Annotated in this window: 57 protein-coding genes and 1 riboswitch (2 of these 58 only partly in view); of the genes, 15 read left to right on the forward strand and 42 right to left on the reverse strand. The window is 71.2% G+C overall.

Annotated features, from left to right (window positions below):
- The 8 genes from ACT01A_RS03570 to ACT01A_RS03605 form a co-directional block, all read right to left on the reverse strand.
- Positions 1 to 69, reverse strand: partial view of a 2-isopropylmalate synthase gene (locus ACT01A_RS03570; RefSeq protein WP_445150871.1) — the beginning only. It extends 1,557 nt beyond the left edge of the window; 69 of the gene's 1,626 nt are visible here — the first part of the coding sequence; the start codon lies at positions 67 to 69; the stop codon falls past the left edge of the window.
- A gap of 184 nt (positions 70 to 253) precedes the next feature.
- The gene (locus tag ACT01A_RS03575; RefSeq protein ID WP_445150872.1) at positions 254 to 1,258 is read right to left on the reverse strand and encodes a zinc-binding dehydrogenase; all 1,005 of its coding nucleotides are present in this window, start codon (positions 1,256 to 1,258) and stop codon (positions 254 to 256) included.
- 13 nt (positions 1,259 to 1,271) lie between these two features.
- Positions 1,272 to 1,685: a universal stress protein gene (locus ACT01A_RS03580; protein WP_445150873.1), complete on the reverse strand. Its 414-nt coding sequence runs from the start codon at positions 1,683 to 1,685 to the stop codon at positions 1,272 to 1,274.
- Complete coding sequence (locus ACT01A_RS03585; RefSeq protein ID WP_445150874.1) at positions 1,682 to 3,205, reverse strand: APC family permease; 1,524 nt, start codon at positions 3,203 to 3,205, stop codon at positions 1,682 to 1,684. The genes ACT01A_RS03580 and ACT01A_RS03585 overlap by 4 nt, the downstream gene beginning before the upstream one ends.
- A 33-nt stretch (positions 3,206 to 3,238) precedes the next feature.
- Positions 3,239 to 4,096, reverse strand: coding sequence for an ABC transporter permease (locus ACT01A_RS03590; protein ID WP_445150875.1), 858 nt, complete (start codon positions 4,094 to 4,096; stop codon positions 3,239 to 3,241).
- Complete coding sequence (locus ACT01A_RS03595; RefSeq protein WP_445150876.1) at positions 4,096 to 4,965, reverse strand: ABC transporter permease; 870 nt, start codon at positions 4,963 to 4,965, stop codon at positions 4,096 to 4,098. Before ACT01A_RS03595 ends, ACT01A_RS03590 begins: the two co-directional genes overlap by 1 nt.
- A gap of 4 nt (positions 4,966 to 4,969) precedes the next feature.
- A complete protein-coding gene (locus ACT01A_RS03600) occupies positions 4,970 to 6,208 on the reverse strand; it encodes a polyamine ABC transporter substrate-binding protein (RefSeq protein ID WP_445150877.1) in 1,239 nt (412 codons plus the stop codon).
- Entirely contained in the window at positions 6,201 to 7,361 is a 1,161-nt protein-coding gene (locus ACT01A_RS03605; RefSeq protein ID WP_445150878.1) for an ABC transporter ATP-binding protein, read from the reverse strand. Before ACT01A_RS03605 ends, ACT01A_RS03600 begins: the two co-directional genes overlap by 8 nt.
- Before the next feature lie 185 nt (positions 7,362 to 7,546).
- On the opposite strand from ACT01A_RS03605, the gene ACT01A_RS03610 reads away from it, so the two are divergent.
- A complete protein-coding gene (locus tag ACT01A_RS03610; RefSeq protein ID WP_445152791.1) occupies positions 7,547 to 8,389 on the forward strand; it encodes a chromosome partitioning protein ParB in 843 nt (280 codons plus the stop codon).
- A 492-nt stretch (positions 8,390 to 8,881) separates the two neighbouring features.
- Here the strand turns inward: ACT01A_RS03610 and ACT01A_RS03615 are convergent, their stop codons facing one another.
- From ACT01A_RS03615 to ACT01A_RS03665, 11 genes are all read right to left on the reverse strand, one after another.
- Positions 8,882 to 10,162 (reverse strand): ABC transporter ATP-binding protein, encoded by a 1,281-nt coding sequence (locus ACT01A_RS03615; protein ID WP_445150879.1) that lies wholly within the window; start codon positions 10,160 to 10,162, stop codon positions 8,882 to 8,884.
- Positions 10,163 to 10,185: 23 nt separating this feature from the next.
- Entirely contained in the window at positions 10,186 to 11,016 is an 831-nt protein-coding gene (locus ACT01A_RS03620) for a carbohydrate ABC transporter permease (RefSeq protein WP_445150880.1), read from the reverse strand.
- A complete protein-coding gene (locus ACT01A_RS03625; RefSeq protein WP_445152792.1) occupies positions 11,017 to 11,901 on the reverse strand; it encodes a carbohydrate ABC transporter permease in 885 nt (294 codons plus the stop codon). It lies immediately after the preceding gene.
- A gap of 74 nt (positions 11,902 to 11,975) precedes the next feature.
- The gene (locus ACT01A_RS03630; RefSeq protein ID WP_445150881.1) at positions 11,976 to 13,235 is read right to left on the reverse strand and encodes an extracellular solute-binding protein; all 1,260 of its coding nucleotides are present in this window, start codon (positions 13,233 to 13,235) and stop codon (positions 11,976 to 11,978) included.
- Between the two features lie 71 nt (positions 13,236 to 13,306).
- The gene (serA, locus tag ACT01A_RS03635) at positions 13,307 to 14,935 is read right to left on the reverse strand and encodes a phosphoglycerate dehydrogenase (RefSeq protein ID WP_445150882.1); all 1,629 of its coding nucleotides are present in this window, start codon (positions 14,933 to 14,935) and stop codon (positions 13,307 to 13,309) included.
- The gene (gene serC / locus ACT01A_RS03640) at positions 14,935 to 16,068 is read right to left on the reverse strand and encodes a phosphoserine transaminase (RefSeq protein WP_445150883.1); all 1,134 of its coding nucleotides are present in this window, start codon (positions 16,066 to 16,068) and stop codon (positions 14,935 to 14,937) included. The genes serA and serC overlap by 1 nt, the downstream gene beginning before the upstream one ends.
- 20 nt (positions 16,069 to 16,088) lie before the next feature.
- Positions 16,089 to 16,173: riboswitch (ZMP/ZTP riboswitch) on the reverse strand.
- A 76-nt stretch (positions 16,174 to 16,249) separates the two neighbouring features.
- On the reverse strand, positions 16,250 to 17,317 hold the full coding sequence (locus ACT01A_RS03645; protein WP_445150884.1) for a hypothetical protein: 1,068 nt from the start codon (positions 17,315 to 17,317) through the stop codon (positions 16,250 to 16,252).
- A 55-nt stretch (positions 17,318 to 17,372) separates the two neighbouring features.
- Positions 17,373 to 18,362 (reverse strand): ketol-acid reductoisomerase, encoded by a 990-nt coding sequence (ilvC, locus tag ACT01A_RS03650; RefSeq protein WP_445150885.1) that lies wholly within the window; start codon positions 18,360 to 18,362, stop codon positions 17,373 to 17,375.
- Positions 18,363 to 18,382: 20 nt separating this feature from the next.
- Complete coding sequence (locus ACT01A_RS03655) at positions 18,383 to 19,240, reverse strand: class I SAM-dependent methyltransferase (RefSeq protein WP_445150886.1); 858 nt, start codon at positions 19,238 to 19,240, stop codon at positions 18,383 to 18,385.
- A complete protein-coding gene (locus ACT01A_RS03660; protein WP_445150887.1) occupies positions 19,237 to 20,736 on the reverse strand; it encodes a PKD domain-containing protein in 1,500 nt (499 codons plus the stop codon). The genes ACT01A_RS03655 and ACT01A_RS03660 overlap by 4 nt, the downstream gene beginning before the upstream one ends.
- A 9-nt stretch (positions 20,737 to 20,745) precedes the next feature.
- Positions 20,746 to 22,008 (reverse strand): AMP-binding protein, encoded by a 1,263-nt coding sequence (locus ACT01A_RS03665; protein ID WP_445150888.1) that lies wholly within the window; start codon positions 22,006 to 22,008, stop codon positions 20,746 to 20,748.
- A 24-nt stretch (positions 22,009 to 22,032) separates the two neighbouring features.
- On the opposite strand from ACT01A_RS03665, the gene menB reads away from it, so the two are divergent.
- The 4 genes from menB to ACT01A_RS03685 are packed head-to-tail and all read left to right on the forward strand — an operon-like array spanning position 22,033 to position 24,821.
- Positions 22,033 to 22,860 (forward strand): 1,4-dihydroxy-2-naphthoyl-CoA synthase, encoded by an 828-nt coding sequence (gene menB, locus ACT01A_RS03670; protein ID WP_445150889.1) that lies wholly within the window; start codon positions 22,033 to 22,035, stop codon positions 22,858 to 22,860.
- Between the two features lie 6 nt (positions 22,861 to 22,866).
- The gene (locus ACT01A_RS03675; RefSeq protein ID WP_445150890.1) at positions 22,867 to 23,778 is read left to right on the forward strand and encodes a 1,4-dihydroxy-2-naphthoate polyprenyltransferase; all 912 of its coding nucleotides are present in this window, start codon (positions 22,867 to 22,869) and stop codon (positions 23,776 to 23,778) included.
- A gap of 33 nt (positions 23,779 to 23,811) precedes the next feature.
- Positions 23,812 to 24,588, forward strand: a complete 777-nt coding sequence (locus ACT01A_RS03680) for an RNA polymerase sigma factor (protein WP_445150891.1) — start codon at positions 23,812 to 23,814, stop codon at positions 24,586 to 24,588.
- On the forward strand, positions 24,483 to 24,821 hold the full coding sequence (locus ACT01A_RS03685) for a bifunctional nuclease domain-containing protein (RefSeq protein WP_445150892.1): 339 nt from the start codon (positions 24,483 to 24,485) through the stop codon (positions 24,819 to 24,821). Before ACT01A_RS03680 ends, ACT01A_RS03685 begins: the two co-directional genes overlap by 106 nt.
- On the opposite strand, the gene ACT01A_RS03690 is transcribed toward ACT01A_RS03685, so the two are convergent.
- Complete coding sequence (locus tag ACT01A_RS03690; protein ID WP_445150893.1) at positions 24,818 to 25,753, reverse strand: LysR family transcriptional regulator; 936 nt, start codon at positions 25,751 to 25,753, stop codon at positions 24,818 to 24,820. The two genes, ACT01A_RS03685 and ACT01A_RS03690, sit on opposite strands and share 4 nt — an antisense overlap.
- Before the next feature lie 114 nt (positions 25,754 to 25,867).
- Between ACT01A_RS03690 and ACT01A_RS03695 the strand changes: the two genes are divergently transcribed.
- Complete coding sequence (locus ACT01A_RS03695) at positions 25,868 to 26,890, forward strand: mandelate racemase/muconate lactonizing enzyme family protein (RefSeq protein WP_445150894.1); 1,023 nt, start codon at positions 25,868 to 25,870, stop codon at positions 26,888 to 26,890.
- Positions 26,891 to 27,263: 373 nt separating this feature from the next.
- On the opposite strand, the gene ACT01A_RS03700 is transcribed toward ACT01A_RS03695, so the two are convergent.
- Both ACT01A_RS03700 and ACT01A_RS03705 read right to left on the reverse strand, forming a co-directional pair.
- Positions 27,264 to 28,385 (reverse strand): glycoside hydrolase family 3 N-terminal domain-containing protein, encoded by a 1,122-nt coding sequence (locus ACT01A_RS03700; RefSeq protein WP_445150895.1) that lies wholly within the window; start codon positions 28,383 to 28,385, stop codon positions 27,264 to 27,266.
- Positions 28,382 to 29,110: an alpha/beta fold hydrolase gene (locus ACT01A_RS03705; protein WP_445150896.1), complete on the reverse strand. Its 729-nt coding sequence runs from the start codon at positions 29,108 to 29,110 to the stop codon at positions 28,382 to 28,384. Before ACT01A_RS03705 ends, ACT01A_RS03700 begins: the two co-directional genes overlap by 4 nt.
- Before the next feature lie 16 nt (positions 29,111 to 29,126).
- On the opposite strand from ACT01A_RS03705, the gene menD reads away from it, so the two are divergent.
- Genes menD through ACT01A_RS03720 form a run of 3 tightly spaced genes read left to right on the forward strand, consistent with a single transcriptional unit; the run spans position 29,127 to position 31,434 of the window.
- Positions 29,127 to 30,842 (forward strand): 2-succinyl-5-enolpyruvyl-6-hydroxy-3-cyclohexene-1-carboxylic-acid synthase, encoded by a 1,716-nt coding sequence (menD, locus tag ACT01A_RS03710; RefSeq protein WP_445150897.1) that lies wholly within the window; start codon positions 29,127 to 29,129, stop codon positions 30,840 to 30,842.
- A 33-nt stretch (positions 30,843 to 30,875) separates the two neighbouring features.
- Positions 30,876 to 31,067 (forward strand): hypothetical protein, encoded by a 192-nt coding sequence (locus ACT01A_RS03715; protein WP_445150898.1) that lies wholly within the window; start codon positions 30,876 to 30,878, stop codon positions 31,065 to 31,067.
- A 46-nt stretch (positions 31,068 to 31,113) separates the two neighbouring features.
- Complete coding sequence (locus ACT01A_RS03720) at positions 31,114 to 31,434, forward strand: hypothetical protein (protein WP_445150899.1); 321 nt, start codon at positions 31,114 to 31,116, stop codon at positions 31,432 to 31,434.
- A gap of 9 nt (positions 31,435 to 31,443) precedes the next feature.
- Here the strand turns inward: ACT01A_RS03720 and ACT01A_RS03725 are convergent, their stop codons facing one another.
- Positions 31,444 to 32,901, reverse strand: a complete 1,458-nt coding sequence (locus ACT01A_RS03725) for an isochorismate synthase (RefSeq protein ID WP_445150900.1) — start codon at positions 32,899 to 32,901, stop codon at positions 31,444 to 31,446.
- Between the two features lie 58 nt (positions 32,902 to 32,959).
- On the opposite strand from ACT01A_RS03725, the gene ACT01A_RS03730 reads away from it, so the two are divergent.
- Positions 32,960 to 33,463: a hypothetical protein gene (locus ACT01A_RS03730; protein WP_445150901.1), complete on the forward strand. Its 504-nt coding sequence runs from the start codon at positions 32,960 to 32,962 to the stop codon at positions 33,461 to 33,463.
- A gap of 1 nt (position 33,464) precedes the next feature.
- Here the strand turns inward: ACT01A_RS03730 and ilvN are convergent, their stop codons facing one another.
- From ilvN to ACT01A_RS03765, 7 genes are all read right to left on the reverse strand, one after another.
- On the reverse strand, positions 33,465 to 34,022 hold the full coding sequence (gene ilvN / locus ACT01A_RS03735; protein WP_445150902.1) for an acetolactate synthase small subunit: 558 nt from the start codon (positions 34,020 to 34,022) through the stop codon (positions 33,465 to 33,467).
- A gap of 5 nt (positions 34,023 to 34,027) precedes the next feature.
- Positions 34,028 to 35,704 (reverse strand): biosynthetic-type acetolactate synthase large subunit, encoded by a 1,677-nt coding sequence (gene ilvB, locus ACT01A_RS03740; RefSeq protein ID WP_445150903.1) that lies wholly within the window; start codon positions 35,702 to 35,704, stop codon positions 34,028 to 34,030.
- 74 nt (positions 35,705 to 35,778) lie between these two features.
- Entirely contained in the window at positions 35,779 to 36,060 is a 282-nt protein-coding gene (locus ACT01A_RS03745) for a hypothetical protein (protein ID WP_445150904.1), read from the reverse strand.
- Positions 36,061 to 36,076: 16 nt separating this feature from the next.
- Positions 36,077 to 36,253, reverse strand: a complete 177-nt coding sequence (locus ACT01A_RS03750) for a hypothetical protein (protein WP_445150905.1) — start codon at positions 36,251 to 36,253, stop codon at positions 36,077 to 36,079.
- A 101-nt stretch (positions 36,254 to 36,354) separates the two neighbouring features.
- A complete protein-coding gene (locus tag ACT01A_RS03755) occupies positions 36,355 to 36,531 on the reverse strand; it encodes a hypothetical protein (protein WP_445150906.1) in 177 nt (58 codons plus the stop codon).
- Positions 36,532 to 36,586: 55 nt separating this feature from the next.
- A complete protein-coding gene (locus ACT01A_RS03760; protein WP_445150907.1) occupies positions 36,587 to 37,204 on the reverse strand; it encodes a hypothetical protein in 618 nt (205 codons plus the stop codon).
- A 46-nt stretch (positions 37,205 to 37,250) separates the two neighbouring features.
- A complete protein-coding gene (locus tag ACT01A_RS03765) occupies positions 37,251 to 37,475 on the reverse strand; it encodes a hypothetical protein (protein WP_445150908.1) in 225 nt (74 codons plus the stop codon).
- Between the two features lie 97 nt (positions 37,476 to 37,572).
- Between ACT01A_RS03765 and ACT01A_RS03770 the strand changes: the two genes are divergently transcribed.
- Positions 37,573 to 40,482 (forward strand): putative bifunctional diguanylate cyclase/phosphodiesterase, encoded by a 2,910-nt coding sequence (locus tag ACT01A_RS03770; RefSeq protein ID WP_445150909.1) that lies wholly within the window; start codon positions 37,573 to 37,575, stop codon positions 40,480 to 40,482.
- Between the two features lie 429 nt (positions 40,483 to 40,911).
- On the opposite strand, the gene gatB is transcribed toward ACT01A_RS03770, so the two are convergent.
- Genes gatB through ACT01A_RS03805 form a run of 7 tightly spaced genes read right to left on the reverse strand, consistent with a single transcriptional unit; the run spans position 40,912 to position 48,071 of the window.
- Positions 40,912 to 42,348 (reverse strand): Asp-tRNA(Asn)/Glu-tRNA(Gln) amidotransferase subunit GatB, encoded by a 1,437-nt coding sequence (gene gatB / locus ACT01A_RS03775; protein ID WP_445150910.1) that lies wholly within the window; start codon positions 42,346 to 42,348, stop codon positions 40,912 to 40,914.
- 4 nt (positions 42,349 to 42,352) lie between these two features.
- On the reverse strand, positions 42,353 to 43,783 hold the full coding sequence (gene gatA, locus ACT01A_RS03780; RefSeq protein WP_445150911.1) for an Asp-tRNA(Asn)/Glu-tRNA(Gln) amidotransferase subunit GatA: 1,431 nt from the start codon (positions 43,781 to 43,783) through the stop codon (positions 42,353 to 42,355).
- On the reverse strand, positions 43,780 to 44,067 hold the full coding sequence (gene gatC, locus ACT01A_RS03785) for an Asp-tRNA(Asn)/Glu-tRNA(Gln) amidotransferase subunit GatC (RefSeq protein WP_445150912.1): 288 nt from the start codon (positions 44,065 to 44,067) through the stop codon (positions 43,780 to 43,782). Before gatC ends, gatA begins: the two co-directional genes overlap by 4 nt.
- Complete coding sequence (locus ACT01A_RS03790; RefSeq protein ID WP_445150913.1) at positions 44,064 to 44,444, reverse strand: hypothetical protein; 381 nt, start codon at positions 44,442 to 44,444, stop codon at positions 44,064 to 44,066. The genes gatC and ACT01A_RS03790 overlap by 4 nt, the downstream gene beginning before the upstream one ends.
- Positions 44,441 to 44,956 (reverse strand): hypothetical protein, encoded by a 516-nt coding sequence (locus ACT01A_RS03795; protein ID WP_445150914.1) that lies wholly within the window; start codon positions 44,954 to 44,956, stop codon positions 44,441 to 44,443. The genes ACT01A_RS03790 and ACT01A_RS03795 overlap by 4 nt, the downstream gene beginning before the upstream one ends.
- On the reverse strand, positions 44,953 to 45,819 hold the full coding sequence (folD, locus tag ACT01A_RS03800) for a bifunctional methylenetetrahydrofolate dehydrogenase/methenyltetrahydrofolate cyclohydrolase FolD (protein ID WP_445150915.1): 867 nt from the start codon (positions 45,817 to 45,819) through the stop codon (positions 44,953 to 44,955). The genes ACT01A_RS03795 and folD overlap by 4 nt, the downstream gene beginning before the upstream one ends.
- Positions 45,820 to 45,830: 11 nt before the next feature.
- Positions 45,831 to 48,071, reverse strand: coding sequence for an ATP-dependent helicase (locus ACT01A_RS03805; protein WP_445150916.1), 2,241 nt, complete (start codon positions 48,069 to 48,071; stop codon positions 45,831 to 45,833).
- Positions 48,072 to 48,287: 216 nt separating this feature from the next.
- On the opposite strand from ACT01A_RS03805, the gene ACT01A_RS03810 reads away from it, so the two are divergent.
- Positions 48,288 to 48,806, forward strand: coding sequence for a CAP domain-containing protein (locus ACT01A_RS03810; RefSeq protein ID WP_445150917.1), 519 nt, complete (start codon positions 48,288 to 48,290; stop codon positions 48,804 to 48,806).
- A gap of 21 nt (positions 48,807 to 48,827) precedes the next feature.
- A complete protein-coding gene (locus ACT01A_RS03815) occupies positions 48,828 to 49,742 on the forward strand; it encodes a queuosine salvage family protein (protein WP_445150918.1) in 915 nt (304 codons plus the stop codon).
- A gap of 10 nt (positions 49,743 to 49,752) precedes the next feature.
- Here the strand turns inward: ACT01A_RS03815 and cysE are convergent, their stop codons facing one another.
- Positions 49,753 to 50,487 (reverse strand): serine O-acetyltransferase, encoded by a 735-nt coding sequence (gene cysE / locus ACT01A_RS03820; protein WP_445152793.1) that lies wholly within the window; start codon positions 50,485 to 50,487, stop codon positions 49,753 to 49,755.
- Positions 50,488 to 50,513: 26 nt separating this feature from the next.
- Between cysE and ACT01A_RS03825 the strand changes: the two genes are divergently transcribed.
- Positions 50,514 to 51,116 (forward strand): RBBP9/YdeN family alpha/beta hydrolase, encoded by a 603-nt coding sequence (locus ACT01A_RS03825; RefSeq protein WP_445150919.1) that lies wholly within the window; start codon positions 50,514 to 50,516, stop codon positions 51,114 to 51,116.
- Between the two features lie 7 nt (positions 51,117 to 51,123).
- On the opposite strand, the gene cysK is transcribed toward ACT01A_RS03825, so the two are convergent.
- From cysK to ACT01A_RS03840, 3 genes are all read right to left on the reverse strand, one after another.
- On the reverse strand, positions 51,124 to 52,050 hold the full coding sequence (cysK, locus tag ACT01A_RS03830; protein ID WP_445150920.1) for a cysteine synthase A: 927 nt from the start codon (positions 52,048 to 52,050) through the stop codon (positions 51,124 to 51,126).
- Between the two features lie 46 nt (positions 52,051 to 52,096).
- On the reverse strand, positions 52,097 to 52,309 hold the full coding sequence (locus ACT01A_RS03835) for a hypothetical protein (RefSeq protein WP_445150921.1): 213 nt from the start codon (positions 52,307 to 52,309) through the stop codon (positions 52,097 to 52,099).
- Positions 52,310 to 52,440: 131 nt separating this feature from the next.
- Positions 52,441 to 53,076: a DUF1707 SHOCT-like domain-containing protein gene (locus tag ACT01A_RS03840; RefSeq protein WP_445150922.1), complete on the reverse strand. Its 636-nt coding sequence runs from the start codon at positions 53,074 to 53,076 to the stop codon at positions 52,441 to 52,443.
- Between the two features lie 73 nt (positions 53,077 to 53,149).
- Between ACT01A_RS03840 and ACT01A_RS03845 the strand changes: the two genes are divergently transcribed.
- A complete protein-coding gene (locus ACT01A_RS03845) occupies positions 53,150 to 54,307 on the forward strand; it encodes an MFS transporter (protein WP_445150923.1) in 1,158 nt (385 codons plus the stop codon).
- Here the strand turns inward: ACT01A_RS03845 and ACT01A_RS03850 are convergent.
- A protein-coding gene (locus ACT01A_RS03850) for a hypothetical protein (protein WP_445150924.1) crosses the window boundary here: on the reverse strand, positions 54,297 to 54,481 show its 3' portion. 484 nt of this gene lie beyond the right edge of the window; 185 of the gene's 669 nt are visible here — the last part of the coding sequence; its start codon lies beyond the right edge, outside the window; it ends in the stop codon at positions 54,297 to 54,299. The genes ACT01A_RS03845 and ACT01A_RS03850 overlap by 11 nt on opposite strands.

Raw genomic sequence — 54,481 nt, forward strand, 5'->3', positions numbered from 1 at the left:
CTGCTCGCCGTCGCGCAGGGTCGTGTCGAACAGCAGGACGCGGTTCGGATCTTCAGGGACCAGGGACATGTCGTTGCTACTCCGTTCTCAGATGGGCTCGTGTGCTGCGGCTTCTTCTTCGTGCTGGTTCGCGGCTTCTGGCGGCCGCCACGCGCTGCTATTCCCCCTAGCGGGGGAGGAGAAGAAGCCGGAGGTCGAGCAAGAGGAACGACATGGACTTGGGTCTGAGCCTAGCAAGGTCGCACGGCGACTTCTACGGAACCAGCACGACCTTGCCCACGTTCTCGCGCGCCCCGATGATCCGGTGGGCCTCGGGCGCGTCGGCGAACGGGATCGCGGCGTGGACGACGGGCTTGACCACGCCGGAGGCCAGCGCCTCGTCCAGCGGCGAGATCCACGGCTCCAGCGTGCCGCGGTCGTCCCAGAGCGACAGCATGTTCAACCCGATGATGGCCTTGGACTCGCCCATCTGCTTGATGAGGTCAAAGCCGCGGAACATCCGCGCGGCGTGCGGCAGCGCGTTGCGCAGGTTGCGCTTCTCGTGCTGGTGGACCGACGAGGCGCCGAAGGCGACCAGCCGCCCACCGGGGCGCAGCAGGTTGTAGGACGTGCGGAACGACTTGCCGCCGATCGCGTCCATGATCAGGTCGTACTTCGGCAGGTCCTTCCACCAGCCGTCGCGGCGGTAGTCGATCGCGCGGTCGACGCCCTGCTCGGCCAGCGCCGCGTGCTTGCCGGGCGACGCGGTGCCGTGGACCTCGGCGCCGGCGTGCTTGGCCAGCTGCGTGGCGGCGATGCCGACGCCGCCGGCCGCGGCCTGGATCAGCACGCGCTCGCCGGGGCGCAGCGAGCCGTAGCCGAGCAGCCCGGCCCAGGCGGTCGCGTAGTTGACGGGGATCGCGGCGCCCTGCTCGAAGCTCAGGCTGTCCGGCAGCGGGATCGCGTCGGACGCCGTCACGACGACCTGCTCGGCGTAGCCGCCGAAGCGCGTGCCCGCCATCATGCGCTGGCCCTGGCGGGCCGGGTCGACGCCCTCGCCGAGCGCGGTGATCGTCCCCGCGACCTCGTAGCCGACGACGGCCGGCAGCGGCGGCGCGTCCTCGTACAGGCCGACGCGCGCCATCGTGTCGGCGAAGTTCACGCCCGCGGCACGGACCTCGATCTTCACCTGCCCCGGTCCCGGCGATGGCGGGTCCGGCCGCTCCTCGACCTTCAGGACCGACGGATCTCCGGTTTTGGTGATGACGACTGCGCGCATGATGCGCGCCAGCCTACGCTTGTGCGCGCACCACCAGCACCGGTCGTGCGCTGAGGTGCAGCAAACGCGTCGGCGTCGAGCCGACGAGCACGGACTTCAGCGGCCGCTCGCCGTTGGAGCCGACGACGATCATCGACGCGCTGACCTCGTCGGCCGCCGCGATCAGGCCCGCGGCCGGATCCTGCATCCGCACGTCGGAGGACACGACGACGCCGGCGGCGGCCGCCGTCGCCAGGGCCTCGCCGACGACCGCCTCGCCGCGCTCACGGATCGCGTCGTCGAGGTCGTGCAGCTCGCCGCCCAGTCGCGGCGACTCGAACGAGAACACGATGTGCACGCCCTCCCCCAGCCGCCCGGCCAGGTCCAGCGCCGTGGCGTAGGCGGCACGTGCGCCGTCGCTGCCGTCGTAGCCGACCACGAGCGTCACGACGACACCGCCTCCTTGCGCGCGACGCGGTCGGTGACCGTCGCCGCGATCTCCGGGTCGACCGGCTCGGGCTTGCGCTTGAAGAACTCCGGCTGGGTGCCGTACTGATAGGCCAGCAGCGCGAGCCCGAGCAGGATCATGATGATGGTGATGACCACCGGCGAGCCGATGCCGAAGACCGCCTTGGCGTAGCCGCCGTCGGAGGCCGAGTACTCGATCGACGCCTTGACGAACACGTAGCCCAGGATCGTCGCGCCGAGCATCGGCAGGAAGCCGAGGAAGAGGAAGTTGCGCGCCGAGGCGAACAGGTGGCGGCGGTAGAACCACGTGCACGCCACGCCGGTGATCCCGTAGTAGAAGGCGATCGTCAGCGACAGCGAGGTGAAGGCGTCGGCGATCAGGTTCTCGCTCAGCGCCATCAGCGCCACGAAGACGATGATCGACACGGCGCCCATCCAGATCGTGGAGACCGACGGCGTCATGTAGCGCGGGTGGATCGTGCCGAAGCGCTTGGCCAGCGCGCCCTTGCGCGCCATCGACAGCGACGTGCGCGTCGCCGGCAGGATCGTCGTCTGCGTCGACGCGCTGGCCGACGTCAGGACCGCGATGATCAACAGCTTGTCCAACGGGCTGCCGAGCACGGCGTTCCCGATCGGCGCGAAGACGTCGTCCTGGTTGTCGATCAGCGACTGGACGCCGCCGAAGGCCTGCGCGGCGATCGCGACGAACACGTAGATCCCGAGCAGGATGAAGGTCGAGACGACGGCGGCCTTGCCCGAGGAGGTCGCGCCGTCCTCGGTCTCCTCGTTGACGCTGACCGCGGAGTCCCAACCCCAGTAGATGAAGATGCCGAGCAGGATGCCGCCCGCCAGCGCGCCCGCGCTGGAGATCTCGAAGGGGTTGATCCACGAGAAGCTCGGGTGGATCGAGCCCTCGGGATCCGAGGTGTACACCTTGACCAGCGCGACGACCGCGAACAGCGCGAGCGTGAGGAACTCCATCCCCAGCAGCAGCTGCTGGGTGCGCGCCGACAGCTCGATGCCGATGTAGCAGATGCCCGTCATCAGCAGGATCCAGATCACGCCGATGACCGCGACCGTCAGCGTCGACGGGTCCTCGACGCCGACCAGCTGGCAGGAGTAGAAGCCGGCGATCGACGCGAGGCTGGGCATCACCAGGACGTCAGCGACCAGGACCGCCCAGCCCGACAGCCAGCCGATCCTCGGCCCGAGCGCGAGCGTGACCCACGAGAACGTCGTGCCGCAGTCGGGGTCGGCGCGGTTCATGTAGTTGTAGGCCGCGGCGATGCAGCCCATCGGGATGAACGCCAGCAGGATGACGGCCGGCGCCTGGAGCCCGATGCCGGTGACCGCGACGATGAAACCGAGCGTCGCCGCGAGGCTGTACCCGGGCGCCGTCGACGCGACGGCGATGACGACGCCCGAGATGTAGCTGATGGCTCCGCTCTTCAGCGCGGGCGGCGCCGGGGCATCGGAGGGAGACGTGGGCACGGCGCTCATGGCGCGAGCGTAGTGCCCGTGTCCAGCCCGGCGCTAACCCCGCGCGCCCGCCTCCGCCAGCTGCTCAGCCGGGATGTCGATCCCGGTCGCCACCCGGTCGCGCTTGGCCAGGTAGCGCTGGAGGAAGACGTTCAAGGCCATCAGGACGAGGACGAACAGCAGCAGCATCGTCGCCAGCACGTTGACCTCTGCCGGGACGCCCTGGCGCGTCGCGCCGAAGATGAACAGCGGGAACGTCTGCGTCGAGCCGGCGTTGAACGACGTCACGACGTAGTCGTCGACCGAGATCGCGGCGGCCAGCAGCGCGGCCGACGCCACGCCCGGCGCGATCATCGGCAGCGTCACCTTGCGGAACGTCGTCCACTCGGCGGCCCCGAGGTCCATCGCCGCTTCCTCAATATGTCGGTCCATGCCCTCTAGTCGGGCTCTCACCGTCACCACCACGTAGGACACCGTGAACATCACGTGGGCGATGATGATCGTGACCATGCCCGTGTCGACGTGCGCGGTCAGGAACAGGCCCAGCAGCGCGGCGCCGAGGACGACCTCGGGCGTGGCCAGCGGCAAGAACACGAACATGTCGGTCACGGCCTTGCCGCGGAAGCCGTAGCGGACCAGCGCCAGCGCCATGAACGTGCCCAGGGCGACGGCGATGACCGTCGTCGCCAGCGCGATGATCAACGAGTTCTGCAGCGCCGTCGTCAGGTCGCTGTTGGAGAACGGGTGCGCCCAGTGCTTCAGCGTGAAGCCCTGCCACGTGAAGTTAAAGCGCCCCTTGTTGTCGTTGAACGAGTAGAGGATGACGATGAAGATCGGGATGAACAGGTACAGGAGCGCGAGCCCCGACCAGACCCCGAGCAACCCGTTGCGCAGGCGGTTGTTGTTGAGCATCACACGGCCTCCCGCAGCGACTTGGTCCCGAGCACCCTGGCGTAGAGCAGGATGCCGATCAGGATCCCCGTCATCAGGATGAACGACAGCGCCGCGGCCGTCGGGTAGTCCAGGATGTTGAGGAACTTGCTCTGGATGACGTTGCCGATCATGTACTGCTTGGGCGTCCCGAGCAGCGCGGCGTTGATGAAGTCACCGCAGGCCGGGATGAACGTCAGCAACGAGCCGGCGAAGATGCCGGGCAGCGCCAGCGGCAGGGTGACCTTGCGAAACGCGGTGGTGCGGCTCGCGTAGAGATCGGTGGCCGCCTCGATGAGCCTGCGGTCGATCTTCTCCAGGCTGACGTACAACGGCAACGCCATGAACGGCAGGAAGTTGTAGGTGATGCCGGCGATCACGGCCTTGGTCGTCGCCAGCAGGCGGCCGTCGTTGCTCAGCAGCCCAACGTCCTGCAGCCGCGCGACGACCCAGCCGTTGTCGTTGAGGATCAGCTGCCAGGAGACCGTCCGCAGCACGTAGGACGTGAAGAACGGCAGGATCACCAGCAGCAGCATGAAGTTCTTCCACCGGCCCGCCTTGTAGGCCATGAAGTAGGCCAGCGGGAAGGCGATGATCACGCACAGGACCGTGGCGATGCCGGCGTAGAGGATCGAGCGGCCAAACTGCGTGGAGTAGTCGCTGATCGCGTCGGAGTAGGTCGCCCAGTGCCACTGCAGGGTGTAGCCCTGCTCAGGGTTGCCGGTCATCAGCGACACGCCGAGCTGGTTGACCAGCGGGATCGCGTAGAAGACGATCAGCCACAGCAGGCCCGGCCCGAGGAACAGGTAGGGCAGCAGCGAGCGGCGGGTGCGGAGGCTCAGTCGCAGCATCGGCTCAGGCCCCTGTCACGTCGGCCATCGCCGACTGCATCTCGCGCTCTTCGGCGGGCGTCAGCGCCGGATAGGCGTGCAGCCGGGCCCGGACGTCGTCGGGCGGGAAGATCAGCGGGTTGTTGGCGATGTCGGGGTCGGTCTTGAGCAGGACCTCCTTGGCCCCGTTCACCGGCGTGATGTAGTTCACGTACGCCGCCACCTTGGCCGCGACCTCGGGCTCGTAGTAATAGTTCATGAGCACCTCGGCCCCATACGGATGGCTCACCGGCTTGGGCATCATCATGTTGTCGGTGAACAACATGGCGCCCTCCTTGGGGTAGATGAACTCCAGGTCGGGGTTGTCGGCTTGGAGCTGCACGAGGTCGCCGGAGTAGGCGACCGAGACCCAGACGTTGCCCTTGGCCAGATCGGTCGTGTAGTCGTTGCCGGTGAAGCGGCGGATCTGCCCGGCGTCCTTGGCGGTCTTGATCTTGTCGATCGCCTTGAGGATCTCGTCGATCGAGGCCTTCGACGCGTCGATCCCCATGCCCAGCAGCACCAGGCAGGCGGTGTCGTAGGGCTCGGAGAGCATCGTCACGCGGCCCTTGAAGGCGGGGTCGAAGAGGTCGTTGACGCTCTCCAGCTTGCGCCCGGTCTTCTTGGGGTTGTAGCCGATCCCGGTGCCGCCGGACTGCCACGGCAGCGTGTAGGTGCGCTGCGGGTCGTAGTTGATCGACTTGAGGTTGGAGACCAGGTTCTTGATGTTCGGGATGTTCTTCTTGTCCAGCGGCGTCGTGTAGCCGTCGCGGACCCAGCGGGCGGCCATGTAGTCGGTCAGCGTCACGATGTCGCGGCCGATGTCGCGCCCGGTCGCCAGCTGCTGGCGGACCTTGCCGAAGAACTCGAAGTTGTCGTTGATCTCCTCGACGTACTTGACCTTGGTGCCGTAGCGCTTGTCGAAGGTCTTCAGCGAGTGCTCGTCGATGTACAGCGGCCAGTTCGCCCACACCATCCCGGCCATCGAGGCCTTCGGGTGGTTGACCGTGACTTTCTTCTTGGCGTCGACGGCGTTCTGGGCCTCGCCCTCGATCGAGCAGCCCGCCAGCGCGGAGCCCAGGGCGGTCAGGCCGAGGGCGGCGGCCCCGCCGCGGCCGAGGAAGCGCCGGCGGTTGACGCCGCCGACGTGGTCCGGGCCGCCTTCGTCGAAGAGCAGGCGCTCCAGCGCCCGCTCGACGTCGGCGTCGCGCGGCTGCTCAGGCATCCCGGGTGACGACGAAGGTGTGCTGCGGGTCCCAGGTCAGCAGGACCTCGTTGCCGACGCCCAGGCCCGCGGGCTGCGCGGCACCGCTGTTGGGCGCGATGACCGTCAGCTCCTCCCCGCCCGGCGCGGTGATCACGTACTGGATCGACACGCCGAGGAACGACGCGACCGTGACCGTGCCGCGCAAGGCGTTGCGGCCAGCGGGGACGCCGTCGGCGGCCGGGACCAGCTCGACCTTCTCGGGCCGCACGCCGATGCGGACCGCATCGCCGGGCGCCTCGTCCATGCGGGCGCACGGGACGGAGACCGTGCCGTCGGGCGTCTCGACGCGCGCGATCTCGGCGCCGCGCTCCAGCACCTTGCCGTCGACGAGGTTCGAGATCCCGAGGAAGTTGGCGACGAACGCGGTGTGCGGGCGCTCGTAGAGGTCCTCGGCGGTGCCGGCCTGCTCGATCCGGCCCTTGTTCATGACCGCGATCGTGTCGGCCATCGACATGGCCTCCTCCTGGTCGTGGGTCACGTGCACGAACGTGATCCCGACCTCCTGCTGGATGCGCTTGAGCTCGATCTGGAGCTGCTTGCGCAGGCGCAGGTCCAGCGCGCCGAGCGGCTCGTCGAGCAGCAGCGCGCGCGGGCGGTTGACCAGCGCGCGGGCCAGCGCGACGCGCTGGGCCTGGCCGCCGGAGAGCTGGCCGGGCTTGCGCTTGGCCAGCGGGCCGAGCTGGACCATCTCCAGCGCCTCGCCGACGCGCGTCTTGGCCTCGGCCTTGGCGACGCCCTTGCGCTCCAGGCCGAAGGCGACGTTGCGCTCGACGCTCAAGTGCGGGAACAACGCGTAGGACTGAAAGACCGTGTTGACGTCGCGCTTGTAGGGCGGCAGGTCTGTGACGGCTTGGCCGCCCAGGTAGACCACGCCCGCGGTCGGGTCCTCGAACCCGCCGATCATGCGCAGCGTCGTCGTCTTGCCGCAGCCCGACGGGCCCAACAGCGCGTAGAACGCGCCGCGTTCGATCGACAACGTCAAGTCGTCGACGGCGACCGCGTCGCCGAAGCGCTTCGTGACGTTCTCGAGACGGATGTCCGCTTCCGCCGACGCGTTTTGCGCGCCGGGGCGCTCGCCCGCATCTGGGGCGGCGGTCGGTGACCCCTCCATTACATGGCCCTCCTCGTGTGGCCCTTCACCGGATCGTCCAAACCTAGTAACGCCTACGCACCCCAGTCAACGCGCTTTCGGCCTCGCGGTCGACGGTTCGGCATCAGCGTTGTCCGATGTGGAGCACGCGGTCGGGGGTGCCATCTGGCGGGTAGACACTGAAGGTGCCCCCGCGCACCACCGGCATGGCAGGTGCCGACGCCCAGGACGACTTCCTGCGCGCGCGCCGCCGCCTGGCCTTGTCCCGCCTGCTGCGGTGGATGCGGCGCGAGCCCGGCGACGTCGACCACATCCTGCCCTTCGACGAGGTCGTCGGCGCGCTGGGACGCCTGCAAGAGCGCGACGCGGGGCTTCGCGTCATCCCGTTGGATGCGATCGTCGGGACGGTCGACAAGTTGCAGGGCTTTGACCGGCACTTCCGGCCGACGTCGCCGGCGGTGCGCGCGCGCTGGGAGCGGATCGCGGCGGCGATGCGGCGCGGCGAGCCGATGCCGCCGATCGATGTCTACCGGGTCGGCGACGCGTACTTCGTCCGCGACGGGCACCATCGGGTGTCGGTCGCACGGGCTTTGGGTCATGGCGACATCGAGGCGCACGTGACCGACGTCGTGACCCGCGTGGGCGCCGGGCGGGACCTGCTGCGCGCCGACTTGCCGCTGAAGTCCCACGAGCGCGTCTTCTTCGAGCGCGTGCCGCTGCCGCGTGAGGCGCGCGAGCGGGTGCGGCCGAGCGATCCGTGGGACTTCGGGAGGCTGGCGGAGAACGTCGAGGCCTGGGGCTGGCGGTGGTGTCAGGAGCATTCGCGCTTGATCGATCGGCGCGAGCTGGCGCGGCGCTGGTACGAGGAGGAGTACGTGCCGGTGGTGACGCTGCTTCGCGACGCGGGGATGCTGGGTCGCTCCGGGACCGAGGCCGACGCCTATCTGCGGGTTGGATCCGACCGCTACCGGCTGCTGCGCACGCACGAGTGGAGCGAGGACGTGCTGGCGCGGCTGCGGGATGCGGAGGGGCGGTCGTCGTCCGCGTGAGCCTCGGCGTTGATGGTGGTGCGCGGGGCGTTGGTGGTTCTTCGCTCATCAAAGGGTGTGAGAGCGGTGTGGCGTGGCGACCGCCGTGTGCGTGGATCGTCGTGGTGGGCGCTGCCGGCGGCGGGGATTTAACAGCGCATCAAGACATTAATCCGGGCCTCAAGGGGCGTCCGTCGACCCTGGGGTTTGAGGGTTCGGGCCCGAAGGACGCTCGATTGGGGGTCCGGGTCGTTTTAGCGTCGTATATCGACGCTAACTCGACCCGGACCCCGATTTCGAGGTGCGGGTCGCTTGAGCCGGACATATTCCGGTTGCAGCGACCCGGATCTCCGAAACCCCTGGTCCCTCGAACCCCGGCGGTCGAGGGACCGCCGTGGAGGCCGAGTCTGATGTCTTGATGCGGCTGTAAATCCCCGCCGCCGGCAACGCCACAAGCGACGATCCACACCGAAGACGGTCGCCACGCCTCAACGGCCTCACGCCCTTGATGATTCAGGCCTGCGGCTGCGCGGGCGGTACGTCAGAAGCCGATGTGTCGGAGGCGTCGGCATCGCGGGCGAAGCGGCCAGCACCCGACGAGGCGGCGGCGTCGCCATCCGAAGCCCGCAGCGCCCGGCCGTCCTCCCCGTGGAACAGGTGGATCCGGCTCGTGTCCATCCACAGCCGCGCCTTCTCCCCCGTCTTGACCGAGGTCTCCGCGTCCAGGCGCGCGACGGCGCGGCCTTCGGTGTCCGGGAGGTCGGCGGCGCCGCTCTCGGCGGCGAGGTCGGCGAGCTCGTCGTGGTCGGGGCCCGAGCCTTCGTAGTTGAAGTAGGCGTAGACCTCGGAGCCCATCGACTCGGTGATGTCGATCGGCGCCTCGAACTCCACGCCGTGCGAGGACTGCTCGCCGACGAGCGAGGCGTCTTCGAAGTGCTCGGGCCGGATGCCGACGACGAGGTCGCCGCGGCCCGCGTCGCCATCGGACAGCGCGCGGCGGTGGGCGTCGGTCAGCGGGATGTCGGCGAACGGGAGCTTCAGGGTGTCCCCGTCGACCTTGCCGCTGAAGAAGTTCATCGACGGCGAGCCGATGAAGCCCGCGACGAAGAGGTTGTCGGGCCGCTCGTAGAGGTTCTTCGGCGAGTCGACCTGCTGCAGGATCCCCGCGCGCATCACGGCGACGCGATCACCCAAGGTCATTGCCTCGGTCTGGTCGTGCGTGACGTAGATCGTCGTCGTCTCCAGGCGCTTCTGGATCCGCGAGACCTCGGCGCGCATCTGCACGCGCAGCTTCGCGTCGAGGTTCGAGAGCGGCTCGTCCATCAAGAACGCCTTTGGCGAGCGCACGATCGCCCGCCCCATCGCCACGCGCTGACGCTGGCCGCCCGACAGGTTGGCCGGCTTGCGGTCCAGGTGCTGGGTCAGATCCAGGATCTTGGCGGTCTTGTCGACGCGCTCCTTGATCTCCGCGTCCGGCAGCTTGGCCAGCCGCAGCGGGAAGGCCATGTTCTCGCCCACCGTCATGTGCGGGTACAGCGCGTAGGACTGGAAGACCATCGCGATGTCGCGGTCTTTGGGCGCCTTGTCGTTGACGACCTGGCCGTCGATCAGCAGCCGCCCGTCGGTGATGTCCTCCAGGCCCGCGACCATTCGCAATGCCGTTGACTTGCCACAGCCCGACGGCCCGACCAGGATCAGGAACTCGCCGTCGCCGATCTCGAGGTCGAGGTGCTTGACCGCCTCGTAGCCGTCGTCGTAGCGCTTGGTGATGTCGTCGAGGGTGATGCCCGCCATGGGACTCGCTCCTTGGAACCCGTCTAGCCCTTGACCGCGCCGGCCGTCAGGCCCGCCACGATCCGCCGTTGGAAGAAGAGGACCATCAGGACGATTGGGATCGTCACGATGATGGCCGCCGCCGCGATCGCGCCTGTCGGCGCCGTGAACTGCGACACGCCGGTAAAGCTCTGGATCGCGGGCGGAACCGTCTGTGCCTTGGTCGTCGACGTCAGCGATAGCGCGAAGACGAAGTCGTTCCAGGCGTAGATGAACACCAGGATCGCCGTCGTGAACACGCCCGGCGCCGCCAGAGGCAGGATGACCTTGCGGAACGCCTGCGCCGGCGTCGCGCCGTCCATCTGGGCCGCCTGTTCGAGCTCCCACGGTATCTCGCGGAAGAACGCGCTGAGCGTGAAGATCGCCAGCGGCAGCGTGAACGTCATGTAGGGGATGATCAGGCCGGCCCACGTGTCGTAGAGGCCGAGCGTGCGCCACATGTCGTACAGCGGGCCGACGATCGACACCGGCGGGAACATCGCGATCGCCAGCGAGGCACTGAGGATCAGGCGCTTGCCCGGGAAGTCCAGGCGCGCGATCGCGTAGGCCGCCATCGACGCCAGGGTCACCGCGATGATCGTCGAGATCGCCGCGATCCCGAGCGAGTTGCGCAAGGCCTTGGTGAAGATGTCCTGGTCGAAGATCGAGCTGTAGCTGTCAAACGAGAACGTCTTGGGAATGAGCCGGCCGTCGTTGACCGTCGCCGGGTCCTTCAGCGACAGCGACAGCAGCCACAGCACCGGGAACAGCGCGGCGACGACGATGACGGCCTCGGCGCCGGCCCACCCGAACCACTTCTTGCGATCGACGGCCATCTAGTTCTCACCCCGCTGCTGGGCCAGGTTGGCCCCCAGGAACTTGACGTACAGGAACGCGATCAACAACACGCACACGAAGACCAACACCGACACCGCCGAGCCGAGCCCCAGGTTGAGGCGGATCAGCAGCGTGTTGTACGACAGCTGCGAGACCGTCTCGATCGCGCGGTTGGAGCCGTTGGACAGCACCTGGACCGTGTCGAAGATCCGGAAGGCGTCCAGCGTGCGGAACAGCAGCGCGACCAGGATCGCCGGCTTCATCAGCGGGATCGTGATCTTCCAGAAGCGCTGCCACGTGGAGGCGCCGTCGACCTTGGCCGCCTCGTGCAGGTCGTCGGGCACCAGCGCCAGGCCGGATAGCAACAGCAAGGCCATGAACGGCGTCGTCTTCCAGACCTCGGCCAGGATCGCCGTCAGGTAGGTCGACCAGGTCGTGATCAGCGGGTCGTCCTGGAGGTTCAGCACGGCCGGGACGAAACCGCCGTCGGCCTTGGAGAACGCCAGCCGCCACGCGAACGCGGCGACGACCGTGACGATGCCGTAGGGCACCAACGCGCTGGTGCGAATCAGGCCGCGGCCCATGATCGCGCGGTGCATCGCCAAGGCCAACAACATGCCGAGGACCAGCTCGATGATCACCGACAGCACGGTCAGGATCATCGTGTGGCCGAGATCCTTCCACCACAGGTTGGACGACAACACCGTGATGTAGTTGTCGAGGCCGACCCAGGCGGTGCGGTCCGGGAAGCGCAGGTCGCTGCGGTGCAGCGACAACCAGATCGCGTAGAGGATCGGGTACGCGGTGACCGCGAGCATCACGACCACGGCGGGCGCGCAGAGCATCCACCCCAGCTTGCGCTCGGCGCGGGTGCGCTCGCTCAGGCGCGGCTTGGCGCCGCTCTCCTTCAGCGCGCCACGCTCGATCTCAGCACCGGCAGCGGTTGGCGTCGTCGAGCTCACAGCAGCCCCTTCGATTCGAGCGCGTCGCCGAGGCGCTTCTTGAGCTTGTCCAGCGTCGTCTGCGGGTCCTTGATGTCAGCGGCGGGCGACAGCGTCGAGGAGACCGCGAGCGAGACGTCGGCGTACAGCGGCGTCACGGGCCGCACGCCGGCAGCATCGAGCTGCTCCTTGACGATCTCGGAGAAGGGATAGGACTTCTTGAACTTGGGGTCGGCGTAGACCGCCGACAGCGTCGGGGGCAGCGAGTCGAGCTGCGCGTAGAGGCGCTCGGGCTGCTCGGAGGCCAAGCACGTGGCGGCGTCGAAGGCCTCCTGGCTGTGCTTGGTGTGGGCGCCGACGCCCCAGTTGAAGCCGCCGATCGGGGCGCGGGCCTCGCCGCCCTCCTTGACGCTCGGGTAGGGCGCCCAGGCGATGTCGTCCTTCAAGCCCTTGACCGTGGTGTTGCTCTGGGCCGAGGCGTACACGAACGGGTAGTTGAGCTCGAACGCCGTGCCGGTCGGGACCTCGAAGGCCTGGCGCGCCTGGTCCTCCTTGGCGGCCGGCAGCGACGGGTTGCCCGGGCCTTGCGCGAAGCGCTGCATGATGCCGATGGCCTTGAGCGACGGCTCCTGCTGGAGGCCGACCTTGTCGGTGCCGTCGAGGATCGACCCGCCCGCGCTCTGGAGGACCGAGTTGAACCACACGGTCGTGCCCTCGTACTGCGCGTTGGTGTAGGCGATGGTCGTCTTCAGCTCTTTGGCCGTGTCGATGAGCTGGTCCCACGTCTTGGGCACTGACTTGCCCTTCAGCTGCGACTTGCGGTACCAGAGCAGCTGGGTGTTGGAGTTGCCCGGCGCGGCGTAGAGCTTGTTGTCGTACTCGGCGGTCTTCAGCGGGCCTTCGAGGCGATCCTTCTTCAGCTCGGCGACCTTGTCGGCCGGGAACGGCAGGATCCACTTGGCCTCCGCGAACTCCGCGGTCCAGACGACGTCCATCGCCATCAGGTCGATCGAGGAGTCGCCCGCGGCCAGCCGCCGCACCAGCGACTGGCGCTGGCTGTCAGCGTCGGTGCCGAGCAGGTTCACCTTGATGGTGTACTCGCCCTTGGACTGCTGAGAGCAGTATTCAGCCGCCTTCTGGAACGAGCCGCCGGGCTGGTTGCCCGCCCACCAGTTCAGCGTGACCGTGCCGCTGTTGCTGCTTTCCCCGCCGCCGCAGGCAGCCACCACGAAGGCAGCTGCGACCAGCGCCAGGACCGAGGTGACCCGACTCGACATGACGTCAGGTTCGGTACCCAGGACCAGGCGCCCCGAACCTTGGGTTCGGGGCGCCTTTCCGGTGTGACGTGCTAGAGCGTGATCGCGCGGCCGCCGCTGAAGCCGTCGGACGCCGCGATGGCGTCGACGACGTCGCGCGGGACGGGCGCGTCGGTGGTGACGACCATGACGGCCTCGCCGGCGACAGTGGCGTCGCCGTCCTCGTCGGTGCGGCCGACGGCGGCCGAGACGATGTTCACGCCGGCCTCGCCGAAGGCGGTGCCGATGCGGCCGATGACGCCGGGGCGGTCGCCGTAGCGGAAGACCGCGAGGTGGTCGTCGAGCTGGACGTCGAGCCGCTGGCCCCACGCCTCCAGGAGGTGCGGGCGGTTCTTGCGGCCGAACGTGGTGCCGACGACGCGCTCGCGACCGTCGCCCGAGTGCACGGTGATGCGCACCAGGTTCTCGAAGTCGCGCGAGCTGTCGTTCTTGACCTCGACGACCTCGATGCCGCGCTCCTTGGCGATCGACGGCGCGTTGACGACGTTCAGCTCCTCCTCGGTCTTGCCCGCGAGGACGCCGAGCAGCGTGGCGGTGGCCAACGGCCGCGTGTCGAAGTCGGCGATCCGGCCGAGCAGCTCGATCTCGATCTTCTCGACGCTGCTGCCCTCGGCGAGGACCATCGCGACGTGGCCGAGCTGCTGGCACAGCGGCGCGTACGGACCGAGGACCTCCAAGTCCTCCGCCTTGATCGCCGGGACGTTGACCGCGGTGGTGACCGAGCCGCCGGTCAGGGCGGCGACGACCTGCTCGGCGGCCTGGAAGCCGGCGCGGTCGGTCGCCTCGGCGGTCGAGGCGCCCAGGTGCGGCGTCACGATCACGTTGGGGCGGCCGAAGTACGGCGACTCGGTGAGCGGCTCGGAGCGGAAGACGTCCAGCGCCGCGCCGCCGACCTTGCCGCTGTCCAGCGCGGCGATCAGGTCCTCGTCGTTGATCAGCGGCCCACGGGCGACGTTGAGGACCTTGACGCCGTCCTTGCACTTGGCAATGGCCTCGGCGTCGAGCCAGCCCTCGGTGTCGGGCGTCTTGGGCAGGTGCAGCGTGAGGAAGTCGGCCTCGGCGTAGACGGCGTCGGAGTTCTCGGCCTTCTCGACGCCGAGGTCCTTGTAGCGCTCGGCGCTGACGAAGGGGTCGAACGCGAGCACCCGCATCCCGAAGGACTTGGCGCGCGCGGCCACGAGCTGGCCGATGCGGCCGAAGCCGAGAATGCCGAGGACCTTGCCGTCCAGCTCGACGCCGGACCACTTCGAGCGCTCCCACTTGCCCTCGCCGCTGAGCGCCGCGTGGGCCTGGGGCACGTTGCGGGCCAGGGCGAGCAGCAGCGCCATCGTGTGCTCGGCGGCGGTGACGACGTTGGACTCCGGCGCGTTGGCGACGATGATCCCGCGCTTGGTCGCGGCGGGGACGTCGACGTTGTCGACGCCGACGCCGGCGCGGCCGATGGCCTTCAGGTTGGTGGCCTTCTCGATGAGGTCGGCCGTCATCTTGGTGGCCGAGCGGATCAGGAGGCCGTCGTAGTTGCCGATCTCCGCCGCGAAGTCGAAGCCCTCGACGTCGAACGCCGTCGTGACGTCGAAGTGCTCCTTGAGCAGGTTGATCCCGCTCGCGCCGATCTTCTCGGCCACCAGGACGCGCGTGGCGCCGTTGCCGTTCCCGCTCATTAGGCCTGGGCCTCCACGACGTAGTCGATGGACTTGGTCAGCTGGCGCACGTCCTCGGGCTCGATGGCCGGGAACATGCCGATGCGCAGCTGGTTGCGGCCCAGCTTGCGGTAGGGCTCGGTGTCGACGATGCCGTTCTCGCGCAGCGCCTTGGCGACGGCGGCGGCGTCGATCTTCTCGTCGAAGTCGATCGTGCCGACGACGTAGGAGCGCTTGGCGGGATCGGTCACGAACGGCGTCGCGTACTCGCTCGCCTCGGCCCAGCCGTACAGCGCCTCCGACGACTCGCGCGTGCGGCCGACCGCGAAGTCCAGGCCGCCGTTCTCGTTCATCCACTCCAACTGCGCGTTGAGCAGGATGAGCGTGCCGAGCGCGGGCGTGTTGTAGGTCTGATCCTTGAGCGAGTTGTCCAGCGCCGTGGTCAGCGACAGGAACTCGGGGATCCAGCGGTCGGTGCGCGCGCCGACCTCGGCGATGCGCTCCTGCGCGGCGGGGCTGAGCAGCGCGAGCCAGAGGCCGCCGTCGGCGGCGAAGCACTTCTGGGGCGCGAAGTAGTACACGTCGGTCTGGCTGACGTCGACGGGCAGGCCGCCGGCGCCGGAGGTGGCGTCGATGGCGACCAGCGCGCCGTCGCTGCCGGCCGGGCGCTCGATTCCGACCATGACGCCGGTCGAGGTCTCGTTGTGGGCCCAGGCGACGACGTCGTGTCCGGCCTGGAACTGCGGCGCGGGCGCGTCGCCCGGCTCGGCCTTGATCACGGTCGGGTCGGCCAGGAACGGCGCGCCCTTGGCGACGTTGGCGAACTTGTTGGAGAACTCGCCGTAGCTGAGGTGCAGCGAGCGCTCGCGGATGATCCCGGCGGCGGCGGCGTCCCAGAAGGCGGTCGTGCCGCCGTTGCCCAGCGCGACGACGTAGCCCTCGGGGAGGCTGAAGAGGTCGCTCAGGCCAGAGCGGACGCGTCCGACGAGGTCCTTGACCGGCTTCTGGCGGTGCGACGTGCCGAGCAGGTGCGCGTCGCGCGTCGCCAGCGTGGCGAGCTGCTCCGGCCGCACCTTCGACGGGCCGCAGCCGAATCGCCCATCGGCCGGCTTGAGGTCTTCGGGGATGGTGAGCGTGCTTGCGCTCGTCGTCATGGGGCTCCTCGGGGTCGGGATGAAGGTGCCCAGGCGTGCGGCGGTTCTTGGGCCGCCGCTCCCCGGTGGTAGCCCACCTCAGAGACGCCAGTCGCGACGGCTTCTGGAGAGTACCGAACGAGTCGCGGTGGGTCCCGTTGCCGGACAGTGAACACCGGCCGATCCGGCTAGTCGGTCCGCGCTAGGTCAGCCAGCGGAACCCGATCGCGTCGGGGCGCGGAGGCAGCGGGCTGGCCGGCAGCGCGTCCGCCGGATCATCGGCGTGGAAGACGCTCGGGGCGACGTCGTTGGGCGCATCGGGGTGAAAGAGCGCGGCCAGCAGCTCGATCTGGCCGCGGCCGACGCCGAGCTCGCCCATGCCGCCGCCGTACATCGGCCGCTGCTGCGCGGCGCAGCGTGCGTAGACCTCCAGCAGCTCACGGACGCCGCCGATGCGCGACGGCTTGACGTTGACCACGCGCGCCGGCAGGGGCGTGGCGCCGATGTCGTCGGCATCGTGGATCGGCGCGTCGTAGGAGACGCGGTCGACGTGGCCGGCGAGCCTGGCCGTGATCTCCGGGAGGTCGTGCGGGTCCTCCAGGTAGGCGTCCGGGAACGCGGCGACGAGCTGGTCGTACAGCGCGCCGAGGCGCTCCGGGTGCTTGACCTCCATGCCGTAGTGGCCCTTGAAGTCGATCGTGTCGACCGCGCCGGTCGCCGCGAGCGCGTCGATCAGCTCCGGCGACCAGGTCGTCTCGGCGTCGAGCTTGAAACGCACGCTCGGCGCGCGGTCGAGCCGCCGGTGGACGTGGTCGGCCGACGGCTCCTCGCCCAGGCCCAGCGAGTTGACGAACCGCACCGGCTGGGGCTCCAGGCCGAGCACGTCGTGCAGGGCGCGACCGGCCTGGCGCAGCGCGAGGTCCAGCGCCGCGGACTCAAACGCCCAGTTGCGCCAGCGCCGGGCCGGCTCCCACTCGGGCGGCACGACCCACGGGTCGAGCGTCGCGAGGTGGTCGGTGAAGGACGCGAGCGTCCACTCGCCGGCGAGCGGCAGCTCCAGCTGCGTCTCGTGCAGCGAGCCGCCGTCCTCGACGTGGATCGAGACGTCCTCCCCCAGCCCGTCGACGCCGGCGCCGATGAGGCGCACGTGCGTCGTGACGCGCTCGAAGTCCTGCGGGAAGGCGGCGTGCAGCCGGTCGTACTCGCACGCCTCAACGGTCAGCGGCAGGTCCGCCAGCCGCGGCCAGAGCGATTCGGTGGGAGGAGCCATGTCCCTCCGACCGGGTCGCCGCGCCGAACTCATCGTCCGGCGCGGCGGATCAGACCTAGAACTCGGTCTGGATCCAGTCCATGTGCGAGCGCAGCTCCTTGCCGACGTGCTCGACCTGCGTGTCGGCCTGCTCAGCGCGGATGCGCTTGAAGTTCTCCTGGCCGGCCCGGTTCTCGGCGATCCACTCGCGCGCGAAGGTGCCGTCCTGGATCTCGCCGAGGATCTTCTTCATCTCGGCGCGCGTGTCGTCGTTGACGACGCGCGGGCCGCGCGTGTAGTCGCCGTACTCGGCCGTGTTGGAGATCGAGTAGCGCATGCCCGAGAGGCCCTTCTCGTACATGAGGTCCACGATCAGCTTGAGCTCGTGGAGGCACTCGAAGTAGGCCATCTGCGGGTCGTAGCCCGCCTCGACCAGCGTGTCGAAGCCGGCCTGGACCAGCGCGGACGCGCCGCCGCAGAGGACGGCCTGCTCGCCGAAGAGGTCGGTCTCGGTCTCTTCCTTGAAGGTCGTGTCGAACACGCCGCCGCGGGTGCAGCCGATGCCCTTGGCGTAGGCCAGCGCGAGCGCCTTGGCGTTGCCCGTGGCGTCCTGGTGGATCGCGACGAGGCCGGGGACGCCGGAGCCCTCGGTGTACTGGCGGCGCACGAGGTGGCCGGGGCCCTTCGGGGCGGCCAGGCCGACGTCGACGCCCGCGGGCGGCTCGACCTCGCCGTAGAGGACCGAGAAGCCGTGGCCGAAGAGCAGCAGGTTGCCCTCGGCGATGCCGTCCTTGACGTCGGACTCCCACACCTGGCGGTGCAGCTCGTCCGGGACGAGCAGCATCACGATGTCGCCCTTGCTGGCGGCGTCGGCGACCGAGAGGACCTCGAGGCCCGCGTCCTTGGCCTGCTGCACCGACGCGGAGTCCTCGCGCAGGCCTACGACGACGTTGACTCCGGAGTCCTTGAGGTTCTGGGCGTGGGCGTGGCCCTGCGAGCCGAAGCCGATGATGGCCACGGTCTTGCCGTCCAGGAGGGTGAGGTCTGCGTCGTCGTCGTAGTACATAGTTGGCGGAAGTCTATGCGTCACGCTTCCGCGATGGCGCCCAGGGCGCGGCCAGGGATCGAGACGCTGCCGTCCTGTGCCACGTACGGCGCCCATTTCGCCTCGGCGGCGTCGCGCAAGTTGTAGTGGTCGGCTGGCGAGAGGGACTCCAGCAGCGGGCGCATCGTGGAGGAGAACTCGCGCAGCGTGTCCCACCAGGCGTCCAGCGACGGCGCGTTGAACATCAGGTCGATGGGCTCGATGCGCGGCTCGTCGAAGCCGGCGTCTTCGAGCAGGTCGGCGAGCTGGGTCGGGTCGCTGAGCGCGAAGGCGCCGGGCGCGCCGGGCGGCGACGGCTCGGCGAGGCCGAGCGACTCGGCGGCCTTCGGCAGCCCCGAGAGCCACAGGTTCTCCTCCGGCGGCGCCCAGGTCGCCAGGACGATCCGGCCGCCGGGCTTCAGAACGCGGCGCGCCTCGCGCAGCGCCGCCTCGGGGTCGACCGCGTGCTGGTAGCCGAAGCGGCAGAGCAGGCCGTCGAGGGTCGCGAGCTTCTCGTCGACCCACTCCAGCTCCATCGGCTTGAACTCCACCAGGCCATCGGGCAGGCCGAGCGTCGCGGCGTGGCGCTTGGCGACCTCGACCATCGCCTCGGCGCCGTCGGTGAGGATCAGCTTGCCACCAGGGACCAGCAGCTCGGCGGCCAGCAAGCCGACATCGCCGCGGCCGGCGGCCAGCTCGAGCACCGTCTGGCCGGGCTGCGGCGCGAGCGCCTCGACCATCCAGTGCGCGACCGGCAGCGCGCCGCGCTGGTAGGCGTCCACGCCGGCCTCCCACTGCGGGGCGATGGCCTCCCATCGCTCGCGGGCGTTGGCGCGCTCTTCCTCGGGATCGATCGTCACGTGACCGTGAAGTGCATCACGGCCTGGCTCGCGTTGCCCGCCCGGTCCGTCGCGCGGACCGTCAGCGTCCACGTCCCGCGGGCGAGCTTGGCCTTCGCGGGCGAGTGCCAGGTGAACGTCGCGCCCTTGCCCAGCGTGGCGCGCCCCGTGTGCGTGACCTTGCCGCGCGCCAGCGTGACGTCGACGCGCGCGACGCCGCCGTCGTCGGTCACGCGGCCCGCCACCTTCAGCACGTTGACCACGCGCTTGCGCCCGCTGCGGCGCAGCTGCTTGTGCTTGGCCTTCTCGCGCGGTGTCGTGATCCCCAGCACGGGCGCGACCGCATCGGTGACCGTGATCGCCACCGGCGCGCTCGTCGTCCCGGCCCCGAGCGAGTCGAGCGCTCGAACCGTCACCAGGTAGCGGCCAGGACGCGCAAAGACGTGGTCGACGGTGGGCCACGTCAGCGGCTGGAAGACCGTGCCGTCGCCGTACTCGAAGATGTAGCGGTCGATGCGACCGCCAACGTCGGGATCGATGGAGCCGGAAGCGTCGAAGCGCACCGTGGCGCCCTGGCGCACGGTCGTCGCCGAGGCGGTCAGGATCGCGTTCGGCGCGCGGTCGGTGAACTGGAAGGCGCCCGGGGTGACGTTGCCGGACGTGGGCAGCGGGACGCCGTCATAGTCGGCCCGCGGCGCGTATTGCGCGAGGTGTGCGGGCAGCTGGAGCCCTCCCGCCTGGACGGCGGTCTCGCGCATGTGGAAGTCCAGCGCCGCGGCGTTGACGAACCCGGCCGTGCGGTCGCCGCCGTCGACGAGCGAGTTGTAGTTGTCGAAGTCCGGGCTGTGGCCTTGGCCGGCGGTCGTCGTGAAGACCGATGTCGGCGCGCCGGAGATCGTGGACTGGATCGCGGCGAGCGATTGGCCGCCGGTCGGCGTGACGTCGCCAACCGCGCCGTCGCTCAGCGCGATGCCGCGGCCCTCGCGACCGCCGACGACGATCGAGGTCGAGACGACGGTGCGCAGGAAGTCGGGCGTGTCGTGCGTGACGGTCAGCGCCGTACCGGCCAGCGCGGTGGCGCGGACCAGCACGCGGTCCAGGCGAGTGTCGAGCGCGTCCTTGATCGCGACGCTGTTCGTGTCGGCCAGGATCGTGCTGTCGAGTAGGCGGGCGCCGTCGCCTTCGATGCGCACGCCGCCGGGACCGCCGGCGATCATGAGGTTGTCGATCGTGGCGCGAGCGCCCATCAGCGCGACGACGTGGGGCCCGGTCTCGGAGACGATCGTCCCGGGCGCGCCGTGAAGCGTGATGTCGTCCTTGTCGACCCAGAGGTCCTCGTGGTAATGGCCTTGGTGGATGTCGATGGTGTCGCCGGGTGCGGCGGCCAGCAGCGCGTCGGTGATCGTGGTGTACGGCCCAGCCTGGGCGTCGACCACGCGGGTGGCGGCGACGACGGACGCGGGCACGCTCAGGACGGCGACCGCGCAGGCGGCCGCGAGCGAGATCCTTCTCCCCATGCGGCGACCCTATCCGGGGATTCGGAGGTCGCGCCGGAGGAGCTTGCCGGAGGCGGTGCGCGGGAGCGGGTCGGTGATGAGGTGGAGGTCCTTGGGGACCTTGAAGCCGGCGAGGCGCCCGCGGACGTGGTCGATGAGCTCGGTCGGCGTGGCGTGCGCGTCGGGGCGCAGGCGGACGAGCGCGACGACGGCTTCGCCCCACGTGTCGTCGGGCCGCGCGAGGACACCGGCTTCGGCGACCGCCGGGTGCGCTTCGAGGATCGCCTCGACCTCGGCGGGCGCGACGTTCTCGCCGCCGGTGACGATCGTGTCGGCCTTGCGGCCGACGATCCGCAGCGTGCCGTCGTCCGGGTCGAAGGCGCCGAGGTCGCCGGTGTGCAGCACGTCCTGTCCGTCGCCCGCGTCCGGCGAGACGGTGGGGCCGGAGACGACGATCTCGCCGTCGGGCTCGAGCTCCACGCGGGTGCAGAACAGCGGCACGCCCGCGGTCGCGACCTGGGAGCAAGCCTCGGTGAGGCCGTAGGTCGGCGCGACCGGGACGCCGGCGTCGGCGGCGCGTTCGAGCAGCGCGGGCGGCAGCGGGGCGCCGCCGAGCAGCGCCCAGCGCAGCGCGGGCGGCTTTTGCAGGCCCGCGTCGAGCAGGCGCGCGAGCGTGGTTGGGACCAGGGAGACGATCGTCGGGCCGTCCGGGCGCTCCAGCGCGTCGAGGACGCGGTCGGTCTCGAAACGCTCGTGAACGATCGCGGTCGTCCCGTAGATCGCCGAGCGCAGCAGGATCGACAGACCTCCGACGTGGGAGAGCGGCAGCGTGCAGAGCCACTGCTCGTCTGGATCGACGCCCAGCGCGACCGCGCTGCCCAGCGCGCTCCACAGCCAGTTGCCGTAGGTCAGGCGGATCGGCTTCGGCGCGCTCGTGGTGCCGCTGGTGTGCACGAGGATCGCCGGGTCGTCGAGGTCGTGCTCGTCGCGGACGTCGGCGGCATCGCCCGCGCATCGCACTTCGCCGCCGAAGACGACGTCGACGTCCGGGCGCTCGGCCTCCGTCAACCGCAGGTCGATCGGCACGACCAGCGCGCCCGCCAGCAGGCAAGCGTGCAGCGCGACCACGTAATCGACGCCCGGCGGGATCGCCAACCCGACGCGCGCGCCGCGCGGCAGCCCCGCCGCGGAGGCCTTCGCGCGCTCGTACAGGGTCTCGTAGGTGAGGTCGTTGACGGCAGGGGTGTCGGGACGCTCACGCGCCGCCCTCGCCAGCCAGGACTCGACCACCATGGCTCGGAAAGTAGCCTGCCCGCCATGGCAGTGACCTGGACCCCCGGCGACGGCGACTTCACCGACATCCGCTACGAGCTCAGCGGAGACGGGATCGCGAAGATCACGATCGACCGTCCGGACGTGCGCAACGCGTTCCGGCCGCAGACGCTCGTGGAGGTCTCCGAGGCGCTGGAGCGGGCCCGCGAGGACGGCGACGTCGGCGTCGTGATCTTCACCGGCGAGGGCCCGCACGCGTTCTGCAGCGGCGGCGATCAGAACGTCCGCGGCGACACCGGCTACATCCCGGAGGGCGCCAAGGTCGGGCGCTTCCACGTCACCGACCTACAGGTCCAGATGCGGCGGCTGCCCAAGCCGATCGTCGCGTCGGTCGCGGGGTTCGCGATCGGCGGCGGACATGTCCTTCACCTGTGCTGTGACCTGACGATCGCCGCCGACAACGCGCGCTTCGGCCAGACCGGCCCGCGGGTCGGGTCCTGGGACGGCGGCTTCGGCGCGTCGCTGCTGCGCGACCTGGTCGGGACCAAGAAGGCCAAGGAGATCTGGCTGCTGTGCCGCCAGTACGACGCGCAGCAGGCGTTGTCGATGGGGTTGGTCAACGCGGTCGTGCCGCTGGAGCGCCTGGAGGAGGAGACGGTCTCCTGGTGCCGCGAGATGTTGGAGTTGTCGCCGTTCGCGCTGCGGCTCGTCAAGTCCTCGTTCCACGCGCACGAGGACGGCTACGCGGGCATCCAGCAGCTGGCGCACGACGCCAACCTGTTGTTCTACGGGTCGGACGAGGCCAAGGAAGGGCGCGAGGCCTACAAGGAGAAGCGTGCCCCGGACTTCAGTCAGTTTCCGAGGAGGGCGTAGAGCACCATGTCGGTTTCCAGTCGCCCCTCCCCCATCCAGATCTGGCTGCTCGCCGCGCGGCCGCGGACGCTGCCCGCGGGCGTCGCGCCGGTGCTCGTCGGCACCGCTTTGGCGGTCGCCGAGCGAGATTCTCTGCGCGTCGGCGCGTTCATCGCGGCGCTGCTGGGCGCGATCTTCATCCAGGTCGGCGCGAACTTGTCCAATGACTACTCCGACGCGCGGCGCGGCGCCGACACCGAGGACCGCCTCGGGCCGGTGCGCGTGACCGCGGGCGGGCTGGTTCCGCCCAAGCAGGTGCTGACCGCGACCTACGTGTCGTTCGCGCTGGCGGTGCTGTGCGGCGTGTACCTGATCGTCGTCGCCGGCTGGGTGATCCTGGCGATCGGCGCCGCGTCGATCCTGGCGGGGGTCTTGTACACCGGCGGTCCGCGGCCTTACGGCTACGAGGGCCTCGGCGACGTCTTCGTCTTCCTGTTCTTCGGGCTGGTCGCGGTGACCGGCTCCTTCTACGCGCAGGTCGAGCGGCTGGAGTGGGAGGCGTTCGCGCTGGCGGTGCCGGTGGGGCTGATCGCGTCCGCGATCCTCGCCGTCAACAACATCCGCGACGCGGGCACCGACGCGCGCGTCGGCAAGCGCACGCTGGCGGTGCGGCTCGGACGGTCGGCGGCGCGCAGCCTGTACGCCTTCGAGGTCTACGTCGCGTTCCTCGTGCCGCCGATCGTCTGGCTGGCCGGCGGCGACCACGTCGGCCCGTGGGTCCTGCTGACCTGGCTCTCGCTGCCGCTGGCGGTGCCGCTGGTCCGGACCGTGCGCCAGCACGACGACGGCCCGACGCTCAACGGCGCGCTGGCCAAGACCGGGATGCTCCAGCTCGTCTACTGCGTGCTGCTGAGCGCGGGGTTGTTGATCACGGGGTGACCCTGGCGGGCGGTCGGCGCACTATGTGACCGGATGCCCGCTTCTGACGCCGATCTCGTCGCCGCCGCGCTGGCCCGCGATGCCGCGGGGCGCGCGGCGTTCGAGACGCTGGTCGTGCGCCATCACCCGATGTTGTCGCGGGCGTGCCTGCGCGCGCTGGATGGCGACCGCGCGCTGGCGGCGGATGCGACACAGGACGCGGTGCTGCAGGCGCTGGTCGGGTTGGGGTCTTTGAGGGAGCCGGGCGCGTTCGGGCCGTGGTTGACCGGGATCGGGCTGCGGGTGGCGCGGCGGCTGGGGATGCGCGCGCGGCGGGATGTGGGCGGCGATCTGGTTCCCGACGTGGTCGCTGCGGACGGTGACCCCGCGTGTGAGGCCGAGCGACGCGCGACGGTGGTGCGGGTGCGCGCGGCGGTCGCGGCGCTGCCACCCGGACAGCGCGACGCGGTGTTCTTGTACTACTTGGCCGGGTTGAGCCGCGCGGAGGTCGCCGAGCATCTCGGCACCGCCGAGAGCGCGGTGCGGACCCGGCTGCACAAGGCGCGCGCGACGCTGCGCGCGCGGCTCGACGAAGGGAGCGACGTGATGGTGACGGTGGAGATCGCCGACGTGGTGGCAACCGGTGAGGAGCGCTACTCGACCACCCACGTGGTGGTGCTGACGGAGAGCGGCGGCTGCCGATCTGGGTCGACACGTTCGACGCGGTGTCGCTGGCCGCGGCGCTGGACGACGTCGACCTGCCGCGGCCGGGGACGTTCGCGTTCGCCTTGGCGTTGCTGGGCGCGGCGGGCCGGTCCGTGGCGGGCGTGAGGATCGAGCGGTTGGACGCGGACACCGGGGTCTTCTACGCGGTCGTGGAGCTGGATGACGGCGCGACGCTCGACGCCCGCCCGAGCGACGCGCTGAACGTCGCGGTGCGGGCGGGCGTGCCGATCCGGGTGGCGGAGATGCTGCTGGACGGCGCCGAGCCAGTCCCGGAAGGCGGCCGCGGCGCCCTGGAGCTCGCGGTGGCGCTCCGGGAACGGCTGGCGCAGGCGGGCTAGGCGACCAGCGCGACCGGTGGCGTGCCGGAGCGGCCGTCGCGTCCGGTGTCCTCGGCGCGCTGGAGGGCGAGCTGGAGGAAGGCCTTGGCGGCCGGGGGCTGGCGGCGGTCGGCGCGCCAGACGAGCGCCGTCGGCCACGTCAGGAGCTCAGGGCCGACGGGCCGGAAGGTGATGGCGGGGCCGGGATCGGCGGCGATCGAGCGCGGCAGGACGGCGACACCGAGGCCCTTGGAGACCAGCGCGCGGACGGCGCCCATCTCGGTGCAGATGAAGGCGTTGCGCGGCTCAAGGCCGAGCTTGGCCATGGCCTTCTCCAGGCGCAGGCGCAGCGCGGAGTTCTCGCGGTAGGTGACGAGGTCTTCGGCGGCGAGCTGCTCGTAGGTGATGTGGTCGCACTCGGTCAGCGGGTGCTCGACGGGCAAGGCCACCACGAACTCCTCCTCGAAGACGAGGCTGGCGGCGAAGTCCTCGCCGAGGGCGTCAGGGTCGACGGCCGTGAACGCCGCGTCGAGCTCGTCGGAGCGCAAGGCATCCAACAACTCGTCCTGCGTGCGCTCGACCATGTGGATCGCGACGCCGGGATGGCGGGTGTGGAAGTCGGCGATGACGTCAGCGAGGTCGTAGAGGCCCGTCGGGTACATGCCGCCGAGCTTGAGCTCGCCGCGGAGCAGGCCGGACAGCTCCTCCAGCTCGTTCTGCAGGCCCTCGACCTCGTGCAGGACGCGGTGGGCGTAGTCCAGGACGAGGCGGCCCTCGGCGGTCAGCTCGACCGACCGCGACGACCGCGTGAAGACCTGGATCCCGAGCTCGGCCTCGAGGCGGCGGATCTGCTGGGAGATGGCCGACTGGGCGAGGTGGAGCTCCTCGCCGGCCTTGGTGAACGAGCCGTGGCGGGCCACGGCGGCGATGGTGCGCAGGTGACGAAGCTCCATGCTTTTGATCCTGGCACGAGGTCGTCGATATGTCGAAGTCACGTTCGCGTCAGCATCCATCACGCGCGCTGATGGATCCCTCCGGCGTCGCGACCTGCCAGGCTGCCGGAGGAGATGGACGTCGCGCTCGAACCGGTCACCCATCGCCTGCGCACGCCGCTGCGGACCTCCTACGGCGAGGTCACCGAGCGCGGCATGTACGAGCTGACGATCACGACCGCCGACGGGATCACCGGCCGCGGCGAGGCCGCGCCGCTGGAGCCCTACGACGGCGTGCCGCTGGACGTCGTCGGCGCGGCGCTGGAGCGCTACGCCGAGGTCCTGTCCAACGACCGCGGCCGCACCGGCCCCCAGCTCCTGGACGCCTGCCGCGAGGTCGCCGATCTCCCGCAGGCGCTGGCCGCGGTCGACCTCGCGCTGTGGGACGCCGCCGGGGTCCGCGCAGGACGGCCGATCTGCGAGTTACTGACCGACGACCCTCTGGACGCCGTCCCGGTGAACGCGACGATCGGCGCGACCGACCGCGCGAGCGCCGCCGAAGCGGCGGCCGCCGCGGCCGAGGCGGGCTTCGAGTGCGTGAAGGTGAAGGTCGGCGTGGGCGACGACGTCGCACGCGTGGCGGCGGTGCGCCGCGCGGTCGGCGACGCGGTCGCGGTGCGTCTGGACGCCAACGGCGCCTGGACGGTCGACGAGGCGGTCGACGCGATCGAGGCGCTCGCGGCGGACGGGGCTCTGGAGCTGGTGGAGGAGCCGGTCTCGGGGATCGCCGAGTTGCGGGCCGTGCGCGAGCGGGTCCCGGTCCGGATCGCAATGGACGAGACCGTGGCGGTGCACGGAGCGATCGCTTCGGCGGCGGCTGACGCGGTCTGCCTGAAGGTGTCGCGCGCGGGCGGGATCAGCGCGTTGCTCGCGCAAGCGGCGCTGGTCCGGGCGACGGGCGCCGAGGCGTACGTGGCCTCGACGTTCGACGGGCCTTTGGGGATTGCGGCGGCGCTGCACTGCGCGGCGGCGCTGAAGGTCGAGCTGCCGTGCGGGCTCGCGACGCTGGGGATGTTCGAGGGCGGCGGCGCGGTGGATGCGGGGTTGGTGGTGCGGCATGGGCGGCTGATGGTGCCGACGGGGCCGGGATTGTTGTAGGGGTCGCGCCCGCGCCGAGGGTGAGGAGCGCGGTTGCTCGGGTGGTGCGGCACGCCGGGGCTGGGCGGCGAAGGAGTGAAGGCGGTGGCGTGGCGACCGCCTTCGGTCATCCGCGGGCGTTGGCCCGGGCTCGGGGCGGGCGGCTCAGGGCCGAAGCGCCGGGACGCGGGCGGTCCAAGTCGTTCTGACCGCCTATATGCCGGTTAGGACGACTCGCGCCATCGTTCGGCACCGAATCCTGCTCCGTGTCGGATTGAGCTCCATATAGGGGCCGACGCGCGCGGACGACGCGCGGCGGCGGCCACGCCACAAGCGCTCACTCCTTCGCCGCCCTCCGAACCACGCCCTGCGCCACCCATGCGCCCCGCACTGCTCACCCCAGCGCCCCGCGCCACCCGAGCACACGCCGCGCCCCCGCCTCGACAACAGCGCGCGACAACGCGCCAGACCTCACCGCCCGCTCCAGCCCCGCCGCCGCCCGAGCGCCCGCGGTGTAGTCCTTCGCGAACAGCGGCAGATCGACGCCAGCCTTCACCGCGAAGAACGCCAGCTGCGCCGGTGAGCCGTACTTCGCGACCGCCGGCGTCTGGAGGTCATCGGTGATCGTCACGCCGCCGAACTTCAGACGCCCGTGCAGCTCGTCGCGCACCCACCTCGCCGAGAACGCCGCCGGCCGCGGGTCGACCCGCGGGTAGATCGCGGTCGAGAGCATCACGGCCGGGGCGCGGATGCGCTGGTAGGGCACCAGGTCGGTGGCGCGCAGCGCGCTCAGCGACAGGTCCACCCGCGCGGCGCCGTTGTCGGTGTTGATGGTCGCGGCGCCGAAGCCCGGGAAGTGCTTCAACACGGGTGCGACGCCCGCCGCCTTCAAGCCCTCGGCGAACGCGCCCGCCTTGGCGACCACATTCACAACGTCGTCGTCGTAGGTGCGGCCCTCGTTGGCCAGCGCGCTGTCGGCGCGGGCGACGTCGACGACCGGTGCGAGGTCGACGTTGACGCCGGCGGAGCGCAGCAGGTCGCCCGCGGCGCGACCGTAAGCACGCGCGGCGGCAGGGCTCGGCGTCTCGGCGGCGCCCTTCGCGGGCGGGCCGGGCAGGCGACGGACCGGGCCGCCCTCGTGGTCGACCATCACCAAGAGCGGGGCGTCGAGGCCCGCGGGGCGCTTGATCGCCTGGAGGCGCTTGACGGTCGCGCGGACCTGCGCGACCGAGCGGACGTTGCGGCCGAAGAGGATCACGCCCGCCGCCTCGCCGCGAGAGATCCGGCGCTCCAGCGCGCGCGGCGGCCTCAGGCCGGAGTAGGCGAAGACGAAGCGCTGGCCGATCGCCTGGCGGAGGGTGAGGCGCGGCGGAGCGGCGGCGGTGCGCGCGATCGGCGCGCCGGAGGTCGCAGCAACGGCGGTGGTGGATGTGGTCGTCGCGGAGCGGTCCTCGTCGGCGCCGCACCCGGCAACCCCCAGCGCGACGGCGAGCGCCGAGAGCGCCAGCGCCCTCACGCCGCGCCCTGGATGATCGCCGCCAGCTCGCGCGGCGCCTCGCGCGGGATCCCGTGCCCGGCGCCGTCGATCACGTGGACCTCCGCGTGCGAGATCAGCGCCGGGTACCGCTCCGTCGCCCAGCGCGCGAACTTCTCGTCGCGCGATCCCGCCACGATCGTCACCGGCATCGTCAGCTCCCCCAGCCGATCCCAAAACGGCTCCATCGCGCCGCCGCCGATCGTCCGCAGCGCCTCCGCCAGGTCGCGCGGGTCGCTGCGCAGCAGGTCCGCTCGCCACACCGCGGCGGCTTCCGGCGGCGTGCCCGCGAAGATCGGCTGCGCCATCCAACGGTCGGCGAACGCCTCGGCGCTCATGCCCTCGATCTCGTCGGCCAGAGCCCGGTCGTCCGCCACACGCGCGGCGCGCGCCGCCGCGTCCTCGATCCCCGCGCTCGTCGCCACCAGCACCAACCGCGAGACCCGCTCCGGCGCCGCCAAGGCCACCAACTGCGCGATCCGGCCGCCCATCGAGTACCCGCACAACACGAATTGCCCGGGCGCGGCGGCGAGCACGTCGGCCACGCAGCCGTCGAACGACACCGGCCGCACCACGGCCTTCGTGCCGTGCCCGCGGAGGTCCGGGACGATCGGGTTGTAGCGTTCGTGGTCGAGCTCGGGCAGGACTGGGTCCCAGGCGCGGTGGGTCCCGCCGAAGCCGTGGAGCAGCACCAGCGTGTCGGGCATCGCCTCCAACCTAACCATGAGCGCCCCCCGCGACACCTACCTCCTCCTGCGCGCCTTCACCGACGAGCTGCACCGCTGCGGCGTCGCGGGCGCGTGCACCTCGCCCGGGTCGCGCTCGACGCCGCTGGTCCTGACGCTCGCGCGCGACGGCCGGATCCCGGTCAGCTCGCACGTCGACGAGCGCAGCGCCGCGTTCTTCGCGCTCGGCCTCGCGCAGGCGACCGGCCGCCCGGCGGTGCTGGCGTGCACGTCGGGGACCGCGACCGCCAACTACGCGCCCGCGGTGATCGAGGCCGCCGAGGCCGGCGTCCCGCTGATCGTCCTGACCGCCGACCGGCCGCCGGAGCTGCGCGACGTCGGCGCTGGGCAGACCATCGACCAACTCAAGCTGTACGGGTCGAACGCGAAGTGGTTCTTCGAGCTCGGCACGCACGAGGCGACGCCGGAGCGGCTGCGCTGGATCCGGCAGCTCGCCTGCCGCGTCCACGCCACGGCGGTCGAAGGCCGGCCGGGCGTCGTGCACGTCAACGTCCCGCTGCGCGAGCCGCTGATCCTCGACGCGTCGCTGGAGGGCTCGCCAGCCGACGGGGGCCGCCCAGACGGCGCGCCGTGGACCGCGTTCACGGCGGCGCCGCGCGAGGTCGCCCCCCTACGCGAATGGCTGGGCGCCGCGGGCCCGCACGGGCTGATCGTCGCCGGCCGCGGCGCCGATGGACCCGCCACCGCCGCGTTGGCCGAACGCCTCGCGTGGCCGGTGCTTGCCGACCCGCTCTCGGGCGCGCGCCGCGGCGGCGCCGCGATCGCCCACTACGACGCGCTGTTGCGCGGGGCGGGCGGGTCCGGATCCGTGCCCGCGCCCGCGGCCGTCCTGCGCGTGGGCGATCTGCCGACCTCCAAGCCGCTGCGCACGTGGCTGGCCACGCTCGGCGACGTTCCCCAGGGCGCCATCACCGGCGGCGGCGACTGGCCGGATCCCGGCGCCGCGCTGAGCCACGTCTTCGCGGTCGACCCCAGCGCGCTCGCGCAGCTCGACGACGTCGTCGCCACCGACGCCGCCTGGCTCGGCCGCTGGCGCGACGCCGACGCCCGCGCCGCCGCGGCGGTCGACGCGACCCTCGGCGACGAGGCCAACGAGCCGCGCATAGCCGCCGCGCTCGCCACCGCGGTCCCGGCCGACGCCACCGTCGTCATTGCCGCTTCGATGCCGATCCGCGACGCCGAGACGTTCTGGCCGGTCCTCGACGCGCCGCCGCGCGCGCTGGCCAACCGCGGCGCCAACGGGATCGACGGCACGATCTCCACCGCCTACGGAGTGGCCGCTGCGGACCGCTCGAAACCGACCTTCCTGCTGATCGGCGACGTCGCGCTGGCCCACGACATCGGCGGGTTGCTGATCGGGCGGCGCCTGGGCGTGCCGCTGACGATCGTCTGCGTCGACAACGCCGGCGGCGGCATCTTCGACTTCCTGCCGGTCTCCGGCGAGGGCGCGGCCTACGAAGAGCACGTGCTGACGCCCACCGGCCTGGACATCGCCAAGGCGGCCGCGCTGTACGACGCGCGCTACGTCGCCGTCGAAGAGCTCGCGGCGCTGCGCATGGCGCTGGACGCTCGGCCCGAGGGCACCACGATCGTCCACGTCCGCACCGATCGGGCGGCCAACGTGGCGCTGCACCGTGACATCTGGGCTGCGGTCTTCCGGGCCAAAGGTGAAAGTCTTCTCCCGGACAGGTGACGAACGTCGCAATCGGGGGTAGGGTGCCGCCCGATGGTGTGGATCGTCGCCCTCTCGGCCGCTTGGGTCGGTGCGTTCGTGATGCTGCTTGCGCTCACGTCCGTCGCCGCCCGCAGCGACCGGCCGACCGCAGAGCACCTCGCGCGGATGCGTCCGGCGGGCGGACCCCACGGGCGGGCGCGGACGGCCGTCTGGCTGCCGCCCGGGCCCGAGCGCAAGCTCTAGTCGCTCACCCACCTGACGCCGGTCGGGCCCGTACCCTTGGCGCGTCGTGCAGATCTCGCTTCTCGGCGAACCCGAACCCGCCCCCACTGACGCTGAAGCCTCCGCGTCCGGCCGCCTGACGTCCAAGGGCATCGCGCCGGGCGACATCGTGGAGATCGACCGCAAGGGCCGGCGCTTCCACGCGCTCGTGGAGTCGGTGGAACAGCGCGAGTCGGGTCGCTTCGACCTCGCCGTGCGCCCGCTCGACGGCCGCTCGACGTGGCGAAGCGCCACCGTGCGCGAGGTCGTCGGCGTCTGGCGCCGTGCGAAGGGCTCGGGCGCTGTCCGGCCCGCGGAATCGGCGCCAGGCGATTCCGCAACGGGATAGCCCTCCGGTCTATCCCGCGAGGACCGGAAGCAGCGCCTGAAGCTTGATGTCGGTCTCGGCCAGCTCGGCGGCCGGGTCGCTGTCGCGGACGACGCCGACGCCGGCGTAGAGGCGCGCGACGCGACCGCGCAGGAGTGCGGAGCGGAGGCCGACGACGAACTCGCCGTCCTCGTCGCGGTCGGCCCAGCCGATCGGGCCGGCGTACCAACCGCGGTCAAAGCCCTCCAGCGCGGGGATCAGCGGCGCGGCGACCGACAGCGGCTCGCCGCCGACCGCGGGCGTCGGGTGCAGGACACCGACCAGCTCGAGGACCGAGACCGCTCGCGAGAGCTGCGCGCGGATCGGCGTGCCCAAGTGCTGGATGTTGGCCATCTTCACGATCTCGGGCTCGTCGTGGGCGGTGACCCAGACCGAGTAGGGCTTGAGCGTGTGAGTGATGCGACGGGTGACGATCGCCTGCTCCTCGCGGTCCTTGGTGGAGCGCAGCAGGCGCTCGCCGAGGTGGTCGTCGACGGCCGGGTCGGCGCTGCGGCGCGTGGAGCCGGCGAGCGCGAGTGTGGCGGCGCGCTCGCCGTCGCGGCGGATCAGCAGCTCGGGCGAGGCGGCGACGAACGCGGCGTCGCCGCGGCCGACGCAGACCAGATGGCAGGCCGGGAACGCCTCGCGCAGGACGCCGAGGACCGCGGCCGGGTCGTGGTCGACCGGCGCGTGCACCTCGACCTCGCGCGCGAGCACGATCTTGGTCAGCTCGCCGAGCGCGATCCGGTCGACGGCGCGCGCGACCGCCTGCTCGTAGTGCTCAGGCGGCATCGCCGAGACGACGCGGTAGCGGCCCGCGGGGTCCGGGTCCAGCAGCGGCATCCGGGCGGAGAGGTCGAGGGACTCCGCGCGCCGCGCGGCGCGGGCGACGAGGTCAGACGCGACGTCGTCCGGCGTCGCCAGGACGGTGAGCGTGAGCCGCACGTCCTCCCCACGCCGCACGATCGCGACCTCTGGCACCTGAAGCGACGCCGCCGCGAAGCCGTTCCAGTGCGGCGCCGCACCGCCCTCGGGCGCGAACGCGAAGCCGCCGACCGCGATCGGCCCCATCCCGCGCGGCCCGTCCAACAGGTCGCACACCGCCCGCGACGCCAGCGACCGCCAGCGCTTGGAGACCACGGCGAAGCGATCGTCGCCGGACGCCTCGATCGCGACCGCGCAGCCGAGGGCGGCAAGCGCGGCGCTCTCGCGATCCGGCTGCTCAAAGAGGAACCATGGGTCGTCCGAGGCGGCGGTCGCCCCCGCGCGCCGTGCCTTCGCGACCACCGCGCTCGGGTCCACGTCGCGCGGCAGTCGCACCGAGATCGCCGCCAGCGCCTCGCCGTGGCGCCGGGCGCGCCGCAGGGCCTCCTTCACGTGCCGCTCCAACCGCATGCGGTCGGCGGCGGACAGCGCAAAGCCGCCGGAGGCGGTGAGGACCGAGGCCATGGACTTGCAGTCTACGACCGCGTAAGCGGGCGCGGCCGGGCCGGTCTCAAGCCGCACAATGCGCCCCACCACGCTCCTCTTCTCCCTCGTCCTGGTCGCCGCGCTCGGCGCGATGGCCTATGGCATCGTCGGCCTCCTGGAGACCGGCACCTGCGCTTCCGGCGGGCCCTACGTCTCGGTCCGCGAGTGCCCGGACGGCACCGGCACCGCCGCGCTGCTGGTCGGCGCCGGCGCCACGATCTTCTGCCTGGCGACGATCGTCGTCGCGTTCCGCTCGTTCGCCCTCGCCGGCTTCTGGTTCGGCGCGCTCTTCACCGGCCTCGGCGCCACGTTCTTGTACGCCCAGCTGACCGACCGCGTCGATCCCAGCGGCGGTGGCGTCGCCTGGTTCCTCGGCGGCTTGTTCATCGCCATGGGCATCGGCCCGCTGATCGCCGGCGGCGTCTTCGCCTTCAAGGAGCGCAACGACAACGACGACGAGCCCGCGGCGTTCGCGGGCCCGTACATCATCGGATCGGTCATCGCCCACGCGCCGCCGCAGCGGCCGGGCGAGCAGCGCTAGATCAGGTCTCGCCGCGCCCGCGCGAGATCGCGATCTCGCCGGTGCGCATCATCTCGACCATGCCGAACGGGCGCAGGAGCGCCTCGAAGGACTCGATCTTGTCGGTCGTCCCCGTCACCTCGACGATGATCGACCGGCGCGTGACGTCCACGATGCGGCCACGGAAGATCTCCGTGAGCTGCAGGACCTCGGCGCGCTGCGCCCCGTCGACGGCGACCTTGAACAGCGCGAGCTCGCGCGTGACGGTCTCGTCGGGCTCCAGGTCGCGGATTTTAAGGACGTTGATCAGCTTGTGGAGCTGCTTGGTGACCTGGTCGATCGGGTGCAGCGCACCGTCCACGGTCAGGGTCACGCGGCTGATGTGCTCGTCGTCGGTCGGCCCGACGGTGAGCGTGTCGATGTTGAAGCCGCGACGCGCGAACAGGCCGGCGATGCGCGTGAGCACGCCCGGCTTGTTCTCCACCAGGATGGTCAGGACGTGCTTGCGCCCCGACCGCATCTGGCCGCTGGCCTCGAGGTCCTCGAGGTTCAGCATCTCCTTGATCCCGGGATCGCCCATGACGCTCACCCCACCATCTCGCGCGCAGCGGCGCCGGGCGCGATCATCGGGAACACGTTCTCCTCGCGGGTGACGCGGATGTCCACGACCACCGGGCCGTCCGTCGCGATCGCCGCACGCAGGTCATCGACCAGCGAGTCCTTGTTGGTCAGGCGCAGGCCCGTGGCCCCGTAGGCCTCGGCGAGCTTGACGAAGTCCGGCGACTGCCCCATGTCGACGTGCGAGTAGCGGTTGTCCCAGAACAACTCCTGCCACTGACGGACCATGCCGAGGTAGCCGTTGTTGAGGATCAACACCTTCACCGGGATGCGGTTGGCGACGCAGGTCGCCAGCTCCTGGGAGTTCATCTGCACGGAGCCGTCGCCGGTGACGCAGACCACGGTCTGGTCCGGGCAGCCGACCGCCGCGCCCATCGCGGCGGGCAGGCCGAAGCCCATCGTCCCCAACCCACCGCTGTTGATCCAGCGGCGCGGCTCCGGGAACTTGTAGTACTGCGCCGACCACATCTGGTGCTGGCCGACGTCGGAGGTCACGATGGCGTCGCCGCCGGTGGCCTCGTAGATCGCCTGGATCGCGCGCTGCGGCTTGATCTCGGTGTCGGTCGAGTCCTGGTACTGCAGCGGGTGGCGCTCCTGCCAGCCGTGGATCCGCTGCCACCACTCCTCCAACCGCGACGAGTCCGCGTCCAGCGCGCGGTACTCGTTGACGAGCTTGGCCAGGATGTTCTTGGCGTCGCCCACGATCGGGATGTGGGCCGGCACGTTCTTTGAGATCTCGGCCGGGTCCACGTCGATGTGGATGAACTTGGCCCGCGGCGCGAACTCCGACAGCTTGCCGGTGATGCGGTCGTCGAAGCGGGCGCCGATCGCGCAGATCAGGTCCGCCTCGTCCATCGCGTAGTTCGCCGCGCGGAGGCCGTGCATGCCGAGCATCCCGAGGAACTGCTCGTGCGTGCCGGGAAACGAGCCCAGGCCGTTAAGCGTGTTCGTGACCGGGAAGCGGTCGGAGAGCGCGAGCTCCCGCAGCTCCTCTGAGGCGTTGGCCAGGACGACGCCGCCGCCCGCGTAGAGCACCGGGCGCCGCGAGGACGCGAGCGCTTTGGCGGCCTGGCGGATCTGCTTGACGTTGCCCTCGGTCGTCGGCTGGTAGCCGGGCAGGTGGACGTCGGTGACCGGCTCGTACGGGATGTCGGCCTTCGACAGGTCCGTCGGGATGTCGATCACGACCGGGCCGGGCCGGCCCGTGCGCGCCACGTGGAACGCCTCGTGGATCACGCGCGGGATCTCCAGCGGGTGCTGGATCATCCACGAGTGCTTCACCGCGGGCATCGTGATGCCCATGATGTCGGCCTCCTGGAACCCGTCCGTGCCGAGCAGGTCGGTGCGGACCTGGCCGGTGATGAAGACCACCGGGACCGAGTCCATCATCGCGTCCATGATCGGCGTGACCAGGTTGGTCGCGCCCGGGCCACTCGTGCCCAGCGCGACGCCGACCTTGCCCGTCGCCTTGGCGTAGCCCGCCGCGGCGTGGCCGCCTCCGGCCTCGTGACGCACCAGGACGTGACGGATGCCCGCGTCCACGAAGGCGTCGTACGTCGGGAGGTTGGCGCCACCGGGATACCCGAATACGACGTCCACACCTTCTGCCTTAAGGCACTCCATCACGGCATCGACCGCTCGCATGCGCTTGACCTCCTTTCGTAAAAGGTCAGGGGTTGTAGAAGAGGACGCCGGAGTGTACCGACCGACCGCGCTGCCTAGGCAGCCGTGGCGGGCGGGATGATCTCCGACTCCTCCGGGAAGTCCAGCTCGCACCCGCAGCGGGTGCAAAGGGCGTCGTGGATCTTGCAGATGTGCCCGCAGTTGGGGCACGTGCGCAGCGGCTCGTCGGTCTCGAAGCGGTACAGGACCGCGGCGAGCAGCCCGATGAACGGGAACACGCCGCTGATCAGGAACCACAGGAAGAACGAGCTGCCCTTGATCTTGCCGACGAAGCCGCCGGCGAGGCCGAAGGAGAGCGCGATGACGATGTAGACCATCGTCTACAGCCCCGCGTTAGAGGGTGTTCAAGGCCCAGAAGACGGCGACGATCGCCAATACGATGACGATGATCGTCGCCAGGCCCGCGATCAGGCCGATGACGAACTTCAGCAGGATCCACGCGGCGACCGCGAGGACCACGAGCGCGAGCAGGCGCTTGAGCAGCGAGGGCTTGGCTGCCTCTTCGTTCATGCCTTACAGGCTAGTACCCGAAGACGTAGCGGTGGTTAAACGCGAAACGGCGACTGTGGGCGCCCCCTCGGAGCCCGCAGTCGCCGTTCGCGATTGGTCCCTCAGTCGTAGCTACGACGAAGATGCTCGTAACGGTCAGCCCCCGACGGCTTCTCATTGACGTGCAGGCGGGCGAGGCGGTAGCGGCGGATGGCCGGCGCGTCCTGGCCCGACCCCAGCCGCTCACGCTCGCCGACGAGGATGATCCTCGACAGCGGGGATGCGGTAGCGGTGGTCATGGACAGGATGATGCGCCACGGGGCGTCCCGATCCCATCGCCCGGCGGTCGGAAGTTCAGGACGCGGTGTCGTACACGCGGTCGAGCGCCGCGGCGGCGGTGAGCGCCGGCCGCATCTCGGCGGGCAGACGGCGGGCGATCCGCCAGCGCGCGCCGGAGAACGCCATGTTGGCGACGGTGGCGAAGCCGACCTCGTCGGCGCGCAGCGCGAGCAGCAGGTGCGCGGTGCGATCGGCGGGTGGCAGGTCGGGGTCGTCGACGCGGACGCAGAAGCAGGTGGCGCGCCGGCCGCGGGAGGTCAGCAGGACCGCGCCCGCCTCGCCGACCGCCCAGCCGCCCAGCGCGCCGCGCTCGACCACGAGGCCGGTCTGCGCGTAGAGGTCGCGTGTGTCGTGGTCGACGAGGTCGCCGAGCAGGCCGACCGCGGTCGCGGCGGCTCCGGCGTCGGTGGCGCCCACGACGGCCCCGCGACGCTTCGGGCGCAGCACGTTCGCGCCGCGCGCCGCGTAGAGCATGGGGATGATCCAGGCGTGCGCGAAGCTCGCCAGGCTCACCGCCACAGCGAGCGGCTGCACGACGAACAGCACCACGCCCGCGGCGACGAACGGCACGACGTGCGCGAACGTCGTCAGCGTCCACAGCGCGCCGCGGCGCCGCACGCGCGCGGCGTCCATCGGCGGCCGCCAATGGACGGCGGCGCGCTCGGGGAGCGCTGAGGCCTCAGCCGCCACTGATCGGCAGCCGCAGGATCACGAGGTCGGCGTCGACCGGCAGCTCCTTGACCTGCTCGGCGTGCCCCGGGCCCGTCGAGACCATCGCGAAGTAGCCGCGGTCGAGCTCCTCGCGAAAGGCGGTCACCGCGGCGTCGATGGCCTCCGGATCGCCCACGCTCCACTCGGCCAACGTGGTGTGGCCGGTCCGGTCCATCCGTACGAGTCGCGACATCTCCGCCTCCCGGTTGAAACGCTTGAACACGCCAATCGTAGACCCGTCCCTCAGGGTTCAGGCGCCAAACGCCGAATACACCACTGAGGAAACGCTGGTGTCCGTCCAGACATCCCCGCGCCGGGTGGTCGTGCCCACCGTCGCCGCCCTGATCGCCGCCGTCTATCTGGTCGGTCGGTTCCTCCCTGCCCTGGGCCACGACGCGCACCTCACGTGGCGCTGGTGGGGTTCGACGGTCGTCTACTTCGCCGCCGCCGTCATCGTCCTCATCCGCGCGTGGCGGATCGAGCGCGACCGCACCGCCTGGGCGGTCCTAGGCGCCGGCATGGTCCTGTACGGGCTCGGGACGCTGACCTCGATCCTCTCCAGCCGCCCGCACGACGACCCGCCGGCCGTCTCGTTCGCCTGTTGGATCGGCTTCTACGTTCTGCTCTACGGGGCGCTGATCACGATGCTGCGCTCGCGGCTGCGGCCGTTCACGCTGTCGTTCTGCCTCGACGGCGCGCTCGGCGGCCTCGCGCTGGCCGCGGTCTGCGCCGCGCTGGTCGAGCACGACCTCCACGGCGTCGGCACGGCCAAGGCGATCGCGGGGCTCACGCTGCCCTGCGCCGAGCTGGTGCTGCTGAGCATCCTCCTGTGGGCCTCGACGATGACCGGCTGGCGCGGCGAGACCTGGCGCTGGCTGATCGCCGCGATGGCGACGATGGCCGTCGCCGAGATCGTTAACGACGTCTCGGTCGCGCGCGGAACCTACGACGAGCTGGAGCCGCTCAGCGCCCTGTTCCCGCTCGCCCAGCTGATGATCGCGGTCGCCGCGTGGCGCCCGTCGCCGCCGTCGCGCCGGATGCGCACCGACGCGCGCGCCGTGCTCGCCCTGCCCGCCGCGTGCTTCGTCGTCGTCCTGGGCGTGTTGATCTTCGGCCGCTCCGACGACCCGATCACCGGCGGCCTGGTCGTCGCCGCGCTGGTCGTCGCCGCGGCCCGCGCCGGCCTGACGTTCCGCGAGGTCGGCCGCCTGCACGAGGCGCGCCGCTTCGCCCGCGGGTTCGAGGAGGCGACGATCGGCATGGCGTTCGTCTCCCCCACCGATCTGACGTGGACGCGCGTCAACCAAACCTTCGCGGACATGCTCGGTCGCACGCCCGAGTCGCTGGTCGGCTCGTTCATCGGCGAGGTCACACATCCGGACGACGTCGACAACGCGGCGCCGGTCTGGGAGACGTTCCGCCAGGGCGAGTCCGTCGCGCCCTACGTCCGGCGCGTCGTCACCGTCGACGGCACGATCGTGGACCTGGAGATCAGCGCCGCTCTGGTCGAGGACGACGACGGCTCGCCGCTGCTGTTCAGCCAGGTCAAGGACGTCACGGCGCAGCGGCGCACCGCGCGCCACAACCTCGCGCTGGCCGAGCTGAGCCGCGTCGCGCTGGAGGAGCGCGAGGCCGAAGTGCTGGTCGAGCGCGTCACCGCGCTGCTGCGCGAGCAGATGCCGGCCTGCGTCGTGGAGCTGGTTGATGGGCCGGTCGCCGATGAGCTGCGCACGGTGGCGGTCGCGATCGGCGGCGAGGCGCTCGTCGCGCGCCGCGCCGAGGACGAGCCGCCGTTCGCACCGGAGCACGCGCGCTTCATGGAGGCGGCCGCCAACGTCCTGGGCACCGCGCTGGACCGCGCGCGGATCGAGGACGAGCTGCGCACGCAGGCGCTCGAAGACCCGCTCACCGGTCTGGCGAACCGCTCCTACCTGGCCGCGCACGTCGAGCAGGCGATCGCCGCGACCGACCGCGGCGAGGTCGGCCTGGCGCTGTTGTTGTTGGACTTGGACCGCTTCAAGAACGTCAACGACACGCTCGGCCACGGCGCGGGCGATGAGCTGCTGTGCTCGGTCGCCGACCGCCTGCGGGCCGCGATCCGCCGCGGCGACCTGGCGGCGCGCCTGGGCGGCGACGAGTTCGTGGTCGTCTGTAGCGGCACGAGCGCCGCGCCGCACGAGGTCGCCGCGCTCGCCTCGAGGTTGTTGGAGAGCGTGTCGGCGCCCTACGTGGTCGATGGGCGCGAGCTGCACATCGGCGCGTCCGCCGGCCTGGTCTTCGCCGACGACGCCGGGGCCACCGCCGAGTCGCTGCTGCGCGACGCCGACGTCGCGATGTACCGCGCCAAGGAGCACGGCGGCGCCCGCTACGAGGTCTTCGACGCTGGGCTGCGCGCCGCGGTCGTCCACCGCCTGTCGATCGAGAGCGAGCTGCGCCACGCGCTGGAGCGCGACGAGCTGCGCCTGCACCTGCAGCCGGTCGTCGACCTGCACCGCGACGAGCTCGCCGGCTTCGAGGCGCTCGTGCGCTGGGAGCACCCGCAGCGCGGGCTCGTCGCGCCCGCGGAGTTCATCGGCGTGGCCGAGGAGACCGGGCTGATCGTCGGCATCGGCGGCTGGGTGCTGGCGGAGGCGACGCGGCTGCTCTCCGAGCTCGTCGAGGCCGCCGCGCGACCGTTGCGGATGAGCGTGAACTTGAGCGCGCGGCAGCTGCGGCCGGCGCTGATCGACGAGGTCGCGGCCGCTTTGGCGTCCTCGGGAGCCGATGCGCGCTGCCTGACGCTGGAGGTCACCGAGACGCTGCTGGTCGATGGGCCTGGAGCGGTTGAGGTACTTGGTGCCTTGCGCGCGTTGGGCGTGTCGATCGCGATCGACGACTTCGGCACCGGCTGGTCGTCGCTGGGGGCGCTTCAGCGGTATCCGGTGGATGTGTTGAAGCTCGACCGGTCGTTGGTGGGGCCGGCGGCATCGTCTGGTCCTGCCGCCGCGTTGGCGCGCGCGGTCGTGGAGATGTCGCAGGCGCTTGGGCTGGATGTGGTCGCCGAAGGGATCGAGGACGACGAGCAGCTGGCGGCGATGCGCGCTCTGGGTTGCCCGCATGGGCAGGGGTTCGTGTTTGCGCGGCCGATGCCGCCGGAGGAGGCGCTGGCGCTGGTGCGACCTTCGGGCGCGCGGCAAGGTGGCGCCGGCGTCGTGGCGTAGGAGCGCGTTTGTCGGTGGCGCTTTGAGGCGCCGGGGCTGGGCGGCGAAGGATTGAAGGCGGGTTGGTGTGGCCACCGCCCGGGGTCGTCCGCGGGCGTCGCGCCGGGCTCGGGAGGGCGGTTCGGGGCCGAAGCGCCGGGACGCGGAGCGGTCCAAGTCGTTCTGACCGCCTATATGGCGGTCAACACGACATGCATCATCGTTCGGCGCCGATCGAGACCCAAGTCGGATTGAGCTCCATATAGAGGCACAAAACGACTTGGAGTCCAATTCGGGCCCGAACCCTCCCCCGCGCCCGACCCGACGCCCGCGGACGACCGAAGGCGGTCGCCACGCCACAGGCTCTCACTCCTTCGCCGCCCTCCGAACCACGCCCCGCGCCACCGCAAGCGCCCCGCGTTGAGCGCCACAAACGCGAGCGCCAGCGCCCTACAACCCCAACTGCTCCCGCACCAGCCGCGTGATCTCCTTGCCGTCCGCGCGGCCCTTCGTCTCCTTCATCACGAACCCGACGATCACGCCAATCGGCTTCATGTCCCCACCCCGCAGCTTCTCGGCGACGTCGGGGTTGGCGTCAAGGGCCGCCGTCACGATCGGCGCCAAAGAGTCCGCGCCGCCCACGGCGCCCAAGCCTTCGGCCTCCACGATCGCCACCGGATCACCGCCCTCGGCGACCAGACGATCAAGGACCTGTCGCGCGCCCGCGCCCGTGACCTCCTTGGCGCCGACCATCGACACCAACTTGGCCAGTGCGGCGGGAGCGACCTGGGAGTCGGCAGGATCGACGTCGGCGCCGAGGCGCGGCATCAGCTCGTTGGCGACCCAGTTCGCCAGCGGCTGGGGCTCCACCCCGTTGCCAGCGTGGGCCTCCTCGAAGTAGTCCCCCAACTCAGAACGGAACGCGAGCAGGTGCGCCGACTCCTCGTTCAACCCGTGCTCGCTCGCAAACCGCTCCGCCCGCGCCAGCGGCAGCTCGGGCAGCGCGGCGCGCGCACGGTCGAGCATCTCGCTCGAGATCGCGACCGGCGTCAGGTCCGGCTCCGGGAAGTAGCGGTAGTCGTGCGCCTCCTCCTTGGAGCGCAGCGACGTAATCGCCTCGGTCCGCGGGTCGAAGTGCAGCGTCTCCTGCTCGACCCGGCCGCCACCGCGCACGATCGCGGTCTGGCGTGCGACCTCGGCGCGGATGCCGCGCTCGATGTAGCGGAACGAGTTCATGTTCTTGAGCTCGGTCTTCGTCCCGAGCTCCGACGTGCCGACGGGGCGGATCGAGATGTTGGCGTCGCAGCGCAGCGAGCCCTCTTCCATGTTGACGTCGCTGACGCCGAGCGCCCGCAGCGTCGTGCGCAGCATCCGCAGCCACTCGGCGGCCACGGTCGCGTCGCGCAGGTCGGGCTCGGTGACGATCTCGGCCAGCGGTGTGCCGCAGCGGTTGAAGTCGACGATCGAGGCGTCGGAGGCATGGAGGCGCCCGGACGCGCCGATGTGCACCAACTTAGCCGCGTCCTCCTCCAGATGCACGCGGTGGATGCGCACGTCGCCGAGCTGCCCGCCGAGACACAGCGGCTCGTCGTACTGGGAGATCTGGTACGCCTTGGGCGAGTCGGGGTAGAAGTAGTTCTTGCGGTGGAAGATCGACCGCGGCGCCAGCTCAGAGCCCAGCGCCATCCCCATCATCAGACCGAAATGGATCGCCTCGGCGTTCGTAACAGGCAACGCGCCGGGCAGGCCAAGGCAGACCGGGCAGGTGTGCGTGTTGGGCGGCGCGCCGAACTCCAACGGGCAGCCGCAGAACATCTTGGTCTGCGTCTGGAGCTGGACGTGGATCTCCAGGCCGATGACGGTCTCGTACTCCGTGATCTCGCTCATCGTCCTAGTTCCTCCCGGCGGCGGCCGCGGCCGCGCCGTCGAAGCCGATCGCCTGCTCCAGCGCATAGGCGGCGCTCAGCACGCGGTTCTCGCTGAACGCCGGACCGGCGATCTGAAAGCCGACGGGCAAGTTGTCGCTCAACCCGTTGGGGATCGAGATCGCGGGCAGGCCCGCGAGCGAGATCGGCACGGTGAACAGGTCCTCCAAGTACATCGAGAGCGGATCGTCGCTCTTGGCGCCCAACTCCCAGGCGACCGACGGCGCGGTCGGCGTGACGATCAGGTCGACGCCTTCGAACGCGTTCTTGTAGTCCTCGGCGATCTTGGTGCGGACGCGCTGCGCCTTGCCGTAGTAGGCGTCGTAGTAGCCGGACGACAGCGCGTAGGTGCCGAGCATGATGCGCCGCTTGACCTCGTCGCCGAAGCCGTCGTGGCGCGTCTTGGTGTACATCTCCAGCAGCGTGCTGGCCTCGACGCGCTTGCCGTAGCGGACGCCGTCAAAGCGCGCGAGGTTCGACGAGGCCTCGGCCGGCGCGATCACGTAGTAGGCGGAGATGCCGTACTCCGTGTGTGGCAAGGACACGCGCTTGATCGTCGCGCCGAGCGACTCGGCGAGCTTCAGCGTCTCCTCAAAGCGCGCGAAGACGCCGGGCTCGATGCCCTCGCCGGTCAGCGCCTCGGGCACGCCGAGCGTGATCCCGTCGAGGCGGTCGCCGGACGGCAAGACGATCGCGTCGGGATGCGCGAGCGACGTCGAGTCCATCGGGTCGCTACCCGTCATGTAGGAGTACAACAGCGCGGCGTCGGTGACGTCGCGCGTCAGCGGCCCGGCCTGGTCCAGTGACGAGGCGAAGGCGATCATCCCGTAGCGGGAGACCGAGCCATATGTCGGCTTCAACCCCACGATGCCGGTCATCGCCGCGGGCTGGCGGACCGAGCCGCCGGTGTCGGTGCCCAACGCCCACGGCGCACTCCCGCCCGCGACCGCAGCGGCGCTGCCACCGGACGACCCGCCCGGAACGCGCGCGCGGTCCCACGGGTTCAGCGTCGGCCCGTAGCCGGAGTTCTCGTTCGACGAGCCCATCGCGAACTCGTCCTGGTTGGTCTTGGCCAGCAGCGGAGCGCCGGCGGCGGCGAGCTGCGCGACGACCGTCGCCGTGTAGGGCGGCAGGTAGCCCTCGAGGATCTTCGAGCCCGACTGCGACGGCACGCCCTCGGTGCAGAAGAGGTCCTTGACGGCCAGCGGGACGCCGGCCAGCGGCGTGCCGGCGATGCCGTCGGCGACCGGCGCCGCCTCGGAGACCCAGGTGTAGGCGTTGAGCTCGTCGGCGTCGGCGCGGGCGCGGTAGGCCTCGAACAGCTCGGTCGGGTCGAGGTCGCCAGCGGTGACGGCGTCAGCAGCCTGCTTGGCGGTGAGCGACGTGATCTCGGTCATGACGCTTGCGGGCTCGGGACGAGGAAGCCGCCGTCCTGCACGGCCGGCGCCTGCGACAGCGCGACGTCGCGCGGCAGGCACTCCTTCGGCACGTCCGGCCGCAGCGCGTTGGCGACCTCCACGACGTGGCTGGTCGGCGGGACGCCGTCCAGATCCAGCTCGCCGATCTTCTCGATGTGGCCGAGGACCGACGACAGCTCGGTCGCCATCCTCCCCACCTCGTCGTCGGACAGCTCCAGCCTCGAAAGGCGGGCGACGTGCAGTACCTGCTCGCGGTCGATCATCCGACAGGCGATTCTAGGTGAGACGCCCGCCAGGCCCATGTCGCGCTGACCAGCAGGTCCGCGGCGAGCGCGATCCCCGCGTAGGCGGGCCAGCGCAGAGCGACCGCGTCGTCGAGCGTGAGCAGGTCGGTGAGCAGGATCGCGAGGGCGATCGTGCAGACCGCGACGGCGACGATGCCGCGCCCGGCGACGGTCGCGATCGCCGCGACGACGAGGAACGCGACCGAGAACGGCGAGAGGCCGGTCCAGCCCGAGATCCGCCCGTCGTCGGTGCCGACGATGAGCACGCCGCGCGCCGGCGCGAACCAGTCCAGCGACAGGACCACGACGAGGGCGATCCCGGAGACGGCGGCCGACGCGCGGGCCGCGCGCCTCACGTGCCGGGAACCGAGCGCGGTGGTGGCGGCGTGTATGCCCGCGCCTCGGCCGACGCGGTGCGCTCGTCGCGGATCGAGAGGAAGGCGCCGAGCGGGATCAGGAACGCGGCCACGAGGCCGAAGTAGGCCGGCGCCTGCAAGGTGAAGTTTTCGTCTACGCCCGGCTGGGCGATCGTCACGCGGACGAGCAGGATCAGGAAGATCAGGCTGCCGACAATCCACGTCAACACGCCCGCGCCGACCGGCCAGGCCGGGGACGCGCGCTTGACCGTCATGTAGGACAACGCGAGGCCGCCGAAGATCAGCACGCCGACCAAGGTGTCCATGAACCAGCCGAGCGTCCCCCAGCCGGAGAGTGAGCCCGCCCACACCACCGTCACGAGGTTCTTGATGCCGCCGCCGCTGACGGGCTCCGCGACCGGCGTGAACGCGTACCAGTCGAAGAACATCAACACGAGCAGCGCGACCGCGCCCGCCGCCGCCACCCACTCCCCCACGCGCATGCGGTTCACGCCAGCGCCTCCTCGCGCGCGACCAGCTCGGCGGCGGTCAGCGTGTTGCGCAGCAGCATCGCGATCGTCATCGGGCCGACGCCGCCCGGGACCGGGGTGATCGCGGCCGCGACCTCGCTGACCGCGTCGAAGTCGACGTCGCCGTGCAGGCCGTCGTCGCTGCGGTTGATCCCGACGTCGATGACGACCGCGCCCGGCTTGACCCAGTCGGCCTTCACCATGCGGTCGCGGCCCACCGCCGCCACGAGGACGTCGGCGGACGCGGCGACCGCCGGCAGGTCGGCGGTGCGCGAGTGCGCGATCGTCACGGTCGCGTTGGCGGCCAGCAGCAGTTGGGCCATCGGCTTGCCGAAGAGGTTGGAGCGGCCGATCACGACCGCGTGCTTGCCGGTCAGGTCGACGCCGGCCTCGGCCAGCAGCCGCATGCAGCCGGCGGGCGTGCACGGGCGCAGCCCCTCGCGGCCGAGCGCGAGGTAGCCCGCGCTCAAAGGCGTGAGCCCGTCGACGTCCTTGCGCGCGTCGATCAGGCCGGTCAGGTGAACGCCGTCGAGGTGGTCGGGCACCGGCAGCTGGCAGAGGATGCCGCTGACGGCGTCGTCGGCGTTGAGCTGCTCGATCAGCGCCTCGACCTCCTCGGTCGTCGCCGTCGCGGGCAGCTCGTGGTGGAAGGACTCGATCCCGACCTCGCCGGCGGTGCGCCGCTTGTTGGCGACGTAGACCGCGGACGCCGGGTCGTCGCCGACCAAGATGGTGGCCAACCCAGGTTTGCGGCCGGTCCGCGCGGTGAACGCCTCGACGTCCCGGGCCACCTCCTCCCGGACCTTCGCCGCGATCGCCTTGCCGTCGATGATCTCCGCGCTCACGTCCCCGGACGCTACCGCTTCTCGAGCGGCGCGTATTCGGCCATCAGCTTGCGCTCGCTGCCGTCGCGCGCGAAGCGGATCGTGACGACCCCGCCGGGCTCGGTGCCGGTGACCACGCCCTCGCCGAACGCGGCGTGCAGGACGTCGTCGCCGACGCGGAAGCCGGGTGAGGAGGACGATGACCCGCCGCCGCCCATCGAGTCCCAGCCCGCCATGCCGCGCGGCCGGATGCCTTGGCGTGACGCCGCGCTGCCGGCAGCCGCCGCGGCCCAGCCGCCGCTCGCGCCGCTGGCGCTCTCGCGGTCCACCAGCTCGGGCGGGATCTCGCCGAGGAAGCGCGACGGAAGCCCGTAGGCGCGCGACCCGAACACGTTGCGCTGCCGCGCGTGGGTGAGCGTCAGCGAGCGCATCGCCCGCGTCATCCCGACGTAGCAGAGGCGGCGCTCCTCCTCGAGCGTGCCCTCGTCCAGCGAGCGCGAGTGCGGGAAGACGCCCTCCTCCATCCCGATCATGAACACGATCGGGTACTCCAGGCCCTTGGCGTTGTGCAAGGTCATCAACGTGACCATGCCCGTGTCGTCGTCGAGCTTGTCGGTGTCGGAGCGCAGCGCGGTCTCTTGCAGGAAGACGTCGAGGCGGTCCTGCTCCTGCGGGTGCGAGGCGTCGAACTCGTGCGCGACCTCGACGAGCTGCTCGAGGTTCTCGATCCGCCCTTGGGCCTCGATCGTCCGCTCGGCTTGCAACGCGTCGAGGTAGCCGGACTCGTGCAGCACGGCCTCCAGCAGGTCGCCCATCGGGACCTTCTGCGCGACCCGCTCCTGCAAGGACTTCATGACGTCCATGAAGCGCCCGATCGACCGCACGGCCGCGGTGCCCAGGCCCGGCACGCCCTCGGGATCCAGCGCAGCGTCCCAGGTCGAGATCCCCATCGTCTCGGCGTGAGCCAGCACGCGCGAGAGCGACGTCTGCCCGATCCCGCGCTTGGGCGAGTTGGCGATCCGCGTGAACGAGATCGCGTCGGCCGGGTTGGCCAGCAGCGTCAGGTAGGACAGCGCGTCCTTGATCTCGGAGCGCTCGTAGAACTTCGTGCCGCCGATGATCTGGAACGGGAGGTCGGCGCGCGTCAGCTGGTCCTGCAGGACGCGCGACTGCGCGTTGGTCCGGTAGAGCACCGCGATCTCGGCCAGCGAGACGCCCTCGTCGCGCAGGCGCTGGACCTCGCCGAGCACGTAGCGGCCCTCGGCGTGCTCGTCCTCCAGCTCGCGCACGATGACCTGGTCGCCCGCGCCCTGGTCGGTCCAGAGCTCCTTCTCCATCTGGTCGCGGTTGTTGCGGATGACCGCGTTGGAGGCGTCCAGGATCGTCTGCGTGGAGCGGTAGTTCTGCTCCAACTTGATGACGTGCGCGTCCGGGAAGTCGTCCTGGAAGTCCAGGATGTTGCGGATGTCGGCGCCGCGGAAGGAGTACACCGACTGCGCGTCGTCGCCGACGACCGCGAGGTTGCGGTGCGCGCCGGCGATCAGCTGCAACAGGCGGTACTGCGCGTGGTTGGTGTCCTGGTACTCGTCGACCAGCACGTGCCGGAAGGCGTTGGAGAACCGCTCGCGCACCTCCGGGAACAGCTCCAGGACGTTGACCATGCGGAACAGCAGGTCGTCGAAGTCCATGGCGTTCATCCGGACGAGCTCGGTCTCGTACAGCTTGTAGGCCTCGCTCACCGTGCGCTCGTAGTGCGAGTCCACCATCTGCGCGTACTGCTCGGCTGAGCGCAGCTTGTTCTTGGCGTCGGAGATCTGGTGGGCGACCGCGTTGGGCGTGAAGCGCTTGGGGTCGGCGTCGATCTGGTCCAGGCAGCGCTTGACGAGGCGGCGCGCGTCAGACGCGTCGTAGATCGTGAACGTGCGCGTGTAGCCCAGCTTCGGCGCCTCGCCCCGCAGCATCCGCGCGCACGCGCTGTGGAACGTCATCACCCACATGGCGCGCGTGGAGTGCCCGAGCAGCAGCCCGACGCGCTCGCGCATCTCGGCGGCGGCCTTGTTGGTGAACGTGATCGCCAGGATCTCGTTGGCGCGGGCGCGCCGGGTGTGGACGAGGTAGGCGATGCGGTGCGTGAGCACGCGCGTCTTGCCGGAGCCCGCGCCCGCGAGGATGAGCAGCGGGCCGTCGGCGGCCATGACGGCCTCGCGCTGCGGCCCGTTGAGGCCTTCGAGGAGGTCGGCGACGCGCTGGTCGGCGGGGGCTTCGGACGGCACCCCTCCAGGATAGGCACGGTCGCGGCGGTGCCAGACGGCAGGAAGTGCACAGGTTGGGGTGGGTGAGCCAGCGCAGTTGCCGATGGACCTGTCTGTTGTTCGATGACTTGCGTCACAAACCCGCCCGTGCGGGGGACTTTCGACGGCGCGGCCGCCACGTATTCGTGCGGCCGTGGACAATTTTGGACGCGAGTTCTGCTGGCGCAGGCTCTAGTCTTGTGCGCGGCGGCCGCCGCCTTCTCATCCCCGGCGGCGGCCGCCAAACCTAAGTGCGCCCATGCCAGCGCGACGCCGTCGCACCTGACGGCGACCGCTGCGGCGCACACACTGCAGTGCCTGATCAACGGCGTCCGGCGCCAGCACGGGCTGCGCTCGGTGCGGGCCAACGGGCGGCTCGGGCTCGCGGCGCGACGCCACGCGCAGGACATGGCCAACCGCGACTTCTTCTCGCACGTCTCACCGGGCGGGGCGACGGTCGAGTCGCGCATCAAGCACGCGGGCTACCTAGGCGGCGTGCACGAGTGGTGGCTGGGCGAGGCGCTGGCCTGGGGCCAGTCGGGCGCGGGCGCGCCGCGGGCGATCCTGAAGGGGCTGCTGAACTCGCCGCCGCATCGGGCGATCCTGCTGAGCCGGTCGTTCCGGGACGTCGGCGTGGGCGTGGCGAAGGGCGCGCCGAACGGAAGCGGGCACAGCGCGTTGACGGTGGCGCTGGACTTCGGGCGCGTGAAGCGCTGAGGGACTAGCCTGCGCGGTCCTGTGGGCCGCCTGACCGACCACATCCGCGCGTCGTGCGCGCAGATCGCCGCCGATGCGCAGTCGGTGAGGATCGATCATGCGCGCCTCGACGCGTTCGTCGAAGACGGCCCACCCACCCGCGCGGTTACCGATCCGGGTCTGGATCCCGTGCGCCACTACCTGGAGGGCCCGCCGGAGGACGTCGCGCTCTACACGCTGGCGCTCGACACCATCAACTTCGGCAGCGGCTGGTTTCCGACGCTGCACAAGCGCGTCGACCCGGCGTCGGGCCGGACGGTGTCCGGCTACTTCACGGTCGCCTGGAACCTCGCCGACCACTTCCGGATCGACCGCCCCTGGACCGCCGCCGATCTGCGCGAGATGCGCACCGACCACCTGGCCGCGGTGCTCGGGCAGTCGGCCGACCACGAGCTGATGAGCCTCTACGCGCAGGCGCTGCGCGAGCTCGGACGGGTGCTCGGAGCGTCGTCGGCCTTGGACTACGTGGCGCGGGCGAACGGTTCGGCGGAGGCGTTGGCCACCATGTTGGCCTCGTCGTTGGCCTTCTACGACGACCGCGGTTTCTACAAGCGCGCGCAGATCGTTGGCAATGACCTCGCCTTGGCCGGCGTCGCCGGGTTCAGCGATCTCGACGAGCTGACGATCTTCGCCGACAACCTGGTCCCTCACGTCCTGCGCTGCGACGGGATCCTGCGTTACGACGACGCGCTCGCCGCGCGGATCGACGCCGAGCAGCTCCTGCCCGCTGGCCGCCAGGAGCGCGAGATCCGCGCCTGCGCGCTGCACGCCTGCGAGCTGCTGTCGGCCCGCCTGGAGGTTCCGGCGCGCGTGCTCGACATGTGGCTATGGACGCGCGGGCAGTCGCCGGAGATCAAGGCGCGCCCGCGCCACCGCTGCCGGACGGTCTACTACTAGGACTTCCGCGCTACCCGCCGGCGGGGTTGCGCCCGCGCACCGGGCGCAGCCGGCGCACCTGCGCCGGCGGCTCTTCGCCGTTGAGCGCGGCCAGGCGGCCTTCGAGCTCGTTGATGCGACCCGACAGCTCGCGGATCGCGTCGGCGACCGGGTCGGGCAGGTGGATCCAGTCGGCGTCGGGGCCCTCGGGGCGCTTGCCGTCGACGCGGACGACGTGGCCGGGATTGCCGACCACGGTCGAGTTCGGCGGGACATCGGTGATGACCACCGAGTTGGCGCCGACCTTCGCGCCGTGGCCGACCTCGATCGGGCCGAGCAGCTTGGCGCCGGAGCCGACCGTGACGTTGTCGCCGACCGTCGGGTGGCGTTTGCCGGTCGCAAAGCCTGTGCCGCCGAGCGTGACGCCCTGATAGAGCGTGACGTCGTCGCCGATGTCAGCGGTCTCGCCGATCACGACGCCCATGCCGTGGTCGATGAAGAGGCCGTCGCCGACGTTGGCGGCCGGGTGGATCTCCACGCCGGTAACCATCCGCGAGACGTAGGCGATCGTGCGCGGCACCAGCGGCACGTTGGCGTCATGCAGCGCGTGCGCGACGCGGTGGGCGAGCACGGCCTGGACGCCCGGCCACGCCGTCAGCACCTCGAGCGAGGACACGCCGCGCGCCGCCGGATCGCGCTCGTGCGCGGCGGCGATGTCGAGGCGCAGCTCGCGGGTGACGCGGCGAAGGGTGCCGAGGCCGAGCATCATCTGCTCGCTACGGTACTAGCCCAATGCCCGCTCGGAGAACCCTCATCTTGCATGGTTGGCAGGGGTCCGGTCCCGAGCACTGGCAGACCTGGCTGGCCGGACGGCTGGAGTCCGCGGGCGTCCACGTGCAGTACCCGATGCTGCCGGAGTGCGACGTGCCGTGCCCGGACCGCTGGGGCGCGGCGCTGCACCGCGAGCTGCGCGCGCTGGCCAAGGGCGACGGCGAGCGGATCGTGATTGCCCACTCACTGGGCTGCGTGCTGTGGCTGCGCGAGGCCGCCGCGGTGTCCGAGCGCTTGCGCGTGGATCGCGTCGCGCTGGTCGCGCCGCCGTGCCCGGGCGCCAAGGTGCCCGAGCTGGCGCGCTTCTACCCCACCGGCGCCGACAAGGCCGCGATCGACGCGGCGAGCAAGCACACCAGGTTGGTCTGCTCCGACGACGACCCCTATTGCCCGGGCCGCGGCGCGGCGCAGCACTGGGGCGGCCCGCTGGAGTGCGAGATCGACTTGCTGCCCGGCGCGGGCCACCTGAACGTCGAGGCCGGCTACGGGCCGTGGCCGGAGATGGAGGCGTGGGCGCTCGGCGAGGCGTCGACGCTGCGCGCCGCCGCACCCGCCCCGGTCTGAGCGCGGCTCAGTCCGGCGCGAAGAACGGCGCGCTGACGTAGCGCTCGCCGCTGTCGGGCAGGATCGCGACGATCCGCTTGCCCTTGTTCTCGGGGCGCTTGCCGACCTCGATGGCGCCCCACAGCGCGGCACCGCAGGAGATGCCGGCCAGGATGCCCTCGCGGGCGGCGCAGCGGTGGGCGGTCGCGATCGCATCGTCGTCAGAGACCGGCAGGACCTCGTCGATGACCTCGCGGTTGAGGACCGCCGGGACGAAGCCCGCGCCGATGCCCTGGATGCGGTGCGGGCCGGGCCCCTTGCCGCTCAGGACGGCCGACGACGCCGGCTCGACCGCGATGACCTGCGCCTTCGGATTGACCGACTTGATGGTCTCGCCGACGCCGGTGATCGTGCCGCCGGTGCCGACGCCCGCGACGAAGATGTCGACCTTGTTCTCCAAGGCCTTCAAGATCTCGGGGCCGGTCCCGAGCCGGTGCGCCTCGGGGTTGGCGGGGTTGGAGAACTGGTCGGGCAGGAAGGCGTCGCCGGTCGCGGAGGCAGAGCGCGCGGCCTTGACCGCCTCGTCCATCCCGCCCAGCGACTCGACGATCTCCACGCGCGCGCCGTAGAGCTTCAACAACGCCTCGCGCTCGCGCGACATGCCCTGCGGCAGGAAGATCACGAGCTCGTAGCCCTTGGCCGCGCAGACGAACGCGAGCGCGATCCCGGTGTTGCCCGACGTCGCCTCGACGATCGTCGTCTTGCCCGGCTCGATCCGCCCCTCGGCTTCGGCCGCGGCGATCATCGCGATCCCGATCCGGTCCTTGACCGACCCGCCCGGGTTGTAGGCCTCCAACTTGCCGTAGAGCTCGACGCCCTCTGGCTCCAGCCGCGTGAGTCGGACCATCGGCGTGTTGCCGATGTGATCGGAGATGTTCGTCGGGATTGCGGCCATTCCCGACCGACATTAGCGGGCGCGCGGGACGCGCCGCGCGTTTGTCCTAGGACGCGGGCGTCGGCGCGGAGCTGCCGCCGGGCCGCTCGCGATGGAGCTTTGTGAAGCGCTTGGCAGCCTGGCGCGTGGCGCGGTCGCCCGCCGAACGGGCGATGCCGGGCTTCGCCGACCGGACGCGGAGTGCGTCGGCCTGCATCTCGCGCATGGCGCGCGAATAGCGGCGGATGAGATCGAGCTGCGCGGGACCGGGATCGCTCATGTGGGGTTCCTCCAACTTGGACCAACCGTACCCCGGCCATCAGCCCGCGTCTACAGCGATTGCGCCAAACCGGACGAAGTTGGGACGGATGGTCCAAGTGGTTCGGACGGGCTGGCGGACGAGCGGTCCAGCTAGTGATCGAGGTGGCGCTCGTCGCGCTGGCGGCGCTTGAGCTCGCGGCGCTCATCGCGCGTCAGCCGGCGGCCGCGCTTGACGTTCGCCCCGCCCATCAGCGAGAACAGCTTCACGTGCAGGACCGGGCCGCCGGGCACGGGGCGCTCGCTTCCGAGGCGGACGTCGTTGCCGCCCATGAACGCGAACTCGCTGACGCGGACGTCAAGGCCATCAGGCACGTAGATGTCCGCGCCGCCCATGACCGAGAACACGCGGATCGTCGTCTCGCGCGCGCTCAACTCGGCGTCGTTGAGGTCGAGGTCGCTGCCGCCCATGATGTTGACGTTGGTCAGCGACTCGCCGATCCGCCAATGGCCGCGCCGATCGTGGCCGCCCATGATCGAGATCAGCCAGCGCCGGCCGCCCTCCCCCGGTCTGACCGGCAGCGTCGGACCTACCGCGGCGTGAGCCGTCGCGGGCAGGTCGGCGGTCAGCTCCGCCAGCTCGCCGTGGGTCCGCGCCGTGAACGCGCGATCGATCCGCTCGTCCAGCTCATCGACGGTCAACCGCCCCTCGCCCGCAGCGTGCCGCAGTACGTCGGCGACCTGCTCGCGGTCGGCATCAGAGGCACGCAGGTCCGGCGTCTCGGCCATGGCCGGGACCCTAGCGATCGCCCGCGTCGCAGCCCGCCCGCGCGCCCTCCGTTTTACGTATTGTGCGATCGCGATGAGCGATCTGCGCGCCTTGGTCGGGCGCCCGTTCGCCCTGCGGATGCTGCTGAGCGCGCTCGTGGGACGGCTTCCCGAGGCGATGGTCCCGCTGGCGCTGCTGCTGCTGGCCCGCCACGAGCACGGGTCCTATGCTATGGCCGGCGTCCTGGCGGGCTGCTTCGCGATCGGTGCCGCCGCTGGCGGGCCGGCGCTGGGCCGGGTGATCGACCGGCTCGGCCAGCCGCGCGTGCTGATCGCCTCCGCGGTCCTGCGGTCGGTCGCGCTAGCCGCGATCGTCGCGCTCGCGCCCGTGTCCCTCGCCGCCACCTGCGTGCTCGCGATCCCCGCGGGTGCCTTGACCCCACCGCTGGAGCCCGCGCTGCGCGCGCTATGGCCGGACCTCGCGGCCGACGACGAGCACGCGCTGGCCGCCGCCTACGAGCTGGACGCCGGAGCGCAGGAGCTGATCTTCGTCACCGGGCCGTTGTTGGTGGCCTTGGCGCTGGCGCTCGACAGCCCGGCGGGTGCGGTCCACCTCGCCTCGGCGATCGGCCTGCTCGGGACGCTGGCCTTCGCGCTCGCCCCGCCGGCGCGCGGGTGGACGGCGGCACCGCACGAAGCGCACTGGACCGCCGCCGTCCGCGCGCAGCAGGTCCCGATCCTGCTGGCGGTCGGCATGCTGGCGGGCGCGGCGACCGGCGCGGTCAACGTCACCGTGACCGCCTTCGCCGAGCGCGCGCTGGGCGACCGCGACCTCGCGGGCTGGCTGCTGGCCGCCTGGGCGGTCGGCGCGATGGCCGGCGGGCTCACCGCCGCGGCACGGCGCTGGACGCTGCCGCCCGAGAAGCGCCTGACGTGGTTGTTGGTGGCCTTCGGAATCGCGTTCGCACCCGCGCTGGTCGCGACGACCACGGTGACGATGGCGCTCGCGCTGGCGGTGCCCGGCGCGTTCCTAGCCCCCACGCTCGCCGCGATCTTCGTCCTCACCGGCCTGCGCGCGCTGCCGGGCGCGGTGACCGAGACGTTCGCATGGCTGACGTCCTCGTTCTTGGTGGGGTCGGCGGCCGGCAGCGCGTTGGCGGGCGCGATCGGCGGCGACGGGCCGCCCGGCTTCGCGCTGGCCGCGGCGATCGTGCTGATCGCCGCGGCCATGTGGGGCGCGCTCAGCAGATGACCGCGAGGTGGAACGCGCGGTCGATCGCGTTGCCGGCGCTGTCGCGCGTCTTGACCTCGACGGAGGCCAGGGAGTTCGCGTTGACGCGCTCGACGCTGATCTCGCCCGTGAGCGAGCCGTCGATCCCGGCGGCGCCGATCGACGCGAGGTAGGCGCAGCCGCTGATGTCGCGGT

The sequence above is a fragment of the Baekduia sp. Peel2402 genome (assembly GCF_052567285.1).

Bases quoted from the DNA above. Each gene is read 5' to 3' on its own strand.
- gatC (WP_445150912.1), bottom strand. From the start codon at position 44,067: ATGATCGACCGCGAGCAGGTACTGCACGTCGCCCGCCTTTCGAGGCTG.
- ACT01A_RS03760 (WP_445150907.1), bottom strand. From the start codon at position 37,204: ATGGACGCCGCGCGCGTGCGGCGCCGCGGCGCGCTGTGGACGCTGACG.
- ACT01A_RS03750 (WP_445150905.1), bottom strand. From the start codon at position 36,253: ATGAACGAAGAGGCAGCCAAGCCCTCGCTGCTCAAGCGCCTGCTCGCG.
- cysK (WP_445150920.1), bottom strand. From the start codon at position 52,050: ATGGCCGCAATCCCGACGAACATCTCCGATCACATCGGCAACACGCCG.
- cysE (WP_445152793.1), bottom strand. From the start codon at position 50,487: ATGCTCGGCCTCGGCACCCTTCGCCGCGTCACCCGCGAGCTGCGCCTC.
- ilvC (WP_445150885.1), bottom strand. From the start codon at position 18,362: ATGTACTACGACGACGACGCAGACCTCACCCTCCTGGACGGCAAGACC.
- ACT01A_RS03680 (WP_445150891.1), top strand. From the start codon at position 23,812: ATGCCCGCTTCTGACGCCGATCTCGTCGCCGCCGCGCTGGCCCGCGAT.
- ACT01A_RS03755 (WP_445150906.1), bottom strand. From the start codon at position 36,531: ATGACCACCGCTACCGCATCCCCGCTGTCGAGGATCATCCTCGTCGGC.
- ACT01A_RS03845 (WP_445150923.1), top strand. From the start codon at position 53,150: ATGAGCGATCTGCGCGCCTTGGTCGGGCGCCCGTTCGCCCTGCGGATG.
- ACT01A_RS03695 (WP_445150894.1), top strand. From the start codon at position 25,868: ATGGACGTCGCGCTCGAACCGGTCACCCATCGCCTGCGCACGCCGCTG.
- ACT01A_RS03690 (WP_445150893.1), bottom strand. From the start codon at position 25,753: ATGGAGCTTCGTCACCTGCGCACCATCGCCGCCGTGGCCCGCCACGGC.
- ACT01A_RS03575 (WP_445150872.1), bottom strand. From the start codon at position 1,258: ATGCGCGCAGTCGTCATCACCAAAACCGGAGATCCGTCGGTCCTGAAG.
- ACT01A_RS03630 (WP_445150881.1), bottom strand. From the start codon at position 13,235: ATGTCGAGTCGGGTCACCTCGGTCCTGGCGCTGGTCGCAGCTGCCTTC.
- ACT01A_RS03705 (WP_445150896.1), bottom strand. From the start codon at position 29,110: ATGCCCGACACGCTGGTGCTGCTCCACGGCTTCGGCGGGACCCACCGC.
- ACT01A_RS03765 (WP_445150908.1), bottom strand. From the start codon at position 37,475: ATGTCGCGACTCGTACGGATGGACCGGACCGGCCACACCACGTTGGCC.
- ACT01A_RS03645 (WP_445150884.1), bottom strand. From the start codon at position 17,317: ATGGCTCCTCCCACCGAATCGCTCTGGCCGCGGCTGGCGGACCTGCCG.
- ACT01A_RS03840 (WP_445150922.1), bottom strand. From the start codon at position 53,076: ATGGCCGAGACGCCGGACCTGCGTGCCTCTGATGCCGACCGCGAGCAG.
- gatB (WP_445150910.1), bottom strand. From the start codon at position 42,348: ATGAGCGAGATCACGGAGTACGAGACCGTCATCGGCCTGGAGATCCAC.
- ACT01A_RS03615 (WP_445150879.1), bottom strand. From the start codon at position 10,162: ATGGCGGGCATCACCCTCGACGACATCACCAAGCGCTACGACGACGGC.
- ACT01A_RS03620 (WP_445150880.1), bottom strand. From the start codon at position 11,016: ATGGCCGTCGATCGCAAGAAGTGGTTCGGGTGGGCCGGCGCCGAGGCC.
- ACT01A_RS03745 (WP_445150904.1), bottom strand. From the start codon at position 36,060: ATGGTCTACATCGTCATCGCGCTCTCCTTCGGCCTCGCCGGCGGCTTC.
- ACT01A_RS03665 (WP_445150888.1), bottom strand. From the start codon at position 22,008: ATGGTGGTCGAGTCCTGGCTGGCGAGGGCGGCGCGTGAGCGTCCCGAC.
- ACT01A_RS03595 (WP_445150876.1), bottom strand. From the start codon at position 4,965: ATGCTGCGACTGAGCCTCCGCACCCGCCGCTCGCTGCTGCCCTACCTG.
- ACT01A_RS03585 (WP_445150874.1), bottom strand. From the start codon at position 3,205: ATGAGCGCCGTGCCCACGTCTCCCTCCGATGCCCCGGCGCCGCCCGCG.
- ACT01A_RS03660 (WP_445150887.1), bottom strand. From the start codon at position 20,736: ATGGGGAGAAGGATCTCGCTCGCGGCCGCCTGCGCGGTCGCCGTCCTG.
- ACT01A_RS03610 (WP_445152791.1), top strand. From the start codon at position 7,547: ATGGCAGGTGCCGACGCCCAGGACGACTTCCTGCGCGCGCGCCGCCGC.
- ACT01A_RS03825 (WP_445150919.1), top strand. From the start codon at position 50,514: ATGCCCGCTCGGAGAACCCTCATCTTGCATGGTTGGCAGGGGTCCGGT.
- gatA (WP_445150911.1), bottom strand. From the start codon at position 43,783: ATGACCGAGATCACGTCGCTCACCGCCAAGCAGGCTGCTGACGCCGTC.
- ilvN (WP_445150902.1), bottom strand. From the start codon at position 34,022: ATGGGCGATCCCGGGATCAAGGAGATGCTGAACCTCGAGGACCTCGAG.
- ACT01A_RS03835 (WP_445150921.1), bottom strand. From the start codon at position 52,309: ATGAGCGATCCCGGTCCCGCGCAGCTCGATCTCATCCGCCGCTATTCG.
- ACT01A_RS03605 (WP_445150878.1), bottom strand. From the start codon at position 7,361: ATGGAGGGGTCACCGACCGCCGCCCCAGATGCGGGCGAGCGCCCCGGC.
- ACT01A_RS03730 (WP_445150901.1), top strand. From the start codon at position 32,960: ATGCGCCCCACCACGCTCCTCTTCTCCCTCGTCCTGGTCGCCGCGCTC.
- ilvB (WP_445150903.1), bottom strand. From the start codon at position 35,704: ATGCGAGCGGTCGATGCCGTGATGGAGTGCCTTAAGGCAGAAGGTGTG.
- ACT01A_RS03600 (WP_445150877.1), bottom strand. From the start codon at position 6,208: ATGCCTGAGCAGCCGCGCGACGCCGACGTCGAGCGGGCGCTGGAGCGC.
- menD (WP_445150897.1), top strand. From the start codon at position 29,127: ATGAGCGCCCCCCGCGACACCTACCTCCTCCTGCGCGCCTTCACCGAC.
- serA (WP_445150882.1), bottom strand. From the start codon at position 14,935: ATGAGCGGGAACGGCAACGGCGCCACGCGCGTCCTGGTGGCCGAGAAG.
- ACT01A_RS03675 (WP_445150890.1), top strand. From the start codon at position 22,867: ATGTCGGTTTCCAGTCGCCCCTCCCCCATCCAGATCTGGCTGCTCGCC.
- menB (WP_445150889.1), top strand. From the start codon at position 22,033: ATGGCAGTGACCTGGACCCCCGGCGACGGCGACTTCACCGACATCCGC.
- serC (WP_445150883.1), bottom strand. From the start codon at position 16,068: ATGACGACGAGCGCAAGCACGCTCACCATCCCCGAAGACCTCAAGCCG.
- ACT01A_RS03725 (WP_445150900.1), bottom strand. From the start codon at position 32,901: ATGGCCTCGGTCCTCACCGCCTCCGGCGGCTTTGCGCTGTCCGCCGCC.
- ACT01A_RS03590 (WP_445150875.1), bottom strand. From the start codon at position 4,096: ATGCTCAACAACAACCGCCTGCGCAACGGGTTGCTCGGGGTCTGGTCG.
- ACT01A_RS03715 (WP_445150898.1), top strand. From the start codon at position 30,876: ATGGTGTGGATCGTCGCCCTCTCGGCCGCTTGGGTCGGTGCGTTCGTG.